This is a genomic window from Hufsiella ginkgonis, assembly GCF_009834915.1.
Classification (GTDB): Bacteria; Bacteroidota; Bacteroidia; order Sphingobacteriales; family Sphingobacteriaceae; genus Hufsiella; species Hufsiella ginkgonis.
Window position 1 is genome coordinate 57672 of sequence record NZ_WVHS01000007.1, and the last position, 57671, is coordinate 115342.

The following is a 57671-nucleotide window of genomic DNA, read 5'->3' on the forward strand; positions in this document are numbered from 1 at the left end:
CCACCGGCGCTTTTTATTTTAACGGTTACAACAGCTACGCACAAGTGAGCGACGCCTATTCGCTCCGGCTGAACGGCACCGATTTTACCATGACCGGCTGGGTGCAGCTCTATTCGTACAACGCTTCGTATAACTCAAGCATCATGAGCAAACGGTATTCCGGCGCCAACAACGGATGGTTCTTTGGCGCCCGCGGATACCTGGGGGCACCCACCGGCCAGGTAATTTACGGCCCGGGTGGCGGCAGCGCCAACGCTTTTAGCAGCGGCTCGGTTGGCCTTTACAGCTGGCACATGGTGACCTGTACCTATGACAATACCACCGGCGACCTCAGTATCTACATTGACGGCGTGCTCGATAACGTAACAGGCAGCATCCTCACCGCAAACGGATCGATTACCGCCGACCTGTTTATCGGCATGGATTCTCCAACGGGGGATTATTTTTTGGATGGGGTAATGGACGACCTTCGCATTTACGACCGCGTGATCACGTACTCGGAGATCCAGGAACTTTATTATGCAGTGCCCGCACCGGAAGGCAACCTGATCGCTTACTGGACCTTCGATGCAACCGGTTATGATTTCTCAGGGAACGGCCACACCGCCAGCCTGAACAACATGACCTCTACCACCGACCGGCTTGGCAATCCCTACGGCGCCTACGCGTTCAACGGATCAACCAGCTACGCACAGGTATCTGACGCTTACGACCTGAGGCTGTACAACACCGATTTCACCTTAAACTCATGGGTATACATGAACGGTTACAATTCCAGCTACAATTCCAGCATCATGAGCAAGCGATACACGGGAGCAAACAATGGGTGGTTCTATGGCATCCGCGGCTACCTGGGAGCGCCTACCGGCCAGGTGATTTACGGACCGGGTGGCGGCAGCACCAACGCTTTCAGCAGCGGCACGGTGGGCCTGTACGGCTGGCACATGGTGACCGCGGTTTACGATCTCGCGAACCAGCAGCTAAGCATCTATATCGATGGTTCGCTGGATAGCGTAACCCCTTACATCCTTACCTCCAACGGCTCCGTAAGCGCCGACCTGTTTATCGGGATGGATTCTCCAACCAACGATTACTTCCTCGACGGCGCACTGGACGATATCCGCATCTACGGACGCCAGCTCAACAGCTCGGAAGTGAACCAGTTGTACTATACTATTTATTAACGTAGAGAACAAAAAACAGCGAATAGAGAATAGGCATACGCACTATCTCTATTCGCTGTTTTTTTTTCAACTATTCGCTAAGCCGTTCTTTGTTCAAAAACACGAACTTATTATCAAATACATCCAGTATGATCCGGCTGTCCTTATCGATCTTGCCGGCGAGGATCTCTTTGGAGAGCTCGTTCAGGATGCGTTTCTGTATCACGCGTTTTAGCGGACGGGCACCGAACTGCGGGTCGTAGCCCAGTTGCGAGAGCCAGTCAAGCGCATCCGGAGACGCCTCGATGGCAATGCCCAGCTCTTCGAGCGAATGCTGCACCTGTTTAAACTGGAGGTCTACAATCGCGCGGATCTCGTTGCGCCCGAGCGGCGTAAACATAATAAGCTCATCGATGCGGTTCAGGAACTCGGGGCGGATGGTTTGCTTGAGCAGCTCGAAAAGTTCGCTCCTGGTTTTCGCCAGTATTTCATTTTCGTTGGAATCACCGAGCTCTTTAAAGTTTTCCTGGATCAGTTGCGAGCCGATATTGGAGGTCATGATAATGATGGTGTTCTTAAAGTTCACCACGCGCCCTTTGTTATCGGTAAGGCGGCCATCGTCCAGCACCTGCAGCAGGATGTTAAACACATCCGGATGCGCTTTTTCGATCTCATCCAGCAGGATCACGCTGTAAGGCTTACGGCGCACGGCTTCCGTTAGCTGTCCGCCTTCATCGTATCCCACATATCCAGGAGGCGCCCCCACGAGGCGCGAGACCGCATGCCGTTCCTGGTACTCGCTCATATCGATCCGCACCATCGACGATTCGTCGTTGAACAGGAAATCAGCCAGCGCTTTCGCCAGCTCCGTTTTTCCCACGCCTGTAGTACCGAGAAAAATAAAGGAACCGATCGGCTTACGTTTGTCGTGCAAACCTGCCCGGGATCTCCGGATGGCGTCGGATATGGCACCGATGGCTTCGTGTTGCCCGGCCACGCGTTTGTGCAGCTCGTCTTCCAGGTGCAGCAGCTTTTCGCGCTCGCTCTGGATCATGCGGGTAACGGGAATGCCCGTCCACCGGGAAACTACTCCCGCAATGTCTTCGGAAGTAACCTCCTCTTTAAGCATACGGCTGCTGCTTTGCTGGCTTTCCAGTTCCGTTTTCAGTCGTTCAACCTGGTCCTGCGCCTCCTTGATCTTCCCGTAACGGATCTCGGCCACCCGGCCATAATCACCGGCACGCTCTGCCTGTTCGGCTTCGAGCTTATAGTTTTCGATCTGCTGCACCTGCTGGTTCAGCTCGTCGACTACATTCTTCTCCGATTGCCATTTCGCCTTTAAAGAATCCCGCTCGGCGGATAGGTTCGCAATGTCTTCCGAAAGCTGTTCCACTTTCTGGGCGTCGTTCTCGCGTTTGATGGCTTCCCGCTCAATTTCAAGCTGCATGATCTTTCGGTCGAGCTCGTCTACCACTTCAGGTACCGAATCCATTTCGAGGCGCAGCTTGGAAGCAGCCTCATCCATGAGGTCTATCGCCTTATCAGGCAGGAAACGATCGGAAATATAGCGTTGCGAAAGTTCTACGGCGGCAATGATGGCTTCGTCTTTAATGCGCACTTTATGGTGCGTTTCATAGCGTTCTTTCAATCCGCGAAGGATGGAGATGGCGTCCTGCGTATCGGGCTCATCCACCATTACTTTCTGAAAACGGCGTTCGAGCGCTTTGTCTTTCTCCAGGTATTTCTGATATTCGTTCAGCGTAGTGGCGCCTATGGCACGCAGTTCGCCACGTGCAAGTGCCGGCTTGAGGATGTTTGCCGCATCCATGGCGCCTTCGCCTCCGCCTGCGCCAACCAGGGTATGTATTTCGTCGATAAAAAGGATGATCTCGCCATCGCTCTGCGTAACCTCCCTGATCACCGCTTTGAGCCGTTCTTCAAACTCGCCTTTGTACTTAGCCCCTGCCACCAACGCACCCATATCAAGGGAGAATACCGTTTTGCTTTTGAGGTTCTCGGGCACATCGCCTTTAATAATGCGGAACGCGATACCTTCGGCGATGGCCGTTTTACCTACGCCCGGCTCACCGATCAGGATCGGGTTGTTCTTGGTCCTGCGCGAAAGGATCTGGATCACCCGGCGGATCTCCTCGTCGCGCCCGATCACCGGGTCGAGCTTACCCGATTCGGCATATTCATTCAGGTTGCGCGCATATTTATTCAGCGCGTTATAAGTAGCTTCGGCATTCTGGTCGGTTACGCGGCTATCGCCGCGAAGCCCGGTAATGGCCTTCTTCAGGTCTTTTTCCGTTACGCCTGCATCTTTCAGGATGGCGCTGGTTTTGTCGCCCGCATTCAGGATACCCAATAAAATATGTTCTACGGACACAAACTCGTCTTTAAACTCCTTTAAGTACGACTGCGCTTTCTGCAGCACGCTGTTGGCCGACGACGACAAGTACAGCTCGCTGCCGCTTACTTTCGGGAAGCCCTGGATCTGGGTATCCACCACGCTGCCGATGCGGTTAAGGTTTACGTTTAATTTTTTGAGAAGATAGCTGATCACATTCTCATCAACCAGCAGCAGGCCCTTCAGCAAATGGGCCGTTTCAATAGCCTGCTGCTGGTTTCCCGTAGCAATCTCGGAAGCTTTTTGGATCACCTCCTGTGCCTTGATGGTAAAATTGTTCAAATTCATAATACAGGTATTCACAAAACAACGGCCAGTCAGCTTTTACATGGCAGGATCGGAAGTTTTGTCGTGCATTTTTAAAACTATATGTCTAAATGGCTGATAAACAAACCCTTAATATGAAAACATGTCAATAAGCTTTAATTCCAATGATTTAAGTTGTTGAAATCTTTCGTGCCATAACACGCATTTACTACGTCAAATAAATAGCTATATTAGCCGTTCTAACCATGTGAAAGGGATTTACACTATGTGCTCTTGTTAATGCAATACGTTACGCCATCCGGCGACCTTGTTTCTGAAGTGCTGGTCAAACAGCCCTACACCCCGGACCTCAGGCCTATCCGGCCGGTTAATTATGAGCAGATCGATACGATTCGTTTTATCACCATCTGTTTTATTATCTGGGGGCATTGCCTGCTTGGATGGGAGCAGCGGGTGCATGCCGGTGTGATAGACGAAATGGTGGCGGTGCTGGTGCTGCAGGCGGGCAAGATCAGTACAGTGATCTTTTTTCTCGTGTCGGGGTTTTTAATCCGGCCAAAACTGCAGAGATATACGCTCAAAAGCTATTTCAGGGAACGATCGCCACGGGTGTACTTTCCGTGGTTATCTTTTATCGTACTTTTTATGCTCATCCAGGTAGTACAGCTGCTTCCGCTAAAGGAGCTCTGGGAAACGCGCGACCTTGAAAGATTCATCCAGCTAAACTACAGCATCCTTGACGGACTGCTTATTTACAGCGCTTACTGGTTCATTACCACCTATGCGCTCAGCATGGCGCTGTTCGTAGTACTTCGTAAACATGCGGATTCGTGGTGGCTCGGTGCTGCGCTTGGACTGATCACGCTGTTTTACTGCCTCAACCTGCATTTCCAGTGGACAGATACCAAGCATTCGAAGGCGATCCTCGGCTATGCCGCATTTGTCTGGACAGGGATGAAAATGAACAAGCACTTCACCCGCCTGCAATATCACCTCGCCAATGTGCCATGGGCTGCGGCCATCGGGCTCCTGCTTGCATTGCTGCTCATTGCCAGTTACGAGGGCATCAAGCTCACGGAAACGGGCTGCCTGGACCCTTTCGCATCTAACCGGTTTAGTAACATCATATTATCGGTCACGTTTTTCCTGGCACTGCTTAAATTCGGAAAGATCGACCTGGTAAACAAGCTGAACCCGAGGAAAACAGTTTACGGGATCTACCTGGTACATAACATCCTGATCTTCGAGCTAACGGCCGTTATTACGAGTTGGGTTTCTGGCGACGTATTTGTATCGGCAAGTGTATGGACGCTGCTGATCTACCAGTTCAGTTTTTTCGTGGTGATACTTTGCTTTACTTATCTTGTGGTAAACCGGCTTTCACGGTCGCGTCTCTGCTGGATAATCGGCATAAAACCGGGTTTAAAAGCGTAAGTTAACGCCGCTGCACCGATTGTAAGCCCAATTACTGTTTACAATTGCTATTTTAGCCATATTAATTACTATCAACAGATTGACATTTAAAGATTTCGGCTTTAACGATCACCTTCAGGAGGGATTGGACAGCATGGGGTTCGTTAAACCAACCCCGATACAACAGCAGGCGATCCCTGTTATTTTAGAACATCACGACCTTATCGCATGTGCGCAAACCGGGACCGGCAAAACGGCCTCCTACCTGCTTCCATTGCTCCAGCTCATCCACCAGGGCGAGCGAAAGCACGTTAGCGGGCTTATCCTTTCCCCTACGCGGGAATTGGCCGTGCAGATCGATCAGCAAGCGGAGGGACTCGCTTATTTTACCGGGATCAGCTCCATTGCGGTGTATGGCGGTGGCGACGGTATCGCGTACGAACAGCAAAAGCGGGCCATTATGGCAGGGGTCGACATCATCATCGCCACCCCCGGAAGACTTATCGCCCACCTTACCAGTGGCGTGATCAAGCTGGATCATATCCAGTTCCTGGTGCTGGACGAGGCGGACCGCATGCTCGACATGGGCTTTTACGAAGATATCCTCCGCATTAGCAGTTACCTGCCCGCCAAAAGACAAACCCTGCTGTTCTCGGCCACCATGCCGCCCAAGATACGTACCCTGGCCAATAAACTGCTGCATAACCCCCAGTCGATCAACATCGCCATTTCGCAGCCGGCGGCAGGCATCTCGCAGCAGGCCTATTTAACTTACGATGAACAAAAACTAGCCCTGATCGATAAGCTGTTAAAAGACGTGGCTTATACCAGCGTGCTGATCTTTGCTTCCCGCAAGGATAAGGTACGTGAGGTCGACAAGCTGCTGCGCAAATCGGGCATCAAGGTAAAAGCCTTTCACTCAGACCTTGAACAGCCTGAACGTGAGGCAATCCTGCAGGATTTCCGCAACCGGAAGCTGCCCGTGATCATCGGCACCGACGTCCTCTCGCGCGGGATAGACATTACCGGCATCAGCCTTGTGATCAATTTCGACGTCCCCCCCGACCCTGAAGACTATATACACCGCATAGGAAGAACCGCACGCGCGGAAACAACAGGTACGGCAATTACGTTTATCAATGAGAAAGATCAGAAGAAGTTCGCTTCGATAGAAGAACTGATCGGCAAAGAGGTGGAGAAGATCCCCTTACCTGACGGGCTAGGCGAAGGCCCGGTTTACAACCCCAAAGCAAAAAGGGAAGGCGGCGACCGAAGCAACTTCAGGAACAAAAAGAAGGGCAGCTGGAAAGGCAAAGGGAGCAGTAAACCCGGATCCGGTAAACCAGGCCCCGCTCAATCCTGAACTGATCACCGAAACTGATAACTAATTACTGAACCCGACAACTCACCTCCCATGATTACCCTAGAAAATGATTCGCTGAAAGTGAGCATTTCGCCAGAAGGAGCACAACTCACCTCGATCTTTAATAAGAAAGACGAAACCGAGCATCTTTGGCAAGCCGACCCCGCAGTGTGGGGCTGGCACGCACCGAACCTTTTCCCGTTAGTAGGTGAAAGTATGGATCAGAAAATCCTGGTTGACGGCGCCGAATATAAGATGAACAGGCATGGTTTTGCGCGAAATGCCATGTTCGGATTGGTGGACGCTACGTCAGTCCACGCCAAATTTTCGCTCCCTTTTTCGGAGGAAACACTGGCCGTTTACCCATACCGGTTCGAGTTCCAGGTATTATACGATCTTATTGATAATAAGCTGCGCGTATCGTACAAAGTGATCAATATGGACCAGGACACTATCTACTTCGGGGTCGGCGCTCATCCTGCGTTCAGCGTGCCCTTTGATGAAGGCGCCTCCTACGAGGATTATTTCATCGAATTTGAACATGCTGAGGAGCTTAACACAGCCGGCATCACGAACGAGGGATATTTCTCCGGCGAAACGAAACCGGTGTCCCTGGATGGCAACAAGCTTCACTTAACCCGCGACCTGTTTGCAGACGATGCCCTGGTGTTTAAAAATATCCGTTCGCGCAAAGCGACGATCAAAAGTAAGGTAAGCGATAAACAGGTTTCCGTTTCGTTCCCGCATTTTAATTACCTGGGATTGTGGGCCAAACCTGGGGCGCCGTTCGTTTGCATCGAGCCGTGGTTGGGTTGTGCGGATACCGCAGGCGAACGGAAGGAACTGCGCGACAGGGAGTGTATCCAGCAGGTGGCGCACGGACACGTGTTCGAAACGGATTTCACTATCGGGATCAGCTGACCGTGTAGCGGGAGGCCTGTCACATCTGCTGGTTTGTTTTAGATAAAAGCTTACCGATTTTTTCCGCTTTACCGCGAATAGTGATACTCGAAAGACTGTCCACCCGCCCCTCGGTGACGGTTCCGGCGGTAAAGTCGCTAAATTCTATCCTGCTTTTACCAGTTAAGGAATAGGAAAGCTTATTGATATTTGAATTAGCGCCGTGCAGGCTGATGCTTGACGAATCCTTCGCCAAAACCGATAACCGGTCAACTTTATTCATCACAGCAACAACAGAAGCCGTTCTTTCAGCGGCGATATCCAGCTTATTTGAATTCAGGTCCCCGGATAATTCAAACCTGCCTCGTGCACCGGAGAAGGATTCCAGGTTGCTGACATGGATCTTTAAAAAATACGGGCTCCTGGTGGTCACTGCAAAACTTTTCACGAGGCGCTTGCTGTGTAACGATATATATAAAGTATCGTTAGATAACCGCGTGGTAAAAAATTCATTTATTCCGTGTGCTGCTTCCGCATAGTTTTTTCCGCCCGTGTGATCTACACTGATTATAAATTGATCTTGCTTGATCACGAAAGTAGCGCCACGCTCGTCGGGCCCCGATTGGATGGCGCCATCTATTGCCAGGTGCTTAGCGGCAGGAAGATCGCGGCGACTATAATTGCCAGCCTCCTGTTGTTGCGTTGTTCCGGCCTCATTGACATGACCGGCCCGAAACCTGCTTTTTAATACCAGGTTAAAACTGAGCAGGGAGAGTACCAGGCCTGCCAGTAACACAATCGTAAGTATATTGCTTATTTTCATTTGATTAAGGTAAAGAATCGTTAAACTTCGCGTGTAAATAGTTCAAAACGTTGTTGCACTTCGCCAACGCTCACTTCATAAAGCCGCATCTTGGCGAACACTGCTGGCAGCTCCTCTTCCAGGAAGATCTTTTTCCGTGCATCCGTTATCTTTTCACGCGCAGCGGAGCCTACGTAATAGCCCAGCCCGCGCTTAATGTAAATGACGTCCTGTTGCTGGAGATGGTCATACGAACGCATTACCGTATTAGGGTTCACTTCGAGGGTTACGGCCAGCTCGCGTACCGACGGGATTTTTTCATCGGGGAGCCACTTCCCCAGTTGTATATTGTCGCTCACATATTCAGCGATCTGCCGATAAATGGCTTGCGATTGATTAAAGTCCATTTTTGGTGTTTTCTTGGTTTGGTTAGATCTGTTTCTCTTTCAGGCGGAAGAAAACGGTGATCCATATAACCGGGAGCGCCAGGTAATAGCCTGCCAGGAAGAGCGTTTGCTGGTACACGGAAGGCTTTATATGCGCAGACTGGTGCTGATCGTACAGGTAAACACTGGTGAAGGGCGTGCTCGATAAATGCTCGAATCCCGGCTTTCCGGCAATACCTGATATATCGAATACTACTTTCGTTATCAACTCATTCAAATAAAGTGTTCCAAAAAAGAGGCAGCAAACAACCACGATCGTTTTCAGGATCACCTGCCGCTTAAAAGTTACCGAACACAGCAGGATGATCGACTGGAACACGAAATAGAAACAAATAAAACCCGGCTGGCGGAACATGTCCCACAGCACAAATATATTGTTATAAAAGCCCATCACGCGGTCGATATAACAAAGCAGGAGGGTTACCGGGTAAATAACGAAGATATAAAGCAGCGGATAAAGCACCATACCCGAAATCACTGCCGCACAAGTCTTCTCCGCAACGGTGCAGGGCAGCATCAATTCATGAATAGAACTGGTTTTATCTCTATGCCTGTTGAGGATGAAGAGGCTATGCAATCCCGACGAAAGGAAAATGCCGCACACAAACAAGTCTTCGAGGTACCTGTTGGTGAGCCCCTCGCCGCCTGAATTATAAATAAGCCAAACCAGCCCGATGGCGATCAGCGCCGGGAAGCCAAGCAAGTAAATCTTTTTATATTCCCTGGATTGCTTACGAAGCAGCAGCCACAACCTGTTGATGGAGATTTCCATAGAATTATGCATTAAAAAGTGGAACGATCTGTTGTTTCTCCGAAAGCACCGCGTTGAAGAATATTTCCATATCAAGCCGCGACTCTTCCTCATCGTGGTTAACACCTACCACGGCATAGCCTTTTAAACCGCCTTCATAGTAGATCGGCGCGATCAGCTCGGTAGGCTGATTTACCTGTTTGAATACCAGCTTCTGAGTGATGCGCTCAACCGGCTCGCGGATGATGATCCGTTTATCCTCCAAAATGAGTACATGATCGATGAGGCTGTCGAGGTCTCTCACCTGGTGCGTGCTGATTATGATCACCTGGTCTTCGGCGGCGGTACCGGCAATCACCTTGCGAAATTGCCGCTTCGACGGAATGTCCAGTCCATTCGTGGGCTCATCCATTAACAGCACTTTAGCGCGGGTGGCAAGCACAAAACTGATCATCATCTTCTTCTTTTGCCCGTAGCTCATTTTTTGCAGGTCGCTATCTGCCGGCACCTCGAACTCTGCAAGCATCCGGCTAAAAAGTGCACGGTCAAAAGTCGGGTAAAACGGCGCGTAGTTGTCCACGTAGGTGTGCACTGAACCATTGGGCACATAAAACTCTTCAGGCAATAACACCGTTTGCTGCAGGAGTTTTGCGCTTCTTCTGGCGGGCTCTTCACCGGTTACGCGGACTGTCCCTTTACCGGGAAACAATAACCCGCAAATGGTATGCAGCAAACTGCTCTTCCCTGCGCCGTTCTTGCCAAGCAACCCATAAATGTGCCCGGGCTTTAATTCAAGACTGAGATCCTCTAGTACAGGCCTGGATTTTTTGTACCCAAACGTTAGATGCTGAATTGATATCATATCGTTCTAGTGTACTACTTAAATAGTACAGTACAATAGTAAGGGATTGTTTTATTACTTGCAAGTTATTCTGAAAAAAACTTAAGAAGGGGCGATCTGTTAATAACAAAACAACCGATGAACCATGAAAAAATTCTCTGACGAAACCATCATTGCCAAGGCAAGGGTCAATTTGGTCGATGTAAAGCAGGCCGGCGCCAACCAGGTAGACGTGGCGGTCGATTTGAAGGATGAAAAGTTAATTACGCATAACTACGCGGTCACTTTCAGGCGGGACGGTATGGGATCGCCATGGGTACCGGCGGATATTACGGAGATTAGTTCTATGTGATATGTTAAACGTTTCCTACTCTTGTTTAACCGCCAATTGCCCGCATGCCGCATCGATATCTTTTCCCCGGCTCCGGCGCACGTTGGTATTTACGCCTTGTTTACGGAGGTAATTGGCAAACGCCTCGGTTTTATCCTCGGTGGTATTTTCGAAAGCCGCAAAGCTGATGGGGTTGTACTCGATAATATTCACCTTACAGGGCAGGTGTTTACAGAACCTGGCCAGTTCCATGGCGTCCTGGATCTCGTCATTAAAGTTATCGAAAATGATGTACTCGTAAGTTACCGGGTTCTTGGTTTTGGCATAGTAATACTTCAGGGCTTCGGCCAGTGCCTTTAGGGAATTTTGCTCATTAATGGGCATGATCTCATTGCGCTTCGCATCGTTTGCCGCATGTAATGATAAGGCAAGGTTAAACTTCACCTGGTCGTCCCCCAGTTTTTTAATCATCTTAGCGATGCCGGCGGTAGACACCGTAATGCGTTTCGCCGACATGTTCAGGCCGTCTTCGGAGGTGATGCGTTCGATGGATTTCATCACGTTCGCGTAGTTGAGCAAAGGTTCGCCCATGCCCATGTAAACGATATTGGAGAGCGGAATGCCATAATTTTCCCGGGCTTGCTGGTCTATCAGCACTACCTGGTCGTAGATCTCGGCAGGGTCGAGATTCCGTTTTCGGTCCATATAACCTGTGGCGCAAAACTTACAGGTGAGACTGCACCCCACTTGCGAGCTTACGCAGGCTGTCATGCGTTCGGTGGTTGGGATTAATACGCCCTCGATAATATGCGTATCGTACAAACGGAAGGTATTTTTGATGGTTTTATCGGCGCTGAATTGCGAGAAACTAATATTTACGGGATTAATTGTAAAGCGCTCTTCGAGATTTTCACGTAATTTTTTCGATAGGTTGCTCATTTCCCCGAAACTCCGCGCAGACTTTTTCCAGAGCCATTCCCAGATCTGTGCTGCCCTAAAAGGTTGTTCACCAAGCTCAACGAGCGATTTTCTCAAATCCTCAAAACAAATGTTCCTGATATCAATTCTTTTAACGGTCGCTTCCACGTTGCAAAGTTACCGATTTAGTGCGTAACGTACTAGACGCTATTTTCGATAGTATTTTGTTGTTGTAACAGCAAAACTCTATCTTGTCCAGGTTTTAAAAAAACGGTCCGCTGTTAATATCGGAAAATGGTTAAAAGTTACTCTGCCGACTTCATTTTACCCGTTTCATCTGATCCTGTTAAGGATGGCGTGATAAGCGTAGACGAAACTGGGCAAATAACAGGTATTTACCACGCAAACGATCCTGCCTGCAACGCGCTCGATATCGAAAAACTGGAGGGCGTGATCGTTCCGGGGTTTGTAAATTCGCATTGCCACCTCGAGCTTTCGCATCACCGGGGGAGATTCCAAAAGGAACAGGGCCTTATTCCATTTATTAAAGAAGTGATCAGCAACCGCAATGGCAGCGACGAAGCGATCGGCGTTGCCATGAAAGAAGCTGACCGTCAAATGCTTGCTAACGGAATAGTGGCCGTAGGCGATATCTGCAACACGATATCGTCTAAGTTAATTAAGGAAACCAGCGCCATTTATTATCATAATTATGTCGAGGTTTTTTGCTTCAAGCCATCGGAGGTAAAAGATATTTTCCGCGCAGGGCTCGACCTCCGGGAAAATTTCAGTCCCTTGCCTTCATCGATCGTTCCGCACGCGCCTTACTCGGTTTGCAAAGAACTTTTCCGGTATCTTACGCGGTTTTGCGACGATTACGGCAACATCATTACCATCCACAACCAGGAGAGCGAAGAGGAGAACCGTTTCTTCCGGTATAAAACCGGGGGATTCGTGGATTTTTACCGCGACATGGGCTTCGATATCGACTTCTTTAAGCCGCAGGCGCGTAATTCCATTCAAACGGTGCTGCCGCTCCTGCCCTCGCACCAGCGCATTCTTTTTGTCCACAACACCTATACCAGCCTTAAGGACCTGTATTTTGTGCGGCGGTTCGGTCATGATACCAACTGGTGCTTTTGCCCTAATGCCAACCTGTACATCGAAGGACGTTTGCCTAAGATCGATATGTTCCTGTTTAACGACTTCAACATCACGGTGGGCACCGATAGTCTGGCTTCAAACGACCAGCTTTGCATTCTCTCTGAACTTAAAACCATTGCCAGCCATTATCCTGGTATCCCGTTCACACGTACGCTTTCGTGGGCGACCTTAAACGGCGCGAAACTCCTCGGCATCAACCAGCAGCTAGGCAGCCTGGATGTAGGAAAAAAGCCAGGCCTGAACCTGATCTCCGGTATGGAGAAATTAAACCTTACGGCAGATTCGAAGGTCAGGAAACTGGTTTGACGTACGCCGCGAACCCCAAAAATCACTACCTTTAAAACATGCCGATCACCTCCTTATTTAACGTGCGGTACCCTATTGTCCAGGCAGGTATGGTTTGGTGCAGTGGCTGGAAACTTGCCTCGGCCGTATCGAATGCAGGCGGTTTGGGCCTCATCGGCGCCGGTTCCATGTACCCGGATAACCTGCGAAACCATATTCGCAAGTGCGCAGCCGCTACCGCGAAGCCCTTTGGGGTAAATGTGCCGCTGTTGTATCCTGATGTGAAACAGCTGATCGACATCATCGTGGAAGAGTCCGTACGGATCGTTTTTACGTCTGCCGGCAACCCCGCTGCATGGACAGGATACTTAAAAGACCGGGGCATTACCGTAGTACACGTAGTGGCCAGCCAGAAATACGCCAAACGTGCGGAAGCGGCAGGGGCCGACGCCGTCGTTGCCGAAGGGTTCGAAGCCGGCGGGCACAACGGCCGCGAGGAAACTACCACGCTCTGCCTCATCCCCATGGTAACAGACGTGGTATCGGTACCGGTTATCGCTGCCGGCGGAATCGCTTCCGGCAAAGCCATGCTCGCCGCCTTTGCTTTAGGGGCGGAGGGCGTACAGGTGGGATCTCTCTTCGCCGCCGCGGAAGAATCCTCTGCGCATCCGCTCTTTAAAGAAGCCGTTGTTCGTTCCGGCGAAGGTGATACCCGCCTCAGCATGAAAGGATTGATGCCCGTAAGGTTGCTACGGAACGATTTCTCCCGAGAGGTAGACCAGGCCGACCGCCGCGGGGCCTCCGCCGAAGAATTACGCGCTTTATTAGGTACCGGTCGCGCAAAACTGGGTATGTTTGAAGGCGACCTCCAAAACGGCGAGCTCGAAATAGGCCAGGCAGCTGCCCTGGTAAACCAGGTAAAACCCGCCGCAACTATCGTTAACGACCTCTGGAACGGCTTCCTGCACGAAAAAACCCGCATCGCCAGCCTGCCTGCCGAACTGATCACTGACAATTGATAACTGCATGAAACACCTCAACCTCACCGTCTATGGCCGCGTACAGCGCGTTTTCTTCCGGGCATCTACCAAAGCGGTAGCCGACCAGCTTGGCGTGAAAGGCCTGGTGACCAATCGGCCCGATGGTACCGTGTATATCGAAGCCGAGGGCGACGATTTCGCTATGGAAAATTTCCTGGAGTGGTGTCACGAAGGCCCGATCAACGCAAAAGTCGAAAAAGTGGAAACCTCAGAAGGCGAACTCAAAAACTATCGTAATTTTGAGGTCGTTAAAAAAGCCTAGGTTTAAGCGTTCGGCAGGAGCTGACAGCTGATAGCTGATAGCTGGTAGCTATACAAGAGTGTCAACAATCAAGAAATTCGCGGGACAGACCGCCGTGTACGGGATCAGCACGATCGTCTCCAGGCTGCTCTATTCCATTCTCACGCCCGTTTTTACCACTGCTTATTCGGCAGGAGTGTATGCCATTTTCACCAACCTGTACAGCTGGGCTTCCCTCATCGGACCGCTGCTCGCATTCGGGATGGAAACCACTTTTTTCAGGTTCCTGAACAAACAGGAGAGCGAAAAACAACAGGTATACAACAATACCTTCATCAGTGTTGCCTCGCTGGTGTTCCTGTTCTTTATCTCCACCATTTTCTTTGCGCGCGATATCGCCGCTTTCCTGCAGTCGGGGGTGAACCTGGATGATTACACCAACTACGTCCGCTATTTTATCGTGATACTTTGCACCGACTCTTTGGCCGTAATCCCTTTCGCAAAACTGCGGGCAGACGGCCGGCCCTTCCGTTACTCGCTCATCAAGTTCACTAACATCCTGCTGCAATTCCTGCTTAACCTGGTATTCATTTTTGTGATCCCGTTCATCATCGACCACCATTGGGCCGGCGGCGGGTTCCTGGCTTCGTGGTACCGCCATGGCTGGATCGGCTACGTATTTATCGCAAACCTGGCTGCGAGCGTGCTTACGCTGCTCATGCTGCTGCCCGAAGTAATGCAGGTAAAACCTGATTTCAGCCGGTCGCTCTCCCTGAAGATGCTTTCTTATAGTTTCCCCGTACTGGTAGCCAATCTTTCCTTCATTGTGAACGAAACGTTCGATAAGATCATGATGACGAAATTGTTACCGGTACAGCAACAGGTGGATGTTGGGATCTACGGTGCGTGCGCCAAGATCTCGATCTTTCTCAGCATTTTTATCAACGCTTTCCGGCTGGGGGCCGAACCATTCTTTTTCAGCCATGCGAAGAATAAAAACTCCGGCGAAACCTATTCGCGCATCATGGATTATTTCATTATCGTAGTTTGTGTGATCTATGTCGGTATAGTTGGCAATATCGAAATTCTCAAGCATTTTATCCACGCCAGGAATGCGGCCGAACAGGCGGTTTACTGGTCGGGTTTACCAGTGGTTCCCATCCTGTTATTCGGTTATGTAAGCCTTGGGATCTATATTAACCTGTCGATCTGGTATAAACTGTCGGACCAGACGCGCTACGGCCTTTATATTTCGGGGACCGGTGCCATTCTTACCATCATCCTCAACTTTATTTTCATCCCCAAACACTCCTACATGGCCGCAGCCTGGGTGTCCGTTACGGCGTACACTACCATGATGGTGCTTTCGTACCTGCTTGGTCAGAAAAACTATCCCATCCCCTACCGCACCGGCAAAAATATTATCTATCTTGTGTCTTCGATCGTGCTGGCTTACCTGTCGTTCGTGGTGCTTAAACAGAACATTTTCGCAGGCAATGCCCTAACGGTAGCGTACCTGGCGGCAATCTGGTTTGCGGAACGCAAAGAGCTCAAAAAATTATGGAAAACAATCTGAAGATCAGGGTCGTTAATAATTCCCTGAATACGTTACCTGCTTATGAAACCGTTTCTTCTGCGGGAATGGACCTCCGCGCAGATCTCCGTGAGGCCTGCACCATCCGTCCGCTGCAGCGCTGCCTGATCCCTACGGGGCTACACATCGAGCTGCCGGATGGCCACGAAGCGCAGATACGACCGAGGAGTGGTTTAGCGTTAAAGCATGGGATCACCATCGTGAATTCGCCCGGAACTGTAGATGCCGATTACCGCGGCGAGATCAAGGTGCTGCTGGTGAACCTCTCGGATACCGACTTCGTGGTAAACAATGGCGACCGGATCGCGCAAATGATTGTAGCCAAACACGAAAGGGTTTCCTGGAGCCTTGCCGAATCGTTAACAGAAACGGTGCGTGGCGCAGGCGGCTACGGACATACGGGCGTATAATCGCTCAAAAGAATAATATGCATAAAAAACTCGTTTTCCTTGTTTTTTTTGGCGGCCCGCTGATTGGCCTGGCACAGAAAAACACGCGTCCTGTACAAGTGCCTGCCGGCGAATCCAAGGGATTTATGCTGCAGGACAGCCTGATGATGAAGGATTGGTTCTTTTCCGGCCTGCGTGAAAAAACCATCCAGAATTACCAGCTGGCTGCCGAGTTTTTTAAGCGGATAACAGACATGGACGCGAAAAATGATGCGGCCCAGTATGAGCTGGCTAACATCTATCATTCGCAAAACCGCGACCAGGAAGCCGAAGCGCTGATCCGCAAAGCCACCGCCTTAAAGCCAGCCAACGAATGGTATTGGCTGCTGCTGGCCGATATTTATAAAAGGGGTAACAAGCTGGCAGACCTCAACGGGGTTTTCGACGAGCTGATCAAAATTTCTCCCGACAAAGAAGATTATTATTACGACAAAGCGAACGCATTACTCTTGCAGGGCAAGCCCGACGACGCAATGGTCGTTTATACCGTCATCGAGAAACGGTTTGGAGCGAGCGACGACCTGGTGACCTCCCGGCAGCGCGTTTACCAGAAACAAGGTAAAACCGGGCAAGCGGCCACCGAGCTGGAAAAGCTAGTGACCGACAATCCCGCCGAGGTAAGGAATTACCTCGAACTGGGCCAGCTTTATATCAATTCGGGCAACAAAGAAAAAGCCATGCAGGTCCTCTTGAAAGCGAAAACACTGGATGCGGCCAACCCCTACATCAGTCTCTCGCTGGCCGACCTGTACCGGGCTCAAGGCAAAACAGACGATGCGTTCGTGGAGCTGAAAAGCGCTTTTGCAAGCCCGGAGATGAACATCGATTCAAAGATCCGTATCATCCTCTCGTTTTTCCCGCAATTGGGCGACGCAAAGATGCGTGCACAGGCGGATGAGCTCGGCGCGATCCTGGTTAAAGCCAACCCGGGCGACCCGAAGTCGTTCTCGGTATATGGAGACCTGCTCTTCCAGGAACAGAAATTCACCGAAGCGCGGCAATCTTATAAAAAAGCGCTCGCCCTTAATAACCAGGTTTACCAGATATGGGAACAACTGATCCGCATCGAGCTAGACCAGGCCGACCCGGATGCAGCGATCGCGGATGGCGAGGAGGCGCTTTCCATCTTCCCGAACCAGGCGGCACTGTACCTCCTCACCGGAATTGCCAGCGCGCAGAAAAAAAACCACGAGAAGGCCGTCAGCTACCTGAAAAATGCAGCGTCGCTGGAAACAGAAGACAAAGCGATGATCGCACAGGTCTACGCCTTACTGGGAGATTCGTATAACGCGCTTAAAAAGTTCTCCGAGTCCGACCAGTCGTACGAAAAATCGCTCCTGGCGGACCCCGTTAATACCTATACCCTGAACAATTACGCTTACTATTTGTCGTTAAGAGGCGTGAACCTCGAAAAAGCCGAGGCCCTGTCCCGTAAATCGAACGAACTTTCGAAAAACAATGCCTCTTTCGAAGATACCTATGCCTGGGTGCTCTTCCGGCAGAAAAAGTATAAAGAAGCAAAGATGTGGATCGAAAAATCGATGAACTCGGAAAAAGGAGCCAGCGCCACCCAAACTGAACATTATGGAGACATTTTGTTCCAGCTCGGTGAAAAAGAGCTTGCGCTGAAGCAGTGGCTGCTCGCTAAAGAGCGTGGCGCAAAATCTGAGAAACTTGAGCAGAAGATCAATGAAAAGAGATATATCGACTAAGTTATTCCTGTGTTTACTGGCAATTGCCCTCTCCGGCTGTAAAGCGAAGCAAGCTGCGCTGCCGCCGCACATACCGGACAAACCGGTAGTGACCGACCCGCCGCTCGTAGAATCAGCTTCCCGACCCGACAGCAGCCAGGCGGATAAAAACGCCCTGTTCCGCGAAACTGTTCAGAAAAGCCAGCTTTCTTTTAACACGCTGAGCTTTAAAGCGAAAGGCAGCCTTTCTGTAGACGGTAAAGAGAATGATGTAACCATGAATATCCGTATCCGGAACGAAAAAGCGATCTGGGTTTCGGTGACCGCCGTTGCCGGTTTAACGGAGATCGCCCGGGTAATGGTAACACCGGACAGTGTGCTGCTCATAAACCGCTACGCGAAGGAATACCTGGCAAAACCGTTTTCGTACCTGCACCGGTTTGCAGGCCGGGAGATCACTTTCGGGCGTGTACAGGCAATTATGGCGGGCAACATTCTCCCGGGATTACCTGATACGGAAAGCAAAGTAACGAAATACGAAACTTCTACCCTGCTGGCAGGCTTATTTACTCAGGTGATCTACACTGTTTCGCTGGACAATGCCTTCAAGGTGACGCGCACAGAACTGAAAGATCCTAACGCACGCCAGTCGCTGCTAACCACCTACGCCGATTTTTCGCCGGAAAGCGGCCAGCGGCTTCACCATGCCATGACGCTGCAATCTTCTTCGGGCGCAACCCAGATCAGGCTCGATGTGAAATACAGCAAGGTAAACATCAACGAACCGGTAGAAATGCCGTTCAGTATTCCGAAGCGTTTTACTATAGTGGATTAATTACCCGAAACGATTTCCAGCGTTTCCCTGATCAGCCGGTCTACGATCGCTTTGGCATCTGCCGTAAACTCCCCGGTGATCCGGTTAGCCAGAATGGCATTGAGGCTGATGGCCTGGTGACCTAACAGGTTGCTTAACCCATAGATCCCCGCCGTTTCCATCTCGAAATTGGTGATCCGGCGCCCCTTCCACGCGAACGCGGTGAACCGGTCGATCATGCCGGGATCGCGCAGCGCGGCCCGCACCACCCTTCCCTGTGGCGCATAAAATCCCGGGCAGGTAACGGTGATGCCGTGCTGATACCCGCCAAACAACGCTAGTAAAGCTGAACTCCCCGCACTGATGTAGGGAATGGCCAATGTACCGCCGGCTGCCAGGTTCGCCGAAAACTCCCGGAGCAGCTCCATCTCAGCTTCGGTGTTAGCGGCTTTGTAAAAATTAAGCAGGTTATCAATCCCCAGACCGTGGGTCGACGCCAGGAGGCTGTCTACCGGGACATCCTTTTGCAGCGACCCGGAAGTGCCTACCCTAAAAAACCGGAGACTGGTGAGCTGCTCTTTTACCGTACCCGTTTCGAAGTCGACGTTAAAAAGCGCGTCCAGCTCGTTTAATACGATATCGATATTATCTGTACCGATACCGGTTGACACTACCGAGATCCTTTTATGCCCGATATAGCCTGTATGCGTAATAAACTCCCGGTTATTCAGTTGAAACTCGATATGGTCGAAATGTTTGCTGATGGCCGGCACACGGTCTGGGTCGCCCGCCAGGATAATGGAGGGAGCGATCTCTTCGGGACGGACGTCCAGGTGGTAGATCGCTCCACGGTTGTTAATGATCAGTTCCGAACGGGCGATACCTGCCATAGGCTTTTCAGTTTAGTAACGAGTTTAAAATAATCATACTTTGGAGCACAAAATTAATAGATTTGTTTGCATGAGATACGCGAGGCTGCTGCTTCTTATTACCGGGTGCCTGTTTTTGGCAGGCGCTGCGCAGGCACAAACCAGTGCCGAGCTTAAACGCCGCAAAGATGCCCTGTCGCGCGAAATCGAACAACTGAACAGCACACTCAACGAAACCTCGAGCAGCAAACGCCTTTCGCTGAAGCAGATCAGCACGCTGAATGCCCAGATAAGGCTGCGCGAGCGAAAGATCAATACCATGAACTCGGAGATCAGGCTGCTCGACAACCAGATCTCCGACAATACCAGTACCGTTCGCGCCCTGCAGACCCAGCTTACCCGTTTAAAAAAGGAGTATGCGGGCATGGTGTTATTCGCGTTCCGCAACCAGAGCGCATACAGCAAGATCATGTTCCTATTTGCCTCGAAAGACTTTAACCAGGGATATAAACGGCTAAAATACCTCCAGGAGTTTGCCGCGTACCGGCAAAAACAAGCAAGGTATATCGAGGAGACGCGCGGCGATCTGAACGAAAAGATCATCGAGCTCGGTCACAATAAAGACGAAAAGAGCCATATCCTGAGCGACCAGGAACAAGAGCGGCAAACGCTCGGAAAACAAAAATCTACGCAGGCGAAAGTTCTGAAGAGCCTCACTAAACAAGAGAAAGAGTATAAACAGGAGCTCGCACAAAAGCAGCGGGAATCTGCCAGGCTGAACAGGGCGGTAATGGACGCCATCAGGCGCGAAATTGAAGAGGCCCAGCGCGCAGCAGACGCCAATGCGGTAAAAAATGGTAATGCCCCCGCACCGCGTACCAGCACCAAAACCAGTATCCTGGCCGCAACACCCGAATCTGCCAAGTTATCTTCCGATTTCCTGGGAAGCCGCGGCAACCTGCCATGGCCGGTCGAAAAAGGAGCCATCGCCGAGGGTTTCGGGATCCATAAGTACGGGGTGAACGTAAATGTTGAAAACCTGGGGATCGATATCGAAACCGGCGCAGGCTCTACCGTAAGGGCCGTATTTTCCGGCACCGTGGGCCGCATCACCAACCTGAACGGGTCGCAAACGGTGATCATCCGCCACGGCGAGTATTTCAGCGTCTACTCAAACCTGCGCGGCGTAACCGTAACCAGCGGGCAAAAAATAAATACCAAACAACCGATCGGTACCGTGGCCACCAATTCGGAAGACGGGACCATCAGGCTGCATTTCGAGATCTATAAAGGGCTCAGCCCGCAAAACCCGGAGAATTGGTTGGCGAATTAGATTTTCAGTAATCAGCGGCCAGCCTGATTTGAGTGGCTAAAGGCAATTTCTCACATGATATTCAGGCAGCAACAAGCTGATTGCTGACCGCTGATAGCTGATTACTAAAAATAACAAAACCGTAACAAATTCGTTCTCGTACATAAGGTAGTACCAAATAAATCATTTCCTTTTAAAAATCTTTATATTTGCACACTGCACCATACTAATTAAAATGCAATCTTCTGTCCTGTTATTTATCAATGTTGGCGGCCCGGAAATGATGATGATCATGTTCGTGGCATTGCTGCTTTTCGGTGGAAAAAAGCTCCCGGAACTTGCCCGCGGGCTTGGGAAAGGGATACGTGAGTTTAAGGATGCTTCCGATGGCGTAAAACGCGAGATCCAGCGCAACATTAATGCGGCAGCTGACGAGATCGACCTCGAAAAAGAACGCGAAAGCGCTTACAATAAGCCTGAACAATCGCCTTATCATAGCGACGAATCGCAACCCGATCACCTACCAGCGAACAACGTACCGGATGAAAACCCTGTCGCAAACGCTACTCCCGCTTATACCGGCTACAACGACGCAGGGATTAATTTAGAAAAGAAAAAAACTGAGCCAGCTACTGGCGACCAAACACATTTAAATTCAAATTAACATGTACAATACACTTTTAATCGCCGGATTAGGCGGCCCAGAAATTATCGTTATCGTGCTGATCGTCCTGCTTCTGTTCGGAGGTAAAAAGATTCCTGAGCTGATGCGCGGCTTAGGTCGTGGCGTAAAAGAGTTCAAAGACGCTAAAGACAGCGATGCGCCGGTATCAGAAGAGCCGCGCAAGAACGTATAAATGAATAACGTTTTCGGATAAGGGTCGTGCTTAATTGGTACGACCCTTTTTTGTTTACATGCGTTTAGGCTGAACGTTCGGCTTTCGTTCCTGTTTCATATTCCGGTTCCTGTTTTTAACAGAACCCGATGTATTTGGTCCAACGTAAACGTCCAATCCTATTAAGATTTCTTCAAAAATCCCTCATTTTTTATGTGTTATTTTAAAATTCATTAAAAATATATTGCATATTCGCTAAATTGCTGTTCATTTTTAACGCACTATGGAAGGGTCATCTTTTTTTTCATCTTATTCTGTTTCCCCGAATACCTGGGACGAAATGTTCGACGGTGAAAAAAAGATCAGGCCCCAATACCAAAAGGTAATTAACTACCTTTCACGCGAATCGGCAGACGATCTCACCAAAAAAGAGGAACTCGCCAAGCGCCTGTTCATGAGCCAGGGGATCACGTTCACCGTGTACAACAGCGGCGAAGGCATCGAAAAGATCTTTCCTTTCGACATTATTCCGCGCATCATCACCGCCTCCGAGTGGACATTCATCGAAACCGGGATCAAACAGCGCCTTAAAGCGTTGAACCTGTTCATCAAAGACGTTTACCACAACCAGTTTATCATTAAGGATGGCATCGTGCCTATTGACATGATCTACTCCTGTCCGCATTTTATCCGCGAGATGATGCAGGTACATGTACCTTATGATATTTATGTACATATTGCCGGCATCGACCTGATCCGCGACAGCGACGGTACTTTCTACGTACTGGAGGATAACCTCCGCACACCGTCGGGCGTGAGCTATATGCTCGAAAACCGCGAGATCACCAAAAGGCTGTTCCCCGACCTCCTGCCAAAATGTAAGGTGCGTAGTGTGACGGATTACCCGCGCATTCTCCATAAGAACCTGATGTCTCTTTCGCACCGCCCGGTTGCCAACCCTACCGTAGTACTGCTGTCGCCAGGCATTTATAACTCCGCTTATTTCGAGCATACCACCCTTGCAAGGCTGATGGGCATCGAATTGGTAGAAGGACGTGACCTGGTGGTGAACAACCACACGGTATATATGAAAACCACCACCGGGCTGCAGCAGGTAGACGTAATCTATCGCCGTGTAGACGACGAGTTCCTCGATCCGCTGGTTTTTAACCCGAACAGCATTCTCGGCATTGCCGGGATCATGAGCGCATACCGGAAAGGCAATGTGGCTATCGTAAATGCACCGGGAAATGGCGTGGCCGACGATAAAGCGGTATACATGTACGTGCCCGAAATGATCCGCTATTACCTGAACGAAGAGCCCATTCTCAAAAATGTGCCCACCTACCAGATGAATAACCCGGATGAAAAGAAATATGTGTTTGATAACATCCACAAAATGGTGATCAAAAAAACCAATGAAAGCGGAGGTTACGGCATGCTGATGGGATTCGCTTCTACCGAAGAGGAGATCGAGAATTATAAAAAAGAGATCCTGAAAGATACCCGTCAATTTATCGCACAACCCACCATCAGTCTTTCATCCGCACCGTGCTATATGCAAAACACGCTGCAGCCGCGGCGCATCGACCTTCGTCCGTATGCATTGGTAGGCCCGGACGGCATCGAGATCGTGCCCGGCGGATTAACACGCGTTGCGCTGCGCGAAGGCTCCCTGGTGGTGAACAGCTCGCAGGGCGGGGGAAGTAAGGATACGTGGGTGTTGGCGTAACGACATCACTGGCTGCCGGCTGTTGGCCGATGCTTGAAAAAATTAACGAAAAAGAGCCTGATCAAGAGATGAAACATATATTACACCACCCGGCAAAGCTATCAGCCACCAGCCACCAGCTATCAGCCCGCCATGCTTAGCCGCGTCGCAGACAGTTTGTACTGGCTTAGTCGCTATGTAGAGCGCAGCGACGGCATTCTTCGGATGCTGAAGATCAACTACGCCACTTCCCAGGATTCGCTCCAGGGATTTACCTGGCGCCCGGTAATGAAGATCTTCTCGGGGTTAGATGAAGACCAGATAAAGGCGATCGACATGGACAGCCGCGCGGTATTACTGTCGATGGTTACCGATAAAGAAAACCCGGGTTCGGTACTGAACATCATTACCCATGCCCGCGAAAATGCAAGGAGCGTACAGGACCACATCACCAAGGATCTCTGGCAGTGCCTGAACGAATACTACCACACCATCAAAGATCCGGCGATCCAGACTTCGTTAATGAAAGACGACCCGATTTCGGTGCTGGATGTGCTGATCCGCCAGGTAATGCTCTATTACGGCACGGCCGAGATTACCATGGCGCGCGGCGAAGGCAGCAGCTTCATACGGATCGGAAAATACCTGGAACGGGCGATCCAGTCGGTCGATATTCTCGACGTAAAATTCGGATCGCTCAGCAAAAACCCCGACTTACTTACGGACACCACGTACTGGAAGCACCTGCTCCTGTCTATCGGCGGGTACGAGCTGTACCTTAAAACGTACCGGCAGGGCTTCGATGCCGAAAATGTGCTCGAGCAGGTAGTACTTAACAATGACTTTCCGCGCTCGGTACTTTATTCTATCAACCAACTGCAGCGTTATTTCGAGCGGCTTAGCAGCGATCTCAATGCCGATAGCCACCGGCAAGTGCTTTTCCTGATCGGCAGGCTCCAAAGCCGGGTAAAGTACAGCTCGGTGCAAAGCATCCGCCAGGAAGGCCTCCATGACTATCTCACCGAATTGAAAACAGAAGTTTTTGGCATAGGGAATGCCCTCAACCGTCATTATTTTGCATATTCGTAGCTTCCTTTTTTAATGTGTTATGCCAAAATTTAAAATACAGCATCTTACCACTTACTCTTATCAAGGCACCGTTCGCGATAGCGCCAATAAGATTATGCTATACCCGGTAGCAGATGCCCACCAGGATATTCTGAACCAGGAGCTGCTCATCACCGGCGATCCCATGATCGATATTTACACCGATTACTACGGGAACCAGGTTGGAAGCTTCACGCATTCAGAGCCGCATAGCGAAATGCGTATCGATTCGAGGCTGCTGGTAACCACTGCACCCATACCCCTTCCGGTAGATGATATGTTTGCCGGCCAGCAATGGCAGGACCTCGACAATCTTCGCTGGCAGGTGCCTTATATCGATTACCTGAAACAGGAATACTTCACCGGTCTGCAGGAACTGAAAGAAATTGTGCTGGCCGAGCGGCAGTTTAACCATACGCCTTACCAGGCGGCCATGCACTACTGCAAATATGTGTACGAAAATTTCAGGTACATCCAGGGGGTTACAAGCGTAGAAAGCACGCTCGACGACATCTGGCAGCTTAAAGCGGGCGTATGCCAGGATTTCGCGCACATCCTGCTGGTGATGCTGAGGCTGGTGAACATTCCGTCGCGCTATGTGAGCGGCTACATCTGCCCGAACAAGAACGGCATGCGCGGCGAGGGCGCTACCCACGCATGGGCGGAAGCTTACATCCCGAATTACGGCTGGCTGGGACTCGACCCTACCAATAACTGCGCCGCCGGCGAAACACACGTGAAACTTGCGGTAGGACGCAATTTCTCCGATTGCTCGCCCATAAAAGGCGTATATAAAGGTGCGCTTGACCATACGCTGCATGTGTCCGTGATCGTATCTTACGAAGATGGTACGTCGACCGAAGAATTGCCTGCCGAAACGATTATTGCCCGCCCTGTCAGTGAATTTGCTAAGAACAGTTATATGCGCCACATGGCAGTTTTGCAACAACAACAGCAGCAACAACAATAACGGTTTTATTACCTTTGCCCGCTAAAATGAGTGCTGTAAAAACATACAATTCCTTATCGGAGGTAAAAAGCGACCTCCTCAACGGAACATTAACCCTCCCGGAGCTCGTTGGCCATTATCTTGACCGTATCGCCGAAGAGCGACACCTTAACGCTTTCCTGGAAGTTTTCGGCGACGAGGCCGAAGCGCAGGCGAAAACCGTGCAGGAAAAGATCATGCATGGCAAAGCCGGCAAGCTGGCAGGCATGGTGATCGGCATCAAAGACATCATCTGCTATAAAGATCACCGCATAACCGTTGGTTCCAGGATCCTGGAAAATTACACTTCTATCTATTCATCTACCGTAGTGGAAAGGATACTGGCAGAAGACGCCATCATTATCGGCCGCCTCAACTGCGACGAATTCGCGATGGGCGGATCGAACGAGAATTCTTATTACGGGCATGTAAAAAACTATGCGGATAATACCAAAGTTCCGGGCGGCTCGTCTGGCGGTTCAGCCGTTGCCGTGCAGGCCGGCCTCTGTCTCGCTTCCCTCGGAACAGACACCGGCGGCTCGGTAAGGCAGCCTGCCGCATTTTGCGGAGTAGTGGGCCTTAAACCTACTTACGGTCGTGTTTCGCGGTACGGCGTCGTAGCGTATGCTTCGTCGCTGGACCAGGTCGGCCCCATCACACGAAGTGTAGAAGATGCAGCCCTGATCCTCGAAGTGATCGCAGGCGCGGACGAATATGACAGTACCGCCTCATCGAAACCCGTCCCGGCTTACTCCCGCGGGCTGGCATCCGGCGGAAAGAAAAAATTGGCTTACCTGGTAGAAGCTCTTTCCTCGGGAGGTATCGACCCGGAGGTGAAAACGATGACAGAACAGGCCATTCAACAGTTAAAAGAGGAGGGACATACGGTTGAACCGGTTTCGTTCCCTTACCTCGAATATGTGGTGCCTACCTATTATATCCTTACCATGGCAGAGGCTTCCTCTAACCTGGCGAGGTATGACGGTGTCCATTATGGCTACCGCAGCCCCAATGCCACCGACCTGGAATCGACTTATAAAAAATCCCGCTCAGAAGGCTTCGGAAACGAAGTAAAACGCCGGATCATGCTGGGAACCTTTATCCTGAGCGCCGGTTATTACGACGCTTATTATGCCAAGGCACAAAAAGTACGCAAGCTGATCAGGCAGAAAACAGAAGAGATCCTTAACACATACGACTTTATCCTGATGCCTACCACCCCCACCCCCGCATTCGGCATCGGTGAAAAAATCGATGACCCGGTGACCATGTACCTTGCCGATATTTTTACGGTCCAGGCATCACTCGCAGGAATTCCGGCAATTTCTGTACCCGCGGGCAATAATTCATCCGGGCTGCCGTTAGGGTTACAGTTTATGGGCAGACGGTTCGGAGAGGGGGAACTGTTAGCCTTTTCTGAACATTTCCTGGAGCTCACAAAGCAAAAAGTAATACATCACTAGCGAAAGGCATTTCAGCCCGGAAGCTATAAAAGGCATTCCTGCCACAAAAATGTATGATGAGAAAAATATGGGGGGCCGCTATTACCCTGCTGGTTCCTTTTACGGTGTTGGCCCAGGCTAACCAGGGTCGCGACACGCTCGCACTTTCGCCATTGCTGAATGGCCTGACGGTTCCGATGGTCCCGTACCAATACATGGTGTATAAGAACCGCCTGGATTCTATCCAGAAAACTGTGCCGTTAACTTACAACGAATACGTTCAGAAGTACATCGACATCTATACTTCCCGCAAAGGACAGATCGGTAAGGTACTTGGATTGTCTACTTACTATTTCCCCATATTCGAGAAATCGCTGAAAGAGTTTGACATCCCCGACGAAATAAAATATGTTTCTATCGTAGAGTCTTCGCTCGACCCGCACGCCGTTTCGAAAACAGGCGCCACCGGCCCCTGGCAGTTCATGTCGCAAACCGCGAAAGGATACGGCCTCAAGATGGACCGTTTTGTAGACGAGCGTAAAGACCCGGTATCAGCCAGCCATGCCGCCGCTGCATATTTCCGCGATGCCTACAACGAGCTTGGTGACTGGCTATTGGCCATCGCCGCGTATAATTGCGGTAAAGGAGCGGTTACCCGCGCCATCGCCAAATCCGGCGGGAAAGCGGATTTCTGGTCCATCCGCAATTTCCTCCCACAGGAAACACGCAATTATGTGCCCGCTTTTATCGCCACTACCTACATCATGAACTGCTATAACAAGCACGACATCACCTCGCAGCAGTCTGAGTTCTCGCTGCTCAACGATGTGATAGAGGTTAATTCGCCGGTGTCGCTCGAAGCGATCGCAAAAGCGGCAAACGTCGACATTAAGCTCCTGTCGCTGCTTAATCCCTCGTATAAAAAGCTTTTTGTAAACGGCAGCAGCGGGTCGCCCAAGCGCATCGTAATCCCCGAAAATAAAAACCAGGAAACGTATGCTTCGCTCTACGAAACCCTAAATAACTCCACTTCGGCCCTGCCGGAAATGATTGCGGCGCCAAGGAATACGTCCGCACCCACGGCTGTCCGCCAGCCGGCAAAAAAATACATCAGCTACAAAGTGAAGGCCGGCGATACGCTTTCCGAAATTGCCTCTAAGTTCACCGGCTCAAACGTATCAGAGATCAAGTCTAAAAATCGCCTCAAATCGTCCGTTCTCCAGCCCGGGATGATCCTTAAGATCAACAAAGGGTAAGAAACCGTAAACGGCGCCGGGAAGCTCAAAAAGTGGATAGTAAACCAACATGTGCAAGAATCAACATACGTAAGCGCTTACGCATATAAGGCCAAATCACATGTTAAAGTTATAGAATATGGGGAAAGCACCTTACCTGGGCTTTCACTTATTTTTCCGTAGACATAACTACAACCAATACAAAAAAATCTTATTTTTAAGTTTGAATCGTAAATAAGTCACAATGAAAAGAAGAAACTTCCTTTACCTCTCAGGCATCGGGGCAGCTTCGGCCATGCTGCCGGGCGTGCCGGTTTGGGGTAATCCTATACATCCTGATGAATTGCTGAGCCCGGTAGACGTAGCGTTAAAAAAGCAGCTTGCAGATGTTGCCTTAAATGCGGCCCGTTCTAAAGGCGCCACATACACGGATGTACGGATCGGCCGCTACCTTAACCAGTACGTGGTGACGAGGGAAGAGAAAGTGCAGAACATTGTGAATACCGAGTCGTACGGCATGGGCATCCGGGTGATCGCCAACGGAAGCTGGGGATTTGCAGCCACCGATAAGCTCGACAAGGACAGCATCGCCCAGGCGGCGGCGTTGGCTGTTTCTATTGCAAAAGAAAACTCGAGGCTGCTCACAGAACCCGTAAGGCTTGCGCCTCAAAAGGGTTATGGCGAGGTTTCGTGGAAAGCCCCCATTGAAAAAAACGCTTTCGAAGTACCGATCAAAGAAAAAGTAGACCTGTTGCTTTCGGTCAACGATGCGGCTATGAAAGGCGGCGCTGATTACATCAACTCGATCCTCTTCCTGGTGAATGAGCAAAAATACTTTGCTTCTACGGACGGCTCGTACATCGACCAGGATATCCACCGCATCTGGCCGACGTTTACGGTAACCAAGATCGACCAGAAAACAAGTAAGTTCGAAACACGCGATTCGTTAAGCGCCCCCACCGGGATGGGCTACGAGTACCTGCTGCCACGTCCCCAGGACCGCATCAGCGGAGGCATGACGCCGCTGTACAAAAATCGCTACGACATGCTTGAGGACGCAAAATCTGCCGTGAAGCAGGTACAGGAAAAGATCGTGGCGAAGTCTGTAGAGCCGGGCAAATATGACCTGGTGCTCGACCCGTCGCATCTCTGGCTCACGATCCACGAATCGGTGGGACACCCTTCAGAGCTCGACCGTGTATTGGGATATGAAGCTAATTATGCGGGAACGAGCTTTCTCACCCTCGATAAGTGGGAATCGAAAAAATTCAATTTCGGCAGTAAGCTGGTCAATATTGTGGCCGACAAAACGCAGGTAGGCTCACTCGGCGCCGTTGGATACGACGACGAAGGGGTAAAAACCAAGAAGTGGGACATCATTAAAGATGGGATCCTCGTTAACTACCAGGCCATCCGTGACCAGGCGCACATCATCGGGCTGAACGAGTCGCAGGGCTGTTGCTACGCCGACAACTGGAGCAGCGTACAATTCCAGCGCATGGCGAACATATCCCTCCAACCCGGAAAAGAAAAGAAAAGCATCGACGACCTCATCAGGGGCGTAAAGAAAGGGATCTATATAATTGGCAACGGCTCGTTCTCGATCGACCAGCAGCGCTACAACTTCCAGTTCGGGGGGCAGCTGTACTACGAGATCAGGGATGGAAAAATCGCCGGCATGCTGAAAGATGTGGCCTATCAGTCCAACACCCAGGAATTTTGGAACGCCTGCTCGGCGATCGCCGACGAAAGCGATTACCGCCTGGGCGGCTCCTTCTTTGATGGGAAAGGGCAGCCGGGGCAGGTAAGCTCCGTATCACACGGTTCTTCTACCGCACGGTTCGACGGCGTAAACGTAATTAACACGGCGAGGAAGATCGGGTAGAAAAGTTGGAACAAATAAATAGCGATTAAGAAGTTAGTAAAATCACCAAACGTATAACGTATAACGTAAAACGTCACAACATGGCAATCTTAACCAAAGAAGAGGCTCGGGCCCTGATGCAAAAAGTATTAAGCTATTCGAAAGCCGACGAATGCGAAGTTAACCTTTCCGGATCTGACGGCGGGAACATTCGTTACGCCCGTAACTCCGTGTCGACCAGCGGCGGCACCAGCTCGGGCAGCCTGGTGGTACAATCGTCGTTCGGGAAGAAAGTCGGCGTAGCAACCATTAACGAGTTCGATGACGCCTCCCTGGAAAAGGTGGTCCGCAGGGCGGAAGAGCTGGCAAGGCTTGCCCCCGAGAATCCTGAGTTCATGAAGAACCTGGGCGCGCAAACCTACGATCCGCCACCGGCTACTTTTGTGACCTCCACGGCCAATATCACGCCCAAACAAAGAACGGATATGGTGGCGCAGAGCCTCCGGATCGCGAAAGAAAACAAGCTTACGGCCGCCGGGTTCCTGGAAAACAGCGCCGGGTACTCCGCAATGATGAATACCAGCGGTGTTTTCGCTTATAATACGTCAACCAATGTAAATTTCAACGTTACCCTCCGTACCGAAGACGGGAAAGGTTCGGGGTATGCTTCCAAGGGATATAACGACGTAACCAAGCTCGACGTAGCTTCCGCGACCCGGATCGCAGCGCAAAAAGCCGCCGGTTCTTCGGCAGCCAAAGCGATTGAACCCGGAAAATATACCGTGATCCTGGAACCCGCGGCGGGCATCGTGCTGCTGGAAAACCTCTACTTTGGCCTGGATGCCCGCAGCGCCGATGAGGGACGCAGCTTCCTGAGCGCACCGGGAGGCAAGACCAAACTCGGTCAGAAACTAGTAGATGAGCGGATCACTATTTATTCAGACCCTAACGATCCGGACCTGCCAACCAGCTCCTGGAACGGCGATGGGCGCCCGATGAAAAAGACCACCTGGATAGACAAGGGTGTGATCAAAAACCTGAGCTACTCGCGCTACTGGGCGGAGAAAAAGGGCGTTCCTGCATTGCCCGGCCCGGATGGTATCACCATGGTGGGCGGGAACGCCTCCCTCGAAGACCTGATCAAAAGCACCGAAAAAGGGATCCTGGTAACGCGGTTATGGTACATAAGGCCGGTAGATCCACAGACGCTGCTGTTCACCGGCCTCACCCGCGATGGTACTTTTTACATCGAAAACGGCAAGATTGCCTTCCCGGTGAAGAATTTCCGCTTCAATGAAAGCCCCATTATCATGCTGAACAACCTGGATGCCCTGGGCAAACCGGAAAGGACCGTGAGCGGCGAATCCGGCGTGCACGCTATGATCCCGCCAATGAAGATCAGAGACTTTACTTTCACCTCACTTTCTGATGCCGTTTAACATTTACGAGTTAATAATATGGGACTTTACAGGAGATTAAAACAACTGCGGCGGGTCGAGCTCACCATCCACCTCGCGTTGATGTCTGTTTTTAGTTTCGGTCTGTCTATCTTAAGGTGGCAGGTCACCGGGACAACCAGTTACCTTTTCCTCAATTTTAACTTGTTCCTGGCTTTTATCCCCTGGGCGATCAGTTCACTGGTATTGCTGTACCCTAGGTTACAGCATAAATTGCTGTTAACGTTTTCGTTTTTTGTCTGGGTGCTGTTCTTTCCGAACGCGCCCTATATTTTGACGGACCTTTTTCACTTACGCGAAAGGATAAATGCGCCTGTTTGGTTCGACCTTGCGCTGATCCTCTCGTTTGCCTGGACCGGCCTGCTGTTTGGGTTCAGCAGCCTGGTTGATATTGAATCATTGTTATCCCGGTATTTCCGCCGCAGCGTGGTAACCGGCATGATCGTGGTCCTGTTATTCTCTGCCGGCTTCGGCGTGTATCTTGGGCGCTTCCTTCGCTGGAACAGCTGGGACGTGATCAGTGCGCCGGACGTATTGTTCTTGGGGATCACCGACAGGTTCATTAATCCATTCGATCATTCCCGTACCTGGGGACTGACCATCGTTATAGGCATCCTGCTTAATTCGATGTTCTTTTCAGTCAGGCATTTTAAAGGCCGGCGCCCCGGAACCGCGGATCAGGCAATATCATAAAAGTTTCAGGCAAAGGGCGTAAAGGGGCCTAATACATGGTTGTTCCGCTCACTTGTCCGCTTCTGGCGCTACTGCCCTTCCGTTTCCACCGAAGGTAATAACGGAAAAACTATACCAGGCGCTCCTTAACGACAAGCGTTCCGGCCATTTTATCGTGGAGGCATTGTTGCCTGCGATCAAAAAAACCGGTCAGGTACCCGATGCCAAGCAGAAGCCCAGAGAGCAGCTTTGCCAGGTTCCGTGCAAATGCCCTCCCGGTACTGATCGGCAAGCCTGTCTCATCACAGACCTTCAGCCCCAGCCAGCTCTTTCCAAAAGTGCCCTGGCGCTGGGAGCCCTCCATAACGGCGGCGTAAACGATCTTTACAGGTAGCAGCAGCAACGGCAAGCTGATGGAGATGAGCGCTTTCATGATCTTTCCGTCGGTTAAGATCACCAATAATAAGGCAACCGCTACGCTAACGGTGGCTACCACGAAATAATCGATGGCTACCGCCAGCAACCTGACGTCGAGCGTAGCGAAATATTGAGGAGTGACGGCTATTTTTTTGAAACCCAGCAGCTTCCGGAGCTCGGGGATTTCATGGGCTTCTTTATAATCATCCATCCCGGTCGTTTTCATGAACGTACCGGGACGGATGTTTAATGTTTGCAGTTCAGCGAGATCATGCGGACCAGTGGGTTTTCCATCTACTACGATATACCAGTCCTTCATGCAATGCGGTTAGTATCTTGATACGTTAAAGTCAGAGAGGCCACCCTTCAGGTCGATGATGATCGTTTTGGCGGCGGTCTTAAAGTTCGAAGTTACAAAAGTTCCATCAGGTTGTTTGGTAAAGCCTTCGAAATCTGACGAAGAAAGACCCGACTTGACCCTTACCTGGCATCCCACGGAAGCCGGCACCTTTAACTTCACTTCTGCCATACCTGTATTTGCAGTTACGCGGGTGATCGTTTCCGGCGGCACGCCAAGTTTCGCTTCGAAAGAAGCGGCACCGCCGTGAAGGTCAAGGCTCCCTACTCTAAATGCACTGAGGTCGAATTTACTTTCGCCTGCGCCAACATTTACGTTAATATCCCAGATAGGGCGGGTATTAAGCCTGAGGCGTGCTTCGTTACCCTCGTTATCGCCATGAAAAAAGCGTTTCGAGCCGGAGGTCATGTTAAAGTTAACGATCTGCAGGCTGTCTTTGGGGGTGTTTGTGAGCGTGTAACCGTTTTTCGAGCCTTTAAAGCTGGCATCTACCAGGTCCGAAGTGGTATCGCTGATGCGGTAGCTGGTGGCGCCTCCCCGGATGTTGAGCTCGGCATGTGTAATACCGGCGTTTAAAGGAGCGATCATGTTATCACCTTCCCATTTGCTGTTGCGGCGGTCGTTATCGTCGTCATGGTCATCGTCATGGTCTTCGTACTGGTAATTGAACCACCGGTTGGCACTACGGTCGGGCGGCATACTTCCCTGGTAAGCGATAAAACCAAGCACCAGTACAGTGATCACCACGGCGACATAAGGGCTTGCCGCCGCATCCGAACGGGAGAACAACATATTTACACCGAAGAGGATGAGTATCACCGGCCAAAACATCCTGATACTTCTCCACCAGTAAAAGTCAATTACATCAAAGCTTTCGAGCAGGAATACCCCGCCTATAAAAATGAGGATCAGACCCCATACTAATTTTTCGGTTTTCATGGTTAAATATTTTGGGAGGGGTCAGTAGTGTTTGGGTTGGCAGTTGGTTCCTCTTCAGGAAGGTCGATCGGTTGCTTGGGAGCCACTACAGGTGATTCAGGCGTCCTGGCAGCTTTTGTAAGCAGCATGATACCGGGAATAATCAGCGCGAGCGGCCAAAGTTTCCAGAAAGCAAACCACAAAGGCAGGATGTTAAGCTGGTTAATCAGGAAGCAGACACCCACGCCAATTAAAATAAAGCCGGCAACTAATTTTCCGCTGTCGTCTTTTTTCTTGCCGGCATACTGGCTACTAAAATCAGGCTGTGGTGTGGCACCGGGGTACGGGCGGTCGCTATTATAAACCCGGTAGTCGGGAGCGGCACCAGGATTTGGGTTGCCAAAAGGCATAAACGGCTTTTTAGGCACTGCGATCCAAAGAATGATGTAGGCCGGGAACCCGGCGCCGCCAGACACCAGTGCAACCAGGAAAGCGATTCTGACCCAGGTTACTTCCCAGTCAAAATACGCTGCGAGACCGGCGCACACGCCGCCGATCATTTTGTTATTTTCGTCACGTTGTAGTTTCTTTTCCATTGTTGTTCGTTTTAAATGTTGCGGGTTCATAACTCCCCTTTTACGGGCCGGATCAGCAGCTCGTCCACATTACAGCCATGGCTCATTTGCAAACAGTTTAACACTGCCGAGGCGATATCTGCCGCCGCTACGAAACGCGACTCGTCTTCTATCACCTCTCCCCAGGATTCCGTTAATGTCGATCCCGGGAGAATGGCCGTAACTTTCACGTGGTAAGGCATTAACTCTTCACGCAATACTCTTGTTAGACCCAGCAGGGCAAATTTTGTTACAGTATAAGACCCCGCCGTAATCACTGGCTTTATGGCGGCGACAGAGCATATATTGATAATATGACCGGAACGGTTTTGACGCATTTGCCGCCCGAATATTTTGCATAACCGGTACGGCGCCCCGAGGTTTAGCGGAAGCTGGAGCGACAAAAGGTCGTCTTCTTCATCAAGAATGCGTGAGGGAATGAACACACCCGCGTTATTGACCAAAACATCTATTGATTTAAAGTGTTCATGTACAAAGTCTGCAAAACGTATCAGCTCCCCTTTGTCGGAGCAATCGGTCTGCAGGCCATGTATCTGTAAAGCAGGATGTGCTAATCGGAGTTCGGCCAGCAATCGTTCCAGGTCGTCCTGGTTCCTCGAACAAAGGGCCAGGTGATAACCCGCCGACGCCAGTTTCAGCGCGATTGCTCTTCCGATACCTTTGGTGGCGCCTGTGATAACAGCATTCATGTGGTTAAAATATGCAATCGTGTGTTCAAAATCTTAATTTAGAAAAAAATATACTTAAATGTTCTTTCACCCATTCGGTAAATATATACTCTTGCTAAAAGCTGTTTTCCGCAAACCCGAGAAATGGAACATTTACAGGAAAGAGATCTTCAGGGAAATGGATTCGATCGGGGTAGGCTCCCTGGGAATTATCTCTATTATTTCGGTCTTCCTGGGTGCTGTTACCACGGTGCAAACGGCTTTCCAGCTGGTGAGCGACCTGGTCCCGAAATCTGTGATCGGCGGCATCGTTCGTGACTCTACCATCCTCGAGCTCAGCCCTACTATTTCGGCCATCGTACTTGCCGGCAAGGTCGGTTCAAGCGTCGCTTCGCAAATTGGTACCATGCGCGTTACCGAACAGATCGACGCCCTGGAGATCATGGGTATTAACTCGCCCGGCTACCTCATTCTGCCTAAAATACTAGGCGCTGTTTTTACCATCCCATTGCTCGTGATCATCTCCATCTCACTCAGTATCCTTGGAGGTTATCTTGCAGGTGTAGCCTCAGGCGCTGTTACCGCGCAGGATTTTATCAACGGGTTAAATACCGGCTTTATCCCGTTCACATTTACGGTTTCGATGGTTAAATCGATCATTTTTGCGTTCATTATCACTTCCGTTTCTGCTTACCAGGGATTCTATACCAATGGCGGCGCACTTGAAGTAGGCCAATCGAGCACCAAGGCCGTAGTGATCAGCTGTATCGCCATCCTTTGCGCAGATTATATCGTTGCCCAGTTACTCCTATGATCGAGATTAAAAACATCAATAAAACCTTTGGCGAAAACCATGTCCTCCGCGGGATCTCGGCCGAATTTAACGAAGGCATGTGCAACCTGATCATCGGCGGGTCGGGCTCAGGGAAAACCACCCTGCTTAAATGTATGGTAGGTTTACACGAACCGGAAACGGGCTCGGTAAGCTATGATGGCCGCGATTTTACCCGGCTCAATTTCGAAGCCCGCATTGATGTCCGCAAAGAGATCGGCATGCTTTTCCAGAGCTCCGCACTTTTCGACTCGATGACGGTGGAGGAAAACATCATGTTCCCGCTCAACATGTTTACCGACCAAAACCGGAAAGAAAAACTCGAAAGGGTAAACTTCTGCCTCGACCGCGTGAACCTCGAAGGAAAAAATAAGCTGTTCCCGTCCGAGCTATCCGGCGGGATGAAAAAACGCGTCGGCATCGCGAGGGCTATTTCTATGCAGCCGAAATACCTGTTCGTGGATGAGCCAAACTCGGGCCTCGACCCTAAAACATCTATCGTAATTGACGAGCTGATCAAAGAGATCACAGAAGAATATACCATCACCACGGTAGTAGTTACGCACGATATGAACTCCGTAATGGGGATTGGAGATAACATTATTTTCCTTGCAAACGGCCAAAAGGAATGGCAGGGATCTAACAAGGAAATTGCCCATACCGACAACAAGGAGCTAAACGATTTCGTATTCGCCAGCAAATTTATGCAGGCAGCGAAAGATAAATTATAGGTTGTCAGTGATCAGCCGGGGTTCGCCCGGCGGGGAGTTAATCAATTTATGGAGCGGGTGCCCGTTGCAGGCATTATTTTGACTAATTAGTGATATGTTTGCGCAGCCTGTCATTTAACCTATGATTCAACTGCTCACGCCCTCGTATTGGAAAGACTATGAACTGATCGATTGCGGCAACTTCGAAAAACTGGAACGCTTTGGCGAAATGATCCTGATCAGGCCCGAGCCACAGGCCGTATGGAACAAGGGGTTGCCGGAATCTGAGTGGACGAAGCTACATCACATCCGGTTTAAGGGCCGCTCGGCAACCTCCGGCGAGTGGATCAAAAAAAATCCCGGATCGCCCGACCGGTGGCATGTCACTTACCAGAATAACGAAGCCACTATCAGTTTCCGGCTGGCGCTTACTTCCTTCAAACATGTGGGGATCTTCCCGGAACAGGCCGTAAACTGGGATTATATTTCCGATACCATTAAACGCTTCAGTACTCCCCGGCCAAAAGTCCTCAACCTGTTTGCTTACACCGGCGGCGCATCGCTGATGGCGCAAGCGGCAGGCGCAGACACCTCGCACGTTGATTCTATTAAGCAGGTAGTTACCTGGGCCAATGAGAACATGGAGCTTTCCCGGCTAACGGATATCCGTTGGGTGGTAGAAGACGCCCTCAAGTTTGTAAAACGCGAGCTGAAACGGGGAAAAAAATACAACGGGATCATTCTCGACCCCCCGGCGTACGGGCATGGGCCCAACGGCGAAAAATGGAAACTGGAGGATCATATCATGGAAATGATGAACGATGTGACCAAACTACTTGATCCTGAAGAACATTTCCTGGTTCTCAACACTTATTCACTGGGGTTTTCGTCGGTAATTGTGGAAAACTTGATCCGGTCGTCGATACCAAATCCAATGAATCTTGAAACCGGCGAGTTATATTTACAAGCAACCGCGGGCAGCAAACTACCGCTCGGCGTATTTGGAAAAACGAGAAAGATCAGGGAAGCATAACTGCATCCCACACGCGGCAGCCATCACCCAATGAAAAAGAACTTCTTCCTGATCCTGTTAATTGTTCCTTTTGCCGCTTCTGGCCAGCGTGCGGATATCCTGGTAAAGAACGGACGGATCGCAGACGGTACGGGGAACTCCTGGTTCTATGGCGATATCGCTATTAAAAAAGACAAGATCTTTGCCATCGGGAACCTGGGCGGGATGAAAGCGAAAACCGTGATCGATGCAGGAAAGAAAGTGATCGCCCCGGGTTTTATCGACGTACACACGCACATAGAGGGCGACGAAAAGGTCACGCCAACCGCCGACAATTTTATTTATGATGGCGTAACCACTGTCATTACGGGGAACTGCGGCGGATCCGAGGTAGATATCCGCCGCTATTTTCAGATGCTCGACAGCATTCACCTTTCTGTGAATACGGCAACATTTATTGGTCACAATGATGTACGCCGCGCCGTGATGGGCACAGAGAACCGCGAACCCACTGCGCCGGAACTGCGGAAAATGGAGGCGCTTGTTGAAAAAGCGATGCGCGACGGCGCCGTCGGCCTTTCTACCGGGCTTATTTATATACCGGGGACCTACGCCAAAACCGGCGAGGTGGTGGCGTTGGCAAAAACGGCATCCCGGTACCATGGCATCTATACCTCGCATATCCGTAGCGAGAGCCAGGAAGTATTTGCCGCTATAGATGAAGCGCTGAATATAGGACGACAAGCGAATATGCCGGTCCAGATCTCTCATTTTAAGATCGGCAAGCCCTGGTGGGGACGGTCTGACAGCACCCTCGGTATGATCATAAAAGCCCGGAATGAAGGTTTTGACGTTACCATCGATCAATACCCCTATACGGCCAGCAGCACTTCGCTGAATTCGATCATACCGTCGTGGGCCCTGGAGAACGGCCGGGAGGAGATCCGCAAACGGCTGAACGACTCTCAAACCCGCCAGCTGATCGCGGCGGAAATGCTCGAAGATATGGTAAAACGGCAGCGTCCCGATTTCAGCTATGCGGTGGTCGCCTATTTTGAGGCCGACCCGGCATTAAACGGAAAGAACATTTCGGAGATCAACGTGTTACAGGGTAGAAAAAAAACCATACCCGACGAAATTGAAACGATCCTGGGCCTTGTTGCCAGGGGCGGTGCGTCGATGGTGTTTCACAGTATGGACGAAGCCGATGTACAAAACATTATGAAATACCCGTTTACCATGATCGCCTCCGATTCCGGGATACGCCAGTTCGGCAAAGGCGTGCCCCATCCGCGCGGATACGGAAGTAACGCAAGGGTACTTTCAAAATATGTGCGCGAGAAAAATACGATCGGGCTGGAAGACGCCATCAGGCGGATGACCTCGCTGCCCGCGCAAAAGTTCGGGTTTACCGATCGCGGACTGCTGCGAAAAGGCATGAAGGCCGACCTGGTGATCTTTGACCCGGCGGCCGTTAATGACGAATCTACTTACGAAAAGCCCCACGCGTTTTCCAAAGGCTTCCAATATGTACTGGTGAACGGAAAAGTTACTGTTGATAACTTTATCCACACACAAGTGCGTAATGGACGTGTTTTGTACGGCCCGGGGCACCATAACTAACAAAAAATGATCAGGAAAACCCAGTTATTAAAGATTTCCGCGGTAGCGGCAAGTGCGCTCGTTCTATTCACCAATTGTGGAAACACCACGGTAACCGGAAAGGACGGCAAAAAGAAGACAGATAGCGGTACCGTGGAAACTGCCGACAGCATTAAGCCATATGTTACCAACCTGAACCCCATTGATACCGCCGCCTATAACAAGAAGATCCTTTCGCTGGCCAATGGCGATACCACGGGCAGGTGGCCGGTAAAAAACCAGCCTTATCCCCTTCCGGGAGCCATATTGCCGTTTAAACGGATCGTGGTCTATTATGGCAACATGCACTCGAAAAAAATGGGGGCGCTGGGCGAATATGCACCCAAAGAAATGTGGTCGCGCCTGAATGCGGAGATCAAACACTGGGAAAAAGCAGATCCCGCCACCCCTGTACAGGCCGGGATCCACTACATCGCCGTAGTAGCAAGCGGAACCCCGGGCAAAGACGGCTATTATGTGAACCGGATGCCCGACAAGCAAATTGATTCGGCGCTGGCTATCGCGAAAATGCACAATGCCATCGTGTTCCTCGACCTGCAGGTGGGGCTAAGCACCATTCAAAAAGAACTGCCGCGGATAGAGAAATACCTGAAACTCCCCAATGTGAACCTGGGCGTCGACCCGGAATTCTCCATGAAAAGCGGCGATAAACCCGGCAAACGCATAGGTACCTATGATGCCGCCGACATCAATTATTGCTCAGCGTACCTGGTTAAATTGATCCGCGAGAATAACCTGCCGCCAAAGGTCTTTACCGTGCACCGTTTTACAAAAAAAATGGTGACTAATTATAAACAGATCAAGTTACATCCCGAGGTACAGATGGTGATGCATATGGACGGCTGGGGCGAACCCGAGCTCAAGATGGGCACCTATCGCTATTTTATCCAGGGAGAACCTGTCCAGTTCACCGGGTTCAAGCTGTTCTATAAAAACGACCTGAAAAAGAAACCAAACAGGATGATGACACCGGAAGAGCTCCTGAAATTGAAACCGCAGCCGATTTATATCCAGTATCAGTAGCATAAATATGCGAAAGTCACCACGCATTGTAAAAATAAGGTAACAACAGCCCGATTTCATTTAAAAAATCACATTTTTAGAATTAAAATGTGATGAAATGAAAAGATTTTTACTTCTTACTGTAGGAATTCTTGGATGTTGCGCCCTGGGAAGAGCACAGTCCAAAAAACCGCTGGACCATTCTGTATACGATGGCTGGCAGGACCTGGCCTCGCAGGCGGTAACGAACGACGGCAAATGGGTATTGTATACGGTGGTACCGCAGGAGGGCGACGCAAACCTGTACATCAGGGACCTGAAAACTTCAAAAGTTTCCACGTATCCGAGAGCCAGCGCCCCCGCGTTTACCGAAGATTCGAAATATGCGGCTTTCATGATCAAGCCTTTTTTTAAAGACACCCGGGAAGCAAAGATCAAGAAAAAAACCCCCGACCAGATGCCAAAAGACACGCTTGGCATTGTGACCCTGGGCGGTGAGCTAAAAAAAATCCCTGCGGTGAAGTCCTTTAAACTTCCTGAAGAAGGCTTTGGCGTGATCGCCTACCTGGTAGAAAAAGCACCGGCACCTGGCGACAGCACCCGCAGGAATGCCGGGGGAGCCCCGGGCGGTGCACGCGGCGGTCGTCCCGCAGGAGGAGCACCCGCAGGACGCGGTGGTGCGGCCGGTGGCAGGGGCGCTTCCGCCGAAGGCGATGACCTTTGGCTGGTGTACCTGGGCGCAAACAAGTCGGTTACGTTTAAATACGTTACCGACTACCTGTTTAACAAGGACGGGAAAACCCTCATGTACGTATGTGCCGGCAGCAAAGGCGACACGGTAAATACACCGGGCGTGTTCCTTTACAACACGGTTTCCGGTGTTAAAAAGAAGATCAGCTCTGGCAAAGGGTCTTATAAAAACCTCGCTTTCGACGAAACCGGCACGCTGGTGATCTTTACCGCGGAGAAAGACCCGGAAAAAACGCCCGTTAAGATCGCTAAACTTTATTCATACTCCCCAAAACAGGATAGCGCGATCGTGTTCATCGACCAGAATACGCCCGGGATGCCGGCTAAATGGGCGGTTAACAGCGATGCCCGTATCCAGTTTAGCGATAATGGCAAGAAAGTGTTTTTCGGCACAGCTCCCATCCCTGCACCGGTTGACACTACGATCGTAGATTTCGAAGTGGCCAAAGTGGATATCTGGAACTATAAAGACGACTATATCCAGCCTATGCAGCTTAAAACCGTAGACCGCGACCTGAAACGCAGCTTCATGGCCGTGGCCGATCTCGCCTCTCCGGGGAAAATGATCCAGCTGGCCGACGAAAAATTAACGGACCTCTCGCTGGGACAAAAAGGCAACGGCGAACTGGCCCTGGGATCTACCGATTTTGGTAACCGCATCGAGATGCAATGGACCGGCTCTACTGCCCGCGACCTCTACCTGGTGTCGACCAAAGACGGCAGCCGCAAAAAGATCGCTTCCGGGTTCCGTGGCAACGCTTCCATCTCCCCCGGCGGACGCTATGTAGTTTGGTATAACCGGAAAGATAAAAACTGGTATTCGTATGCCATCGCCTCCGGCAAAGAGATCGCGCTGAACAAAGACCTGGCAGAAAAATTCTACGACGAAGACAACGATGTTCCTGATGACCCGTCTCCTTACGGCATTGCAGGATACATCGAAGGCGATAAAAGCGTACTGATCAACGACCGGTACGACATCTGGCAGTTTGACCTTGCCACAGGCGCGGGCAAGAACATCACCAACGGATTTGGCCGGAAGAACCTGCTCACCTTAAGATATAGCAGCTTTAAAAAACGTACCGGCGGATTTGGCGGCCGCGGCGGTGGTGCAGGTGGCGACGACCCGCTGAAAGAAAAACAGCTGGTGTATCTCCAGGCATTTAATACCGTTACAAAAGAGAACGGCTTCTACAAAAAGGTACTCGGCACTGCCGGAGATCCCACCCTGCTTACCATGGGACAGGTGACCTATGGAAGCCCGATCGCCGCGAAATCAGTTCCGTCGGTGATCATCTTCGAGAAATCCAGCTATGTGCAATCGCCCGATCTGTATGTAACTTCCGATTTTAAAAAGGAAACCAAACTGAGCGCAACCAACCCGCAGCAAAGCGGCTATAACTGGGGCACGGCCGAACTGGTTAAATGGACCACCCCGAAGGGTTACAAATCTGAAGGCATTCTATATAAACCCGAAGACTTCGATCCGGCAAAAAAATACCCGATGATTGTTTACTTCTACGAAAAACTCTCTGACGGGCTTTATAGCTATATCCCCCCTTCTCCAACTCCCTCCAGGATCAATATTTCCTATTTCGTGAGCAACGGCTACCTGGTTTTTGCACCTGATATTTCGTACGAAACCGGGCATCCGGGACCATCTGCTATCGAGTTTATTAATTCCGGTGTCGAGTCGCTCAAAAAAAATGCGTGGGTCGACGGAAGTAAGATCGGCATCCAGGGACAAAGCTGGGGAGGTTACCAGGTGGCCTACCTGATCACTAAAACCGATATGTATGCGGCGGCCTGGGCCGGCGCCCCGGTAGCCAACATGACCTCTGCTTACGGCGGTATCCGCTGGGAAACCGGGATGAACCGCCAGTTCCAGTACGAGAAAACACAAAGCCGCATCGGTGCCACCCTGTGGGAAAAACCGGAGTTGTACATCGAGAATTCACCCCTCTTCTCGTTACCGAACGTAAAAACGCCAGTAGCGATCATGTCTAACGACGCCGATGGCGCAGTTCCATGGTACCAGGGCATCGAGATGTTCACCGCCCTGCGAAGGCTGAACAAGCCTGTATGGCTGCTGAACTACAACGGCGAGGCCCACAACCTCGTACTTCGCCAGAACCGCAAGGATATCCAGCGCCGCGAGCAGCAGTTTTTCGATCACTTCCTGAAAGGAAAACCGGCGCCAGCCTGGATGGAAAAAGGCGTTCCGGCAACGGAAAAGGGCCGTAACTGGGGTTTTGAAGAGATCCAGCCGACGGTAACTGCCGAAACGGGGAAATAATCCCCGGTTGGCGTTGAAAGTTTAAGGTTAGAGGTTGGGCGCATAAACTATGCGTCCAACCTTTTTTATTGCACATATGCTCCGGTTATACCGCTTCCATTTTACATGGGACAGCGGTATCAAGCGTTAAACGCCAAGCCTCCGGCACGACAATGCAATCGTTTGCACTATGTGAATACTCTGAATTAATTACTACCTTAGCCGCTCAGTTTTTTAAACAATGAGCGTAGATATACAAAAATTAGAGAACGTTGCCGTCCAGGTACGGCGCGACATCGTCAGGATGGTTCATGCCTGCCAGTCGGGTCACCCGGGGGGATCACTTGGCTGCACGGATTTTTTCGTCGCACTGTATTTTCATGTATTAAATCATAAAGCAGCGTTTAATATGGACGGTAAAGGCGAAGATCTTTTCTTCCTGTCGAACGGTCACATTTCTCCTGTTTGGTACAGTGTTCTGGCGCGCTCGGGGTACTTCGAAACCAGCGAGCTGGCCACCTTCCGCAAGATCAACTCGCGCGTGCAGGGCCATCCTGCAACACACGAACATCTTCCGGGAATCCGCATCGCTTCCGGGTCTCTCGGCCAGGGCCTTTCCGTGGGGATCGGCGCGGCGCTCTCTAAAAAATTAAACCTCGATACCAGCCTGGTGTTCACCCTGCATGGGGATGGCGAACTACAGGAAGGCCAGATCTGGGAAGCGGCAATGTTTGCCCCGCATAACAAGGTGGACAATCTCATCGCCACTATTGATGTAAACGGTCAGCAAATTGACGGTTCTACTGAAAGAGTACTTTCTCTCGGAAATCTCAAAGCGAAATGGGAAGCGTTCGGCTGGGACGTGCTCGAGATGAACGGCAACGACATGCAGGATATTATCCGTGTGCTCGAGCTTGCAAAGTCGAAAGCGCATAAAGGCCGCCCGATCGCCATCCTGATGCAAACCAACATGGGCCATGGCGTAGACTTTATGATGGGCTCACATAAATGGCACGGCGTTGCACCAAATGACGACCAGCTTGCGGCAGCCCTTTTACAACTGGAATCAACACTCGAAGACTACTAATCGATGCAACCCCGATAGGCTGCGGTTTACAACCGGATAAATAAAAGCTTATCGGAGCTTCATTGCCATTAAAACCAAATTATTCTGATGAAACAATATACCTACACCGAAAAGAAGGATACGCGCTCGGGTTTTGGAGTTGGCCTGCTCGAAGCCGGAAAACGCAATCCAAACGTAGTAGCACTTTGTGCCGACCTGGTTGGCTCGCTAAAAATGGACGCCTTCATCAAGGAATTTCCTGAAAGATTCTTCCAGATCGGCATCGCCGAGGCGAACATGATCGGCATCGCTGCCGGGATGACCATTGGCGAGAAAATCCCGTTCACCGGTACTTTCGCCAACTTCTCAACAGGAAGGGTTTATGACCAGATCCGTCAGTCAGTAGCTTACTCTGGCAAAAATGTAAAGATCTGTGCATCGCATGCCGGCCTCACGTTGGGCGAAGACGGTGCAACACACCAGATCCTGGAAGATATCGGCATGATGAAGATGCTGCCGGGAATGACGGTGATCAATACCTGCGATTTCAACCAGACCAAAGCCGCTACCATTGCGATAGCGGAGTATGACGGTCCTGTTTACCTCCGTTTCGGGCGCCCCGTGATCCCGGTATTTACCGACCCCGACCAAAAATTCGAGATCGGGAAAGCTTGGATGGTAAATGAAGGCAAGGATGTCAGCATATTCGCCACCGGCCATATGGTATGGAAAGCCATCGAAGCAGGCGAAAAACTGGCGGAAATGGGCATCGACGCGGAGATCATTAATATCCATACCATCAAACCGCTGGACGAAGAAGCCGTACTTCGTTCCGTAGCCAAAACAGGATGCGTGGTTTCTGCAGAAGAACACAATCGCCTTGGCGGATTAGGCGACAGTATTGCCCAGCTCCTCGTAAAAAACACACCAGTACCCCAGGAATATATCGCGGTAGACGACTCCTTCGGCGAAAGCGGAACCCCCGACCAACTGATGAAGAAATACGGGCTCGACAGCGAAAATATTGTGGCTGCCGTGCAGCGGGTCATCGCCCGGAAGCAGAAAGCTTAACATACAGAACACGAAGCCTAAAACAGGAAGCCCGTTAGTTAAAAGACATTTTTAAAACTAAACCCGGGCTTTTAGCTTTAAGCTTTGTGTTTTAAGCCCAAAATGGAAGTTCCTGACTCAGAAATACTCGAAAAGTTTGCTTCAGAACGGACACGTAATGATGCCTTTAACCTGTTGCTGAAAAAGTACCAGCAAAAAATTTACTGGCATGTACGCCGCATGGTGATCGATCATGACGATACGGACGACCTGGTGCAGGAAGTATTTATCAAGGTTTGGAAGAGCCTCGCTAATTTCAGGAATGACTCACAGCTGTACACCTGGCTGTACCGCATCGCTACCAATGAGGCCATCACTTTCCTGAATCGCAAAAAGCAGAAGAATAACATTTCGCTTGACGATGTTTCGCCAGACTTGTCGGCTTCGTTAACAGAAGGCGCGTATTTTAACGGGAACACCGCCCAGTTAAAATTACAGCAGGCATTGTTAACGCTTCCCGAAAAACAACGTCTCGTTTTTAACATGAAATACTACGACGACCTGAAGTATGAAGAGATCTCCGACATCCTCGGAACAAGTGTAGGCGCGCTTAAAGCTTCTTACCACCTGGCGGTAAAGAAAATAGAGCGACATTTATTGAGCCACGATTAAACCTTTCAGCACAACCCAACTCTAACCTCAAATGGATCAGGAAGGAAAAAAAGAAGAAAATATAGAAGCGGTGCTGCTGGAATCGGCGGGAAAAGAAAATCCATTTACCGTTCCGGGGGGCTATTTCGCGGCGCTCGAAAGCAGCATTACCGGCCAGGTGCGCCTCGAAGCGTTAAAAGCAGGAATGCCGGCGCCGTTTTTAGTGCCCGAGGGATATTTTAACGACCTTCAGCTCCGTATCAACAGCCAGTTACCGGTAACGAAAGTGCGCCGGATGCGGCCATGGATCAATTATGCGGCGGCAGCTTGTGTAACTTTGGTGATCGGAACTACGTTATACATGAATTTTTCGAAACCAAGTTTCGAGCGACAATTGGAGGCGATCCCTGATGAAGAGATCATTAGCTACCTGGAAAACAACAGCGACACCGGCGACACCGACCTGATCCTGGATAACCTGGCCGCCAACTCCGGAACAACAGACAATGCCGCCGGTCTTACCGATAAGGAAGTGGAAGCTTATCTCGAGGCTACCCGGTAATTTTGAAAGATGAAGAAACTAATAATCATATCGTACATCAGCATCCTGTGCGGCAGCGTGGCCTTTGCCCAGCGTCCGCTGCAAAATGCCAGGAAAAATGTGGAAGCCGCCCACATCGGCTGGATCACCCGCCAGCTTGATCTTACCGCGGAAGAGGCAACAGCCTTCTGGCCGGTATACAACAGCTATCAAAAAGAGCTTGAAGCCCTTAACCGCCAGAAAAGACAGGAACGCCTCAATGGCAAAAAGGAGTCCGCCGCCGGCCCCGATGACGAACTCGAGTTCGATACCCAGATCCTTGACCTGAAAAAACGTTACCGCAAAGAGTTCGCCCGCGTATTGCCGGAGCAAAAAGTTTCGCTGTTCTTTAAGGCCGAACGCGAATTCAGGGAACAACTGATCAAACAACTGCGCAATAGAAAACCTTAACGTCAGACGTTCCTGAAAAATGCATAAGGGCACCGGCACTTGTGCCGGTATGCTTAAAATTGATGGAATCAAACGTCATATGTCTCACGTCATACGTCAACCCCAATGAACCGGCAGCTCTTTCTCTTAAATAACGCACAAACTTCATCGTCGCCAAGACTGCTGGAAATCGACCGGGCGGAGGGGAATTACCTGTATGATCCCCAGGGAAAAGCGTATCTCGACCTCGTATCAGGTTTTGCGGTGAGCAACATCGGTCATCGCCACCCAAAAGTGGTAAACGCCATTAAAGATCAGGCAGATAAATACATGCATCTTACCGTGTATGGCGAGTTCGTTCAATCTCCGCAGGTGCGGTTTGCACAAAAGCTGGTGTCGGTGCTGCCGGGTGCACTTAATTCCGTGTACTTTGTAAATTCGGGTGCCGAAGCTACGGAAGGCGCCCTGAAGCTGGCCAAGCGCTATACGGGCAGAGGCGGGATAATTTCCTGCCACCATGCATACCACGGCAGCACGCAAGGCGCACTTAGCGTAATGGGAAATTCCTATTACAAGGATGCCTACCGTCCGCTCCTTCCGGGAATCGGATTTATCACCTTCAACGAAATCGCTGACCTGGAGCACATTACCCAGGAAACAGCTTGTGTGATCATCGAAACCATCCAGGGCGAGGCCGGTATCCGCGTACCTGATAAAGCCTACTTCTCGGCCCTGAGGAAAAGATGTGATGAAACGGGCACGCTGCTGATCATGGACGAGATCCAGACCGGGTTTGGGCGCACCGGGAAGCTCTTTGCCTTCGAACACTTCGGCATTGTGCCGGATATCCTGCTGCTCGCCAAAGGCATGGGCGGCGGAATGCCCATTGGCGCATTTGTAGCCTCCCGCGAAAAAATGGACGTTTTGAAAGATAATCCCATCCTGGGGCATATCACCACATTCGGCGGACACCCGGTATGCTGCGCCGCGGGACTGGCATCGCTGGAAGCGATCCTGGAAGAAGACCTGGTAAAAGACGTTGATAAAAAAGAAGCGCTTTTCCGCGAGTTACTGGTGCATCCCGCTATCAGGAAAGTACGCGGCATGGGCCTGATGCTCGCCGTCCAGGTGGATGCGTTTCAGCAGGTGGAAAGGATCAGCAAGCAATGCCTGGAGGGTGCGTATCCCCTCATCATCGATTGGTTTCTCCACTGCGAAACCGCTTTACGCATTGCGCCGCCCCTAACTATCACTGAATCCGAAATTCGCATGGCCTGCAACGCCATCCTGGCCGCGCTGGATTAAGTATCCTGTTTCCAGTATTGATTAGTTCCGGCGTCTTTTCCATACACCGGGTCGCACTCGGGCACGTCCACTTTTGCGATGGTCTCGTCTGCTGCGGGGCGTTCCCCGTCTTTTCCGTACTTTATATCGTATTCCGCACCGGCGGGATACGCGCCAACTACGGTAAAATCATCACTTCCCTGCGTCTTTTTATGCGCAACGCCTGCCGGGATCAGGATCACATCTCCCCTGGTAAGCTCCACGCAGACGCCTTCCGGCCCTCCCAACTGCAGGTCGGCCTTGCCGCAAAAAACACCCAGCACTTCGTGGGTGTTGCTATGGTAATGATGGTAGTCGAATACGTCATCTACCCACGCGTTGGTCCACCCATTTTTCGCGAAAATATCTTTAATGGTTTCCGGCGTGCTGTCGGGATGCAGTAACAGCGCCCCTTTATATACCAGCAGTGGAAACTTTTGGTTGTTTGGAAACAGCTCATCGCCATCCAGGATATGGGTTACAACATAAGCATGTTGAATGATTTCTGACTTGTTCATCTTGCTAGGATCGGTTTAGCAGATTAACAACCAAAACCTGGTTTGGTTAGTTATTATTTAAGATTAACCGGCTTAAAAAGCAATTATGCCGGCAATTAAACAAAAAACGCCGTTTCGCGTTATCCATTGCAATTAGCTGGATCCTACTATTCTATAAACATAACTGCCCGAATGAAAATTGCCTATATCTCCTCTTATCCGCCCCGCGAATGCGGTATCGCCACTTTTAATAACAACCTGGTCAAAGCCATTTCCTCGAACTTTAAAGGCAAATCAGTGGAAGACAGCGGATTCGTTGTTGCATTAAATGATTCCGAGAACCTGGATGAATACGAATACCCGTCGGAAGTAAAATACATTATCCGCCAGGAGAACCAGAAGGACTACATACGGGCGGCAAGCTTCATCAACACCAGCGATGCCGATGCCTGCATACTCGAACATGAGTTTGGTATTTACGGCGGCGAAAGCGGGATCTACATCCTTCCATTGCTTAACCGGCTCGATAAGCCGTTGATCTCCATTTTACATACAGTTCTCCGCGAACCGTCTTTCATCCAGCGTGTCATCATACGCGAAATTGCCAGCCAGTCGGCAAAACTGGTTGTAATGAGCAAGAAAGCGGTCGATTTCCTGTTGAATATTTACCGCATACCGGCCGAAAAGATCCAGCTGATAGAGCACGGTGTTCCCGACCTGGAGGCTCCTGCCGTAAACCCGGTAAAAAATATCGCTTCTTTCCGCAACAAGCGGGTATTATTCACCTTCGGGCTGATCAGTCGCGGGAAAGGGCTCGAAACCGTCGTTCGCGCACTTCCGGCCATCGTAGCAAAACACCCCGACGTGATGTACGTGGTGCTGGGCAATACCCACCCGGGAGTGATCAAGAACTCGGGCGAAGAATACCGCGATCACCTGAAGCGCCTCGCAGCACAACTGGGCGTGGAGAATCACCTGGCGTTCATCAACAAGTTCGTAAACGAGGAGGAGTTATTTAACTACCTGAGTGCCATCGATATTTATATCACGCCGTACCTGAACGAGGCGCAGATCACCAGCGGAACGCTTTCGTATGCCGTAGGCGCCGGCGCCGCCGTGATATCTACCCCGTATTGGCATGCGCAGGAACTGCTTGACGATAACCGCGGCCGCCTCTTCAATTTTAAAGATGCAGATACGCTGGCCGAAACCGCCATCGAGCTGCTCAGCTCACCCGTTAAGCTGGCTAAATTAAAAAATAATGCCTACCAGTACGGGTTGAAGCTTCGCTGGCCAAAAATAGGGGGAGAATATATCGGGGTGCTGCAAAAGGCCATCGTAAACGCCGAACGCGGTGTAAAGATCATGCGGCAAATCGTGGATCCCGAAATCCTGCCCAAATTTACCCTCGCGCATGTGCGCCGCCTTACAGACGATACCGGGATCGTACAGCACGCCAAATACGGCATTCCTAACCTCAAAGAAGGTTATTGCCTCGACGACAACGCGCGGGCACTGATCATGGCACTGATGGCCTACCAGCAAAATAAAAATAAAGAAGCGCTGGAGCTGCTGCCGATTTACCTCAGCTATATCCATTATATGCAAACGGAGGACGGCAATTTCAGGAACTTCCTGAGCTTTAGCCGCCAGTATCTCGACGAGGTAGGCTCAGAAGATTCTTTCGGAAGAACGATCTGGTCCCTTGGCTTTATGATCAGCGCCGCACCAAATAACTCCTACCGGGAATTTGCACAGGAACTTTTCCAGCGTTCGGTGCAACATTTCGGCGCCCTTAAATACCTGCGTGGCGTTATCAACACCATTATCGGTATTTCCTATTACCTGAGGGTACACTCCGGCGACGATGGCATGCTGCGCAAACTGGTGGAACTGACAGATATCGTAGTGAAAAGCTACGAAGAAAATCGCTCAGAAGAGTGGCATTGGTTTGAAAACCAGCTTACTTATGATAATGCGATCTTCCCGCTTGCACTTCTGCACTCCTGCGAAGTAACGGGAAACGAATACGTGAAAAATATCGCGATCGAGTCTATGGCGTTCCTCGACAGGCTTACGCTGGATAACGGCTACCTAAGCCCTGTCGGAAACGATGGCTGGTGTCACCGGGGCGGCGAGATGCCTGTCTTCGACCAGCAAGCCATCGAAACCATGGCCATGGTGATGATGCACCTGCAGGCCTATAAAGTAACTCAGAAACCGGTGTACATCCGCAAAATGTTCATGTGCTACATGTGGTTCCTGGGTGAAAATACGTTACGCGTACCGTTATACGACCACGAGACCAACGGCTGCTGCGATGGTCTGCAGCCCGGCGGCATCAACCGTAACCAGGGCGCCGAAAGTACGCTGGCATACCTCATCTCGCACTTGTCTGTATTAAAAGCCTTCGAGTTGGAATACCAGTACGATAACGCAGGAGCTCCGCTGGAAACAACGGCGTTGGTGAAATAGTTAGTAATTAGTTTTCGGTCACCAGTTGGATCCGTATTAATTGCAAGTATTACCACCAGGCCTTACATCTTATTAGACCACATCGACTGATCACTGACAACTGATCATTTGCAATCCTATGAAAATAGCTGTATTGTCGCCTATCGCCTGGCGCACTCCGCCCCGCCACTACGGTCCCTGGGAACAAGTCGCGTCAAATATCGCCGAAGGACTGGTGGCGGCTGGTCATGATGTTACTTTATTTGCCTCCGGCGATTCCGTTACTTCCGGAAAACTGGATGCGGTGATCGCCGAAGGCTATGAAGAAGACCGTACCCAGGACGCCAAGGTGTGCGAATGCCTGCACATCAGCAACCTGATGGAAAAGGCGCACCAGTTCGACCTCGTACACAATAACTTCGATTTCCTGCCCCTTACCTGGTCGCGGATGGTGAAAACGCCGTTTATTACCACCATACACGGGTTTTCTTCACCCAGGATCATTCCTGTGTACAAGAAATACAACGACACCAGCGATTACGTTTCCATCAGTCATGCAGACCGCAGCGAGGAATTACGCTACCTGGCCACGATCTATAACGGGCTAAATACTTCCGACTTCGAATTTAATGCCAACCCCGGCGATTACCTGCTCTATTTCGGCCGCATCCACCACGATAAAGGCACCGCCGAAGCGATCGATATCGCCAAAAAGACCTGCAAGCGGCTGATTATCGCCGGGATCATACAGGATACCGCCTATTTCAACGAGAAGGTAAAGCCGTTCCTTGGTGGGGACATCGGGTTTATCGGCCACGCCGGACCGGAAAAACGAAACGAATTACTGGGAAATGCGGCCGCCCTGCTCCACCCGATCAACTTCAACGAGCCGTTCGGTATGAGCGTGGCGGAAGCGATGCTTTGCGGAACGCCCGTGATCGCTTTCAACAAAGGATCGATGCCCGAACTGATCGAGCATGAAAAAACAGGCTTCCTGGTGACCACCCCCACGGAAGCCGCGGAAGCTGTTACACGACTGGCATCCATAGACCGCAGTTATACCCGCGAACGGGCAACGGCAAGATTCTCGCAGGAAACCATGGTGGCCGATTACCTGGAAGCTTACCGAAAAATCCTCAGCCGCTAACTTGCGACGGCCACGGGTTCTTCTTTAACTTCTTGAGAGATCTTATCCGTTTTTAATCTTTCCAGCAGGCTTTCCAGGTCTACGGACGCAAACGACGTGGAATAATCCGACAGGCCGTAAGGGATGATCAGCTTTCCATTGTTGATGATCGAGCCGCACGAATACACCACGTTGGGCACGTAACCTTCGCGCTCGTCGGGATTTGGGATCAGGATCGGCTCGGTTAAACGGCCGATCTCCACAGACGGATCATCTAGTTTCAGGAGACTGATACCCAGCACGTAACGCCGCATCGGCCCAACGCCGTGAGTAATCATCAACCACCCGTCCTTCGTTTCTATCGGCGAGCCGCAATTACCGATCTGCACAAACTCCCAGGTAAATTTAGGCTCCTGCAGCTTGATCGGGTTTTCCCACACGTTGATGTTCTTCGAATACATGATGTAATTGTTCCATCCGTCGATACGGGAGATCATTGCATACATGCCGTTGATCTTGCGCGGAAAAAGCGCGAGGTTTTTATTCTGTGCGCCGGCGCCGTAAAGCGGGCGGATCTTAAAATCATAAAAATCAGATGTTTGCAGCAGTTTCGGCATAATCAGCGAACCATCATACGCGGTATAAGTGGCGAAATAGCTCTTGGTGCCGTCATCATCCGTAAATTGCACGAAACGGGCGTCCTCGATTCCCTTACGCTCGAATTCAGAAATGGGGAAGATCACGCGATCGGAGATATCGGTATCCATGGAGAAAATGATCTCGTAATAAGAATCCGAAAGCCAAAGCACCTTTTCGAGCTCCATATTGCGCATCATGTCTTCCGGCGCGCGCGAGTCGATAATGATCTTCCGCAGCGTGGTATAGTCAAAATGATCGCCCAGCTTGGTTTCCAATTCCTTGATCACGTTGATATCGACCATCGAAACAACCGCTTTTTCCAGGAAAAGCTTCTTGTTGTAAGTCGCATTGCGGATCACTTCCGCTTCGTCGATATAGTTCCCTGCCGGAATCACGTGGATGTTGTTGTGCGCATCTATCATCGCCCTGCGGAAAACGATCGACGAGATATGTCCCTCTCCAACCGCCCGGAAGCTGATAATGAGGCGGGTCTCACCGTCCTCAAGCTCCGACTGGTCGGGATCTAACACGATCGACGGGTTAAAAAATGCCGCGGATTCGATCGAATATTCATGGGTAAAATACGAACCGATCAGCAAATGACGGTACGAATGCATGGTATCGAAATTAAAATCGAGCTCCTCGAACAGGTGCTTTAGCTTGTGGCAATGCCGGTAAAGCAACCGGGTAATATTGCGGTGCCGCTTGGAATACTCCTGCAGAATGGGCGAAATTACACGGAAAACCTCTTCGTCACTTAACGTCATCACCCGCCTGATCACCTCCTTTGCCCGGTCCTCTCCGTTGAAAAAGAACCTGGCAATTACCCGTTTAGGGTCGGGATAAACCTTCACATGCTTGCGTTCAATTGGAATTCTCATAGTAAATCTTGATGGTAACTAAAATAGGAGTTGAAACGGGTATTAAAAATAATGGTGCAACTCTACTTAAACGCGATTTAAAACCGATCGTTTTACATAATAATTCTTTTTTAATTTAGAGGATGAATGTGCTGATCATTGAGGATGAACGAAGCCTTGGCCTGGAGATGGCCGGCTTCCTTGGCAAAGAAGGCTTTGTGGTGGAACACGCCTGGAAAAAACGGACCGCCGAAGAAAAGATCTTCGTCAACAACTTCGACTTCATCCTGCTCGACCTGGGATTACCCGATGGGAATGGTTTCGACCTGCTTAAGATCATCAGGGAGCTGCCGGGAAGAGACGATGCCATCATCGTGCTCACCGCATCGGGCGGGCTCGACGACCGCATCCGCGGGCTGGAAGGCGGTGCAGATGATTATCTTCCGAAACCATTCGCACTCACTGAGTTATTGGCCAGGATGCACGCCATTACCCGCAGGAAACATAAGCTCGAAATGAACAAGGTGAACGTGCACGGGTTTACCGTGGATATCGGCAACCGGACGGTCAACTTCGGCAGCGAGCGGGTGGCACTTACACGAAAGGAGTTTGACATCTTTAACTACCTGGTGCTGAATAAGAACCGGGTCATCCCGCGCGTAAGTCTCACCGAGCATGTATGGGGCGACATCCTCGAGATCAACTCCGATTCAAATTTCGTAGATGTACATGTGAAAAACCTCCGAAAAAAACTCTCCGCACACGCACCTGCCGATTGGTTTGAGACCGTAAGAAGCATCGGTTACCGGATCAATATTTGATAGCTGTCGGCTGGTTACTGATAGTTCCCGGCCATGTTAAGAAATAAAACACGATAACTACACCACCCAAGCCAACAGTCACAAGCTACCAGCTACCCCATGAAGCTCCAGCACAAGCTTACGTTATACAATACGGCCACTAAGATCGCTATCATTACGATCCTGGGGTTGCTGATCATTTTCTTCACCAACCGGGTTTCCCTCAATCACCTGCAGCAGCGCCTCATCGATAAGCGCGATAAGCTGGTGGCCAACCTCTCTGATGAAGAGATCGAAGACCTGCTGAAAAAAGAAGCTTCGTTTACCGACTACAACATCCTGAAGGAGGAGTACATCATCCTCACGCTTACTGTCGAGCACCCGCGCGATGTGCCTGTTTTTACGCAGGAGCTCCGGGAGATCGATCAACAGCAACAGGAGTACCTTATCATTTCAGACGTTTTCGTATACCAGGGCCGGGTTTTTAAGCTCGAGATCGGCGAAACCATGGAAGCCGTAAAACAACTGGAAAGCACCATTCTTTATTTTATGCTGGTCGTACTCATCGCGGCTACCTGTATCAGCCTGTTCGCCGATCTGGCCTTTACGCGGCTGCTCCTTGCTCCTTTTTACTACATCATTGAGCAAAAGCTGAACCGCGTGGACGATCCCATCCATTACAATTACACGCCAACGGCCACTAGCACGGACGATTTTAAGCTCCTCGACTCCAGCATCGGTACGTTGATGAAGAAGCTTTCGAACCTGTTTGCCACGCAAAAGCACTTTATATCGAATATCTCGCACGAGATGCTTACCCCCATCGCCGTACTGCGCACCCGGATGGAAAACCTGCTGAACGATCCCCGGGTTTCTGAGGAAAGCCAGAACAAGATCGCCGCATCGCTGAAAACGCTCGATCGCATGAAATCGGTGGTGAACAGCCTGCTGCTGATCTCGAAGGTGGAAAATAACCAGTTCAACCGCACAGACGAGGTGGCCATCGGGGCCACTATCCGTGAAATTTTCGAGGAGCTGGAAGACCGCATGGAAGTAAGAGCAATTACGCCCGACGTAAAGCTCGATCACCAGTTCCACTTTAGCGGTAACCATGCGCTTATGCATACGCTTTGCCTCAATGTGATAAGTAACGCGATAAAATACAACAAAACGGGCGGCAGTATTTTCGTCACAGATGAGATGACTGACCACGAATACCGCGTCACCATTGCCGATGAAGGCGCAGGCATGGCGCCCGAAGACATCGAAAAAGCGTTCAATCGCTTCGAAAAGCTCGGAACTTCCGGCAAAGACAGTCATGGCCTGGGGCTCGCCATCGCCAAAAGCATCGCCACTTTCCACCAGGCGGGCATCGCCATTTCCTCCGAAAAAAGTATCGGAACAGCCGTTACCCTCTCTTTCCCTGTCGCCGTTTTAACTTCATGAAATCTTCATATACGAGGTTCATATTTGTTAAACAAAACAACAAGAGATATGAAAAAAGCAATTGTAGCGCTCGCATTAATCGGATTAAGTGTTGGAGCATTTGCACAAACCAAACCGGCTAAATCCAAAGCCAAAGCTGCCACCGAGACAAAAACCGCCAAAGCCGATACCACCGTTAAACACACGAAAACGGTAAAGAAAGCTCATACCAAGCCTAAGGCCTGAAACCCCAGCCTCTAATGGGGAGATAGCAAGTTTTAGTTTTTCTGTAGCTAGTTTTAGTGAAAAACCCCGGTGTTAGGTCGGGGTTTTTACTTTTTTACGGCTATCGAAACCGGTCCCTTAAATATTCCCCGGTATACGATCCTTCCTGTTTAACCAGGTCCTCCGGCAACCCCTCGAATACCACGTGCCCGCCGCGGTCGCCGCCTTCCGGACCGATATCGATCACCCAATCCGCACATTTTACCACGTCCATATTATGCTCTATCACCAGGATGGTGTTACCTTGTATGATCAGCGCATCGAAAGACTTCATGAGCTTCTTAATGTCGTGAAAATGAAGACCTGTAGTAGGCTCATCAAAAATGAAAAGCGTTTTACTGCTGTTATTCCCTTTGATAAGGAACGAAGCCAGCTTGATGCGCTGCGCCTCGCCGCCCGAAAGCGTATTTGACGATTGCCCCAGGTGCACATAACCCAACCCCACGTCTACCAGCGGCTGGATCTTGTTCACGATCTTCTGTTCTTTAGCGAAAAACCCCAGGGCTTCATCCACGGTGAGGTCGAGTACTTCCGAAACGTTCTTGTCCTTGTAGGTAATGTCGAGCACATGCTGCTTGAAACGCTTGCCGTCGCATCCCTCGCAAGGCAGGTAGATGTCTGCCATGAATTGCATTTCGATCTTCACTTCACCTTCTCCCTGGCAAACATCGCAGCGGCCGCCTTCTACGTTAAACGAAAACGCGGCAGGCTTTAAGCCGGCGGCTTTGGCTTGCGGTTGCGAAGCGTAGAGGTTACGGATCTCGTCCCACGCCTTCACATAGGTTACCGGGTTAGAGCGCGACGACCGCCCGATCGGGTTCTGGTCTACCAGTTCCACCGCGCTGATCAACTGCGTATCCACTTCCAGCGAATCATAGGCGCCGGTCTGCTCACCCGAGTAATTACCGAG

At 50.6% G+C, this 57671-nt stretch carries 54 protein-coding genes (2 of these 54 cut by a window edge); 40 read left to right on the top strand and 14 right to left on the bottom strand.

What is annotated here, in order from left to right; all coding sequences use genetic code 11:
- Positions 1 to 1184 carry the 3' portion of a LamG domain-containing protein gene (locus tag GS398_RS21660; RefSeq protein ID WP_160908930.1) on the top strand. The gene continues 283 nt to the left of window position 1, outside the view, so the window shows 1184 of its 1467 coding nt (coding positions 284–1467); its start codon lies off the left edge, out of view; the stop codon is at positions 1182 to 1184.
- A gap of 70 nt (positions 1185 to 1254) precedes the next feature.
- On the opposite strand, the gene clpB is transcribed toward GS398_RS21660, so the two are convergent.
- Positions 1255 to 3861, bottom strand: coding sequence for an ATP-dependent chaperone ClpB (clpB, locus tag GS398_RS21665; protein WP_160908931.1), 2607 nt, complete (start codon positions 3859 to 3861; stop codon positions 1255 to 1257).
- A 258-nt stretch (positions 3862 to 4119) separates the two neighbouring features.
- On the opposite strand from clpB, the gene GS398_RS21670 reads away from it, so the two are divergent.
- The 3 genes from GS398_RS21670 to GS398_RS21680 all read left to right on the top strand — a co-directional run bounded on the left by GS398_RS21670 (position 4120) and on the right by GS398_RS21680 (position 7537).
- Positions 4120 to 5274, top strand: coding sequence for an acyltransferase family protein (locus GS398_RS21670; RefSeq protein WP_160908932.1), 1155 nt, complete (start codon positions 4120 to 4122; stop codon positions 5272 to 5274).
- Positions 5275 to 5353: 79 nt separating this feature from the next.
- Positions 5354 to 6616 (top strand): DEAD/DEAH box helicase, encoded by a 1263-nt coding sequence (locus tag GS398_RS21675; protein WP_202406177.1) that lies wholly within the window; start codon positions 5354 to 5356, stop codon positions 6614 to 6616.
- A 51-nt stretch (positions 6617 to 6667) separates the two neighbouring features.
- A complete protein-coding gene (locus GS398_RS21680; RefSeq protein WP_160908933.1) occupies positions 6668 to 7537 on the top strand; it encodes an aldose 1-epimerase family protein in 870 nt (289 codons plus the stop codon).
- Between the two features lie 19 nt (positions 7538 to 7556).
- Here GS398_RS21680 and GS398_RS21685 read toward each other — a convergent pair whose 3' ends face one another.
- Genes GS398_RS21685 through GS398_RS21700 form a run of 4 tightly spaced genes read right to left on the bottom strand, consistent with a single transcriptional unit; the run spans position 7557 to position 10377 of the window.
- Complete coding sequence (locus GS398_RS21685; RefSeq protein WP_160908934.1) at positions 7557 to 8339, bottom strand: GIN domain-containing protein; 783 nt, start codon at positions 8337 to 8339, stop codon at positions 7557 to 7559.
- 20 nt (positions 8340 to 8359) lie between these two features.
- Positions 8360 to 8725 (bottom strand): GntR family transcriptional regulator, encoded by a 366-nt coding sequence (locus GS398_RS21690; RefSeq protein WP_160908935.1) that lies wholly within the window; start codon positions 8723 to 8725, stop codon positions 8360 to 8362.
- A gap of 22 nt (positions 8726 to 8747) precedes the next feature.
- Positions 8748 to 9536, bottom strand: a complete 789-nt coding sequence (locus GS398_RS21695) for a hypothetical protein (RefSeq protein ID WP_160908936.1) — start codon at positions 9534 to 9536, stop codon at positions 8748 to 8750.
- A 4-nt stretch (positions 9537 to 9540) separates the two neighbouring features.
- Entirely contained in the window at positions 9541 to 10377 is an 837-nt protein-coding gene (locus GS398_RS21700) for an ABC transporter ATP-binding protein (RefSeq protein WP_160908937.1), read from the bottom strand.
- Positions 10378 to 10501: 124 nt separating this feature from the next.
- Between GS398_RS21700 and GS398_RS21705 the strand changes: the two genes are divergently transcribed.
- Positions 10502 to 10708: a hypothetical protein gene (locus GS398_RS21705; RefSeq protein WP_160908938.1), complete on the top strand. Its 207-nt coding sequence runs from the start codon at positions 10502 to 10504 to the stop codon at positions 10706 to 10708.
- A 15-nt stretch (positions 10709 to 10723) separates the two neighbouring features.
- On the opposite strand, the gene rlmN is transcribed toward GS398_RS21705, so the two are convergent.
- On the bottom strand, positions 10724 to 11773 hold the full coding sequence (gene rlmN / locus GS398_RS21710; RefSeq protein ID WP_160908939.1) for a dual-specificity RNA methyltransferase RlmN: 1050 nt from the start codon (positions 11771 to 11773) through the stop codon (positions 10724 to 10726).
- A 126-nt stretch (positions 11774 to 11899) separates the two neighbouring features.
- On the opposite strand from rlmN, the gene GS398_RS21715 reads away from it, so the two are divergent.
- From GS398_RS21715 to lolB1, 7 genes are read left to right on the top strand one after another with little or no spacing between them, the layout of a single operon-like run.
- Entirely contained in the window at positions 11900 to 13075 is a 1176-nt protein-coding gene (locus tag GS398_RS21715) for an amidohydrolase family protein (protein ID WP_160908940.1), read from the top strand.
- Between the two features lie 38 nt (positions 13076 to 13113).
- The gene (locus tag GS398_RS21720; RefSeq protein WP_160908941.1) at positions 13114 to 14073 is read left to right on the top strand and encodes an NAD(P)H-dependent flavin oxidoreductase; all 960 of its coding nucleotides are present in this window, start codon (positions 13114 to 13116) and stop codon (positions 14071 to 14073) included.
- A 7-nt stretch (positions 14074 to 14080) separates the two neighbouring features.
- Entirely contained in the window at positions 14081 to 14356 is a 276-nt protein-coding gene (locus GS398_RS21725; RefSeq protein WP_160908942.1) for an acylphosphatase, read from the top strand.
- A gap of 58 nt (positions 14357 to 14414) precedes the next feature.
- Complete coding sequence (locus GS398_RS21730) at positions 14415 to 15911, top strand: MATE family efflux transporter (RefSeq protein ID WP_160908943.1); 1497 nt, start codon at positions 14415 to 14417, stop codon at positions 15909 to 15911.
- Entirely contained in the window at positions 15908 to 16339 is a 432-nt protein-coding gene (gene dut / locus GS398_RS21735; protein ID WP_160909012.1) for a dUTP diphosphatase, read from the top strand. Before GS398_RS21730 ends, dut begins: the two co-directional genes overlap by 4 nt.
- Before the next feature lie 17 nt (positions 16340 to 16356).
- A complete protein-coding gene (locus GS398_RS21740; RefSeq protein WP_160908944.1) occupies positions 16357 to 18090 on the top strand; it encodes a tetratricopeptide repeat protein in 1734 nt (577 codons plus the stop codon).
- The gene (lolB1, locus tag GS398_RS21745) at positions 18068 to 18904 is read left to right on the top strand and encodes a lipoprotein insertase outer membrane protein LolB1 (protein WP_160908945.1); all 837 of its coding nucleotides are present in this window, start codon (positions 18068 to 18070) and stop codon (positions 18902 to 18904) included. The genes GS398_RS21740 and lolB1 overlap by 23 nt, the downstream gene beginning before the upstream one ends.
- Here the strand turns inward: lolB1 and GS398_RS21750 are convergent.
- Positions 18901 to 19773, bottom strand: coding sequence for a nucleoside phosphorylase (locus GS398_RS21750; RefSeq protein ID WP_160908946.1), 873 nt, complete (start codon positions 19771 to 19773; stop codon positions 18901 to 18903). The genes lolB1 and GS398_RS21750 overlap by 4 nt on opposite strands.
- A gap of 70 nt (positions 19774 to 19843) precedes the next feature.
- On the opposite strand from GS398_RS21750, the gene GS398_RS21755 reads away from it, so the two are divergent.
- The 11 genes from GS398_RS21755 to GS398_RS21805 all read left to right on the top strand — a co-directional run bounded on the left by GS398_RS21755 (position 19844) and on the right by GS398_RS21805 (position 32397).
- Positions 19844 to 21085 carry a murein hydrolase activator EnvC family protein gene (locus GS398_RS21755; RefSeq protein WP_160908947.1) on the top strand — a complete coding sequence of 414 codons (1242 nt, stop codon included), beginning with the start codon at positions 19844 to 19846 and terminating at the stop codon, positions 21083 to 21085.
- Between the two features lie 214 nt (positions 21086 to 21299).
- Entirely contained in the window at positions 21300 to 21728 is a 429-nt protein-coding gene (tatA, locus tag GS398_RS22625; RefSeq protein WP_237488280.1) for a twin-arginine translocase TatA/TatE family subunit, read from the top strand.
- A gap of 1 nt (position 21729) precedes the next feature.
- Positions 21730 to 21921, top strand: a complete 192-nt coding sequence (locus tag GS398_RS21765; protein ID WP_160908948.1) for a Sec-independent protein translocase subunit TatA/TatB — start codon at positions 21730 to 21732, stop codon at positions 21919 to 21921.
- Between the two features lie 262 nt (positions 21922 to 22183).
- Complete coding sequence (locus tag GS398_RS21770) at positions 22184 to 23632, top strand: circularly permuted type 2 ATP-grasp protein (protein ID WP_160908949.1); 1449 nt, start codon at positions 22184 to 22186, stop codon at positions 23630 to 23632.
- Between the two features lie 132 nt (positions 23633 to 23764).
- The gene (locus GS398_RS21775) at positions 23765 to 24700 is read left to right on the top strand and encodes an alpha-E domain-containing protein (protein WP_160908950.1); all 936 of its coding nucleotides are present in this window, start codon (positions 23765 to 23767) and stop codon (positions 24698 to 24700) included.
- 19 nt (positions 24701 to 24719) lie between these two features.
- On the top strand, positions 24720 to 25688 hold the full coding sequence (locus GS398_RS21780) for a transglutaminase family protein (protein ID WP_160908951.1): 969 nt from the start codon (positions 24720 to 24722) through the stop codon (positions 25686 to 25688).
- Positions 25689 to 25714: 26 nt separating this feature from the next.
- On the top strand, positions 25715 to 27169 hold the full coding sequence (gatA, locus tag GS398_RS21785; protein WP_160908952.1) for an Asp-tRNA(Asn)/Glu-tRNA(Gln) amidotransferase subunit GatA: 1455 nt from the start codon (positions 25715 to 25717) through the stop codon (positions 27167 to 27169).
- 53 nt (positions 27170 to 27222) lie between these two features.
- Positions 27223 to 28404: a lytic transglycosylase domain-containing protein gene (locus GS398_RS21790; protein ID WP_160908953.1), complete on the top strand. Its 1182-nt coding sequence runs from the start codon at positions 27223 to 27225 to the stop codon at positions 28402 to 28404.
- 223 nt (positions 28405 to 28627) lie between these two features.
- Entirely contained in the window at positions 28628 to 30268 is a 1641-nt protein-coding gene (locus GS398_RS21795; protein WP_160908954.1) for a TldD/PmbA family protein, read from the top strand.
- A gap of 80 nt (positions 30269 to 30348) precedes the next feature.
- Positions 30349 to 31686: a TldD/PmbA family protein gene (locus GS398_RS21800; protein WP_160908955.1), complete on the top strand. Its 1338-nt coding sequence runs from the start codon at positions 30349 to 30351 to the stop codon at positions 31684 to 31686.
- Between the two features lie 18 nt (positions 31687 to 31704).
- Positions 31705 to 32397 carry a DUF1361 domain-containing protein gene (locus tag GS398_RS21805; RefSeq protein WP_160908956.1) on the top strand — a complete coding sequence of 231 codons (693 nt, stop codon included), beginning with the start codon at positions 31705 to 31707 and terminating at the stop codon, positions 32395 to 32397.
- Between the two features lie 109 nt (positions 32398 to 32506).
- Here the strand turns inward: GS398_RS21805 and GS398_RS21810 are convergent, their stop codons facing one another.
- The 4 genes from GS398_RS21810 to GS398_RS21825 are packed head-to-tail and all read right to left on the bottom strand — an operon-like array spanning position 32507 to position 35393.
- Entirely contained in the window at positions 32507 to 33112 is a 606-nt protein-coding gene (locus tag GS398_RS21810) for an RDD family protein (protein ID WP_160908957.1), read from the bottom strand.
- A gap of 9 nt (positions 33113 to 33121) precedes the next feature.
- A complete protein-coding gene (locus GS398_RS21815) occupies positions 33122 to 34090 on the bottom strand; it encodes a toast rack family protein (protein WP_160908958.1) in 969 nt (322 codons plus the stop codon).
- Between the two features lie 2 nt (positions 34091 to 34092).
- Entirely contained in the window at positions 34093 to 34665 is a 573-nt protein-coding gene (locus tag GS398_RS21820; protein WP_160908959.1) for a PspC domain-containing protein, read from the bottom strand.
- Between the two features lie 26 nt (positions 34666 to 34691).
- Positions 34692 to 35393: an SDR family oxidoreductase gene (locus GS398_RS21825; RefSeq protein ID WP_160908960.1), complete on the bottom strand. Its 702-nt coding sequence runs from the start codon at positions 35391 to 35393 to the stop codon at positions 34692 to 34694.
- 58 nt (positions 35394 to 35451) lie between these two features.
- Between GS398_RS21825 and GS398_RS21830 the strand changes: the two genes are divergently transcribed.
- The 12 genes from GS398_RS21830 to GS398_RS21885 all read left to right on the top strand — a co-directional run bounded on the left by GS398_RS21830 (position 35452) and on the right by GS398_RS21885 (position 48657).
- Positions 35452 to 36186: an MlaE family ABC transporter permease gene (locus tag GS398_RS21830; protein ID WP_160908961.1), complete on the top strand. Its 735-nt coding sequence runs from the start codon at positions 35452 to 35454 to the stop codon at positions 36184 to 36186.
- Entirely contained in the window at positions 36183 to 36935 is a 753-nt protein-coding gene (locus GS398_RS21835; protein ID WP_160908962.1) for an ABC transporter ATP-binding protein, read from the top strand. Before GS398_RS21830 ends, GS398_RS21835 begins: the two co-directional genes overlap by 4 nt.
- 121 nt (positions 36936 to 37056) lie before the next feature.
- Positions 37057 to 37947, top strand: a complete 891-nt coding sequence (locus tag GS398_RS21840; RefSeq protein WP_160908963.1) for a class I SAM-dependent methyltransferase — start codon at positions 37057 to 37059, stop codon at positions 37945 to 37947.
- Between the two features lie 30 nt (positions 37948 to 37977).
- On the top strand, positions 37978 to 39549 hold the full coding sequence (locus GS398_RS21845) for an N-acyl-D-amino-acid deacylase family protein (RefSeq protein ID WP_160908964.1): 1572 nt from the start codon (positions 37978 to 37980) through the stop codon (positions 39547 to 39549).
- 6 nt (positions 39550 to 39555) lie between these two features.
- A complete protein-coding gene (locus tag GS398_RS21850; RefSeq protein WP_160908965.1) occupies positions 39556 to 40611 on the top strand; it encodes a hypothetical protein in 1056 nt (351 codons plus the stop codon).
- A 97-nt stretch (positions 40612 to 40708) separates the two neighbouring features.
- Positions 40709 to 43636 (top strand): S9 family peptidase, encoded by a 2928-nt coding sequence (locus GS398_RS21855; RefSeq protein ID WP_160908966.1) that lies wholly within the window; start codon positions 40709 to 40711, stop codon positions 43634 to 43636.
- 220 nt (positions 43637 to 43856) lie between these two features.
- Positions 43857 to 44702 (top strand): transketolase, encoded by an 846-nt coding sequence (locus GS398_RS21860; protein WP_160908967.1) that lies wholly within the window; start codon positions 43857 to 43859, stop codon positions 44700 to 44702.
- Positions 44703 to 44789: 87 nt separating this feature from the next.
- Positions 44790 to 45752, top strand: a complete 963-nt coding sequence (locus GS398_RS21865) for a transketolase family protein (protein WP_160908968.1) — start codon at positions 44790 to 44792, stop codon at positions 45750 to 45752.
- 102 nt (positions 45753 to 45854) lie between these two features.
- Positions 45855 to 46403, top strand: a complete 549-nt coding sequence (locus GS398_RS21870) for an RNA polymerase sigma factor (RefSeq protein WP_160908969.1) — start codon at positions 45855 to 45857, stop codon at positions 46401 to 46403.
- A 31-nt stretch (positions 46404 to 46434) separates the two neighbouring features.
- Positions 46435 to 46944, top strand: a complete 510-nt coding sequence (locus tag GS398_RS21875) for a hypothetical protein (RefSeq protein ID WP_160908970.1) — start codon at positions 46435 to 46437, stop codon at positions 46942 to 46944.
- 9 nt (positions 46945 to 46953) lie between these two features.
- Complete coding sequence (locus GS398_RS21880; RefSeq protein WP_160908971.1) at positions 46954 to 47373, top strand: hypothetical protein; 420 nt, start codon at positions 46954 to 46956, stop codon at positions 47371 to 47373.
- Between the two features lie 105 nt (positions 47374 to 47478).
- Positions 47479 to 48657, top strand: a complete 1179-nt coding sequence (locus tag GS398_RS21885) for an aspartate aminotransferase family protein (RefSeq protein ID WP_160908972.1) — start codon at positions 47479 to 47481, stop codon at positions 48655 to 48657.
- Here the strand turns inward: GS398_RS21885 and GS398_RS21890 are convergent.
- Positions 48654 to 49193: a cupin domain-containing protein gene (locus GS398_RS21890; protein ID WP_160908973.1), complete on the bottom strand. Its 540-nt coding sequence runs from the start codon at positions 49191 to 49193 to the stop codon at positions 48654 to 48656. The two genes, GS398_RS21885 and GS398_RS21890, sit on opposite strands and share 4 nt — an antisense overlap.
- Positions 49194 to 49364: 171 nt before the next feature.
- Between GS398_RS21890 and GS398_RS21895 the strand changes: the two genes are divergently transcribed.
- Positions 49365 to 51647, top strand: a complete 2283-nt coding sequence (locus GS398_RS21895) for a glycosyltransferase family 4 protein (RefSeq protein WP_160908974.1) — start codon at positions 49365 to 49367, stop codon at positions 51645 to 51647.
- 118 nt (positions 51648 to 51765) lie between these two features.
- Positions 51766 to 52773, top strand: a complete 1008-nt coding sequence (locus GS398_RS21900) for a glycosyltransferase family 4 protein (protein ID WP_160908975.1) — start codon at positions 51766 to 51768, stop codon at positions 52771 to 52773.
- On the opposite strand, the gene GS398_RS21905 is transcribed toward GS398_RS21900, so the two are convergent.
- Entirely contained in the window at positions 52770 to 54272 is a 1503-nt protein-coding gene (locus GS398_RS21905) for a glycoside hydrolase family 130 protein (protein ID WP_160908976.1), read from the bottom strand. The two genes, GS398_RS21900 and GS398_RS21905, sit on opposite strands and share 4 nt — an antisense overlap.
- A 122-nt stretch (positions 54273 to 54394) precedes the next feature.
- On the opposite strand from GS398_RS21905, the gene GS398_RS21910 reads away from it, so the two are divergent.
- The 3 genes from GS398_RS21910 (at position 54395) to GS398_RS21920 (ending at position 56722) form a co-directional block, all read left to right on the top strand.
- A complete protein-coding gene (locus GS398_RS21910; protein ID WP_160908977.1) occupies positions 54395 to 55072 on the top strand; it encodes a response regulator transcription factor in 678 nt (225 codons plus the stop codon).
- A gap of 99 nt (positions 55073 to 55171) precedes the next feature.
- Complete coding sequence (locus GS398_RS21915; protein ID WP_160908978.1) at positions 55172 to 56497, top strand: sensor histidine kinase; 1326 nt, start codon at positions 55172 to 55174, stop codon at positions 56495 to 56497.
- Positions 56498 to 56545: 48 nt separating this feature from the next.
- Positions 56546 to 56722 (top strand): hypothetical protein, encoded by a 177-nt coding sequence (locus GS398_RS21920; protein ID WP_160908979.1) that lies wholly within the window; start codon positions 56546 to 56548, stop codon positions 56720 to 56722.
- A 100-nt stretch (positions 56723 to 56822) separates the two neighbouring features.
- Here GS398_RS21920 and uvrA read toward each other — a convergent pair whose 3' ends face one another.
- Positions 56823 to 57671, bottom strand: partial view of an excinuclease ABC subunit UvrA gene (uvrA, locus tag GS398_RS21925; RefSeq protein ID WP_160908980.1) — the 3' end only. The gene runs 1953 nt beyond the window's last position; the window shows 849 of its 2802 coding nt (coding positions 1954–2802); its start codon lies beyond the right edge, outside the window; its stop codon occupies positions 56823 to 56825.

What these genes read in the sequence shown, in the direction of transcription:
- GS398_RS21725 (WP_160908942.1), top strand. Translation starts at nt 14,081, where the DNA reads ATGAAACACCTCAACCTCACCGTCTATGGCCGCGTACAGCGCGTTTTC.
- GS398_RS21855 (WP_160908966.1), top strand. Translation starts at nt 40,709, where the DNA reads ATGAAAAGATTTTTACTTCTTACTGTAGGAATTCTTGGATGTTGCGCC.
- tatA (WP_237488280.1), top strand. Translation starts at nt 21,300, where the DNA reads ATGCAATCTTCTGTCCTGTTATTTATCAATGTTGGCGGCCCGGAAATG.
- GS398_RS21755 (WP_160908947.1), top strand. Translation starts at nt 19,844, where the DNA reads ATGAGATACGCGAGGCTGCTGCTTCTTATTACCGGGTGCCTGTTTTTG.
- GS398_RS21805 (WP_160908956.1), top strand. Translation starts at nt 31,705, where the DNA reads ATGGGACTTTACAGGAGATTAAAACAACTGCGGCGGGTCGAGCTCACC.
- GS398_RS21790 (WP_160908953.1), top strand. Translation starts at nt 27,223, where the DNA reads ATGATGAGAAAAATATGGGGGGCCGCTATTACCCTGCTGGTTCCTTTT.
- GS398_RS21895 (WP_160908974.1), top strand. Translation starts at nt 49,365, where the DNA reads ATGAAAATTGCCTATATCTCCTCTTATCCGCCCCGCGAATGCGGTATC.
- gatA (WP_160908952.1), top strand. Translation starts at nt 25,715, where the DNA reads ATGAGTGCTGTAAAAACATACAATTCCTTATCGGAGGTAAAAAGCGAC.
- GS398_RS21720 (WP_160908941.1), top strand. Translation starts at nt 13,114, where the DNA reads ATGCCGATCACCTCCTTATTTAACGTGCGGTACCCTATTGTCCAGGCA.
- clpB (WP_160908931.1), bottom strand. Translation starts at nt 3,861, where the DNA reads ATGAATTTGAACAATTTTACCATCAAGGCACAGGAGGTGATCCAAAAA.
- GS398_RS21860 (WP_160908967.1), top strand. Translation starts at nt 43,857, where the DNA reads ATGAGCGTAGATATACAAAAATTAGAGAACGTTGCCGTCCAGGTACGG.
- GS398_RS21885 (WP_160908972.1), top strand. Translation starts at nt 47,479, where the DNA reads ATGAACCGGCAGCTCTTTCTCTTAAATAACGCACAAACTTCATCGTCG.
- GS398_RS21810 (WP_160908957.1), bottom strand. Translation starts at nt 33,112, where the DNA reads ATGAAGGACTGGTATATCGTAGTAGATGGAAAACCCACTGGTCCGCAT.
- GS398_RS21845 (WP_160908964.1), top strand. Translation starts at nt 37,978, where the DNA reads ATGAAAAAGAACTTCTTCCTGATCCTGTTAATTGTTCCTTTTGCCGCT.
- GS398_RS21800 (WP_160908955.1), top strand. Translation starts at nt 30,349, where the DNA reads ATGGCAATCTTAACCAAAGAAGAGGCTCGGGCCCTGATGCAAAAAGTA.
- GS398_RS21750 (WP_160908946.1), bottom strand. Translation starts at nt 19,773, where the DNA reads ATGGCAGGTATCGCCCGTTCGGAACTGATCATTAACAACCGTGGAGCG.
- GS398_RS21890 (WP_160908973.1), bottom strand. Translation starts at nt 49,193, where the DNA reads ATGAACAAGTCAGAAATCATTCAACATGCTTATGTTGTAACCCATATC.
- GS398_RS21780 (WP_160908951.1), top strand. Translation starts at nt 24,720, where the DNA reads ATGCCAAAATTTAAAATACAGCATCTTACCACTTACTCTTATCAAGGC.
- GS398_RS21880 (WP_160908971.1), top strand. Translation starts at nt 46,954, where the DNA reads ATGAAGAAACTAATAATCATATCGTACATCAGCATCCTGTGCGGCAGC.
- GS398_RS21680 (WP_160908933.1), top strand. Translation starts at nt 6,668, where the DNA reads ATGATTACCCTAGAAAATGATTCGCTGAAAGTGAGCATTTCGCCAGAA.
- GS398_RS21715 (WP_160908940.1), top strand. Translation starts at nt 11,900, where the DNA reads ATGGTTAAAAGTTACTCTGCCGACTTCATTTTACCCGTTTCATCTGAT.
- GS398_RS21690 (WP_160908935.1), bottom strand. Translation starts at nt 8,725, where the DNA reads ATGGACTTTAATCAATCGCAAGCCATTTATCGGCAGATCGCTGAATAT.
- GS398_RS21905 (WP_160908976.1), bottom strand. Translation starts at nt 54,272, where the DNA reads ATGAGAATTCCAATTGAACGCAAGCATGTGAAGGTTTATCCCGACCCT.
- GS398_RS21865 (WP_160908968.1), top strand. Translation starts at nt 44,790, where the DNA reads ATGAAACAATATACCTACACCGAAAAGAAGGATACGCGCTCGGGTTTT.
- GS398_RS21770 (WP_160908949.1), top strand. Translation starts at nt 22,184, where the DNA reads ATGGAAGGGTCATCTTTTTTTTCATCTTATTCTGTTTCCCCGAATACC.
- GS398_RS21765 (WP_160908948.1), top strand. Translation starts at nt 21,730, where the DNA reads ATGTACAATACACTTTTAATCGCCGGATTAGGCGGCCCAGAAATTATC.
- lolB1 (WP_160908945.1), top strand. Translation starts at nt 18,068, where the DNA reads ATGAAAAGAGATATATCGACTAAGTTATTCCTGTGTTTACTGGCAATT.
- GS398_RS21840 (WP_160908963.1), top strand. Translation starts at nt 37,057, where the DNA reads ATGATTCAACTGCTCACGCCCTCGTATTGGAAAGACTATGAACTGATC.
- GS398_RS21850 (WP_160908965.1), top strand. Translation starts at nt 39,556, where the DNA reads ATGATCAGGAAAACCCAGTTATTAAAGATTTCCGCGGTAGCGGCAAGT.
- GS398_RS21695 (WP_160908936.1), bottom strand. Translation starts at nt 9,536, where the DNA reads ATGGAAATCTCCATCAACAGGTTGTGGCTGCTGCTTCGTAAGCAATCC.
- GS398_RS21700 (WP_160908937.1), bottom strand. Translation starts at nt 10,377, where the DNA reads ATGATATCAATTCAGCATCTAACGTTTGGGTACAAAAAATCCAGGCCT.
- GS398_RS21795 (WP_160908954.1), top strand. Translation starts at nt 28,628, where the DNA reads ATGAAAAGAAGAAACTTCCTTTACCTCTCAGGCATCGGGGCAGCTTCG.
- GS398_RS21910 (WP_160908977.1), top strand. Translation starts at nt 54,395, where the DNA reads ATGAATGTGCTGATCATTGAGGATGAACGAAGCCTTGGCCTGGAGATG.
- GS398_RS21830 (WP_160908961.1), top strand. Translation starts at nt 35,452, where the DNA reads ATGTTCTTTCACCCATTCGGTAAATATATACTCTTGCTAAAAGCTGTT.
- GS398_RS21835 (WP_160908962.1), top strand. Translation starts at nt 36,183, where the DNA reads ATGATCGAGATTAAAAACATCAATAAAACCTTTGGCGAAAACCATGTC.
- GS398_RS21825 (WP_160908960.1), bottom strand. Translation starts at nt 35,393, where the DNA reads ATGAATGCTGTTATCACAGGCGCCACCAAAGGTATCGGAAGAGCAATC.
- GS398_RS21705 (WP_160908938.1), top strand. Translation starts at nt 10,502, where the DNA reads ATGAAAAAATTCTCTGACGAAACCATCATTGCCAAGGCAAGGGTCAAT.
- GS398_RS21915 (WP_160908978.1), top strand. Translation starts at nt 55,172, where the DNA reads ATGAAGCTCCAGCACAAGCTTACGTTATACAATACGGCCACTAAGATC.
- GS398_RS21685 (WP_160908934.1), bottom strand. Translation starts at nt 8,339, where the DNA reads ATGAAAATAAGCAATATACTTACGATTGTGTTACTGGCAGGCCTGGTA.
- GS398_RS21870 (WP_160908969.1), top strand. Translation starts at nt 45,855, where the DNA reads ATGGAAGTTCCTGACTCAGAAATACTCGAAAAGTTTGCTTCAGAACGG.
- GS398_RS21875 (WP_160908970.1), top strand. Translation starts at nt 46,435, where the DNA reads ATGGATCAGGAAGGAAAAAAAGAAGAAAATATAGAAGCGGTGCTGCTG.
- GS398_RS21920 (WP_160908979.1), top strand. Translation starts at nt 56,546, where the DNA reads ATGAAAAAAGCAATTGTAGCGCTCGCATTAATCGGATTAAGTGTTGGA.
- GS398_RS21815 (WP_160908958.1), bottom strand. Translation starts at nt 34,090, where the DNA reads ATGAAAACCGAAAAATTAGTATGGGGTCTGATCCTCATTTTTATAGGC.
- GS398_RS21900 (WP_160908975.1), top strand. Translation starts at nt 51,766, where the DNA reads ATGAAAATAGCTGTATTGTCGCCTATCGCCTGGCGCACTCCGCCCCGC.
- GS398_RS21740 (WP_160908944.1), top strand. Translation starts at nt 16,357, where the DNA reads ATGCATAAAAAACTCGTTTTCCTTGTTTTTTTTGGCGGCCCGCTGATT.
- GS398_RS21670 (WP_160908932.1), top strand. Translation starts at nt 4,120, where the DNA reads ATGCAATACGTTACGCCATCCGGCGACCTTGTTTCTGAAGTGCTGGTC.
- GS398_RS21775 (WP_160908950.1), top strand. Translation starts at nt 23,765, where the DNA reads ATGCTTAGCCGCGTCGCAGACAGTTTGTACTGGCTTAGTCGCTATGTA.
- GS398_RS21820 (WP_160908959.1), bottom strand. Translation starts at nt 34,665, where the DNA reads ATGGAAAAGAAACTACAACGTGACGAAAATAACAAAATGATCGGCGGC.